Source organism: Cryobacterium frigoriphilum, from assembly GCF_004403305.1.
GTDB lineage: Bacteria > Actinomycetota > Actinomycetes > Actinomycetales > Microbacteriaceae > Cryobacterium > Cryobacterium frigoriphilum.
Window position 1 is genome coordinate 1 of record NZ_SOHE01000029.1, and the last position, 53,629, is coordinate 53,629.

The 53,629-nt window shown below is 67.4% G+C and carries 60 protein-coding genes (1 of these 60 cut by a window edge); 29 read left to right on the forward strand and 31 right to left on the reverse strand.

Annotation, left to right across the window (positions count from 1 at the left end; genetic code table 11):
* Nucleotides 1-693: 693 nt before the first annotated feature.
* Complete coding sequence (gene tyrS, locus E3T55_RS06275; RefSeq protein WP_241992908.1) at nt 694-1,995, reverse strand: tyrosine--tRNA ligase; 1,302 nt, start codon at nt 1,993-1,995, stop codon at nt 694-696.
* A gap of 142 nt (nt 1,996-2,137) precedes the next feature.
* Here tyrS and E3T55_RS06280 point away from each other — a divergent pair, with 142 nt between their 5' ends.
* On the forward strand, nt 2,138-2,815 hold the full coding sequence (locus E3T55_RS06280; protein WP_134518724.1) for a sigma factor-like helix-turn-helix DNA-binding protein: 678 nt from the start codon (nt 2,138-2,140) through the stop codon (nt 2,813-2,815).
* Nucleotides 2,812-3,438: a hypothetical protein gene (locus E3T55_RS06285; protein ID WP_134518725.1), complete on the forward strand. Its 627-nt coding sequence runs from the start codon at nt 2,812-2,814 to the stop codon at nt 3,436-3,438. The genes E3T55_RS06280 and E3T55_RS06285 overlap by 4 nt, the downstream gene beginning before the upstream one ends.
* 24 nt (nt 3,439-3,462) lie before the next feature.
* Here the strand turns inward: E3T55_RS06285 and E3T55_RS06290 are convergent, their stop codons facing one another.
* Both E3T55_RS06290 and E3T55_RS06295 read right to left on the reverse strand, forming a co-directional pair.
* Nucleotides 3,463-4,293 (reverse strand): CPBP family intramembrane glutamic endopeptidase, encoded by an 831-nt coding sequence (locus E3T55_RS06290; RefSeq protein ID WP_134518726.1) that lies wholly within the window; start codon nt 4,291-4,293, stop codon nt 3,463-3,465.
* Nucleotides 4,294-4,334: 41 nt separating this feature from the next.
* Nucleotides 4,335-4,934, reverse strand: a complete 600-nt coding sequence (locus tag E3T55_RS06295; RefSeq protein ID WP_134518727.1) for a DNA-3-methyladenine glycosylase — start codon at nt 4,932-4,934, stop codon at nt 4,335-4,337.
* 141 nt (nt 4,935-5,075) lie between these two features.
* Between E3T55_RS06295 and E3T55_RS06300 the strand changes: the two genes are divergently transcribed.
* The gene (locus E3T55_RS06300; RefSeq protein ID WP_166791699.1) at nt 5,076-5,834 is read left to right on the forward strand and encodes a CPBP family intramembrane glutamic endopeptidase; all 759 of its coding nucleotides are present in this window, start codon (nt 5,076-5,078) and stop codon (nt 5,832-5,834) included.
* Here the strand turns inward: E3T55_RS06300 and argH are convergent.
* The gene (gene argH, locus E3T55_RS06305) at nt 5,824-7,263 is read right to left on the reverse strand and encodes an argininosuccinate lyase (RefSeq protein ID WP_134518729.1); all 1,440 of its coding nucleotides are present in this window, start codon (nt 7,261-7,263) and stop codon (nt 5,824-5,826) included. The two genes, E3T55_RS06300 and argH, sit on opposite strands and share 11 nt — an antisense overlap.
* A gap of 9 nt (nt 7,264-7,272) precedes the next feature.
* Nucleotides 7,273-8,472, reverse strand: a complete 1,200-nt coding sequence (locus tag E3T55_RS06310; RefSeq protein WP_134518730.1) for an argininosuccinate synthase — start codon at nt 8,470-8,472, stop codon at nt 7,273-7,275.
* A 359-nt stretch (nt 8,473-8,831) separates the two neighbouring features.
* Here E3T55_RS06310 and E3T55_RS06315 point away from each other — a divergent pair, with 359 nt between their 5' ends.
* The 6 genes from E3T55_RS06315 to E3T55_RS06340 all read left to right on the forward strand — a co-directional run bounded on the left by E3T55_RS06315 (nt 8,832) and on the right by E3T55_RS06340 (nt 12,658).
* Nucleotides 8,832-9,350, forward strand: a complete 519-nt coding sequence (locus tag E3T55_RS06315; protein WP_134518731.1) for a hypothetical protein — start codon at nt 8,832-8,834, stop codon at nt 9,348-9,350.
* Nucleotides 9,351-9,573: 223 nt separating this feature from the next.
* Nucleotides 9,574-10,020 carry a hypothetical protein gene (locus E3T55_RS06320; RefSeq protein WP_134518732.1) on the forward strand — a complete coding sequence of 149 codons (447 nt, stop codon included), beginning with the start codon at nt 9,574-9,576 and terminating at the stop codon, nt 10,018-10,020.
* A gap of 17 nt (nt 10,021-10,037) precedes the next feature.
* Nucleotides 10,038-10,955 carry a PKD domain-containing protein gene (locus tag E3T55_RS06325; RefSeq protein ID WP_134518733.1) on the forward strand — a complete coding sequence of 306 codons (918 nt, stop codon included), beginning with the start codon at nt 10,038-10,040 and terminating at the stop codon, nt 10,953-10,955.
* Between the two features lie 194 nt (nt 10,956-11,149).
* A complete protein-coding gene (locus tag E3T55_RS06330; RefSeq protein WP_134518734.1) occupies nt 11,150-11,731 on the forward strand; it encodes a hypothetical protein in 582 nt (193 codons plus the stop codon).
* Between the two features lie 41 nt (nt 11,732-11,772).
* The gene (locus E3T55_RS06335) at nt 11,773-12,411 is read left to right on the forward strand and encodes a hypothetical protein (protein WP_134518735.1); all 639 of its coding nucleotides are present in this window, start codon (nt 11,773-11,775) and stop codon (nt 12,409-12,411) included.
* A complete protein-coding gene (locus tag E3T55_RS06340) occupies nt 12,389-12,658 on the forward strand; it encodes a hypothetical protein (RefSeq protein WP_134518736.1) in 270 nt (89 codons plus the stop codon). Before E3T55_RS06335 ends, E3T55_RS06340 begins: the two co-directional genes overlap by 23 nt.
* A gap of 401 nt (nt 12,659-13,059) precedes the next feature.
* On the opposite strand, the gene argF is transcribed toward E3T55_RS06340, so the two are convergent.
* From argF to E3T55_RS06370, 6 genes are all read right to left on the reverse strand, one after another.
* Nucleotides 13,060-13,989 carry an ornithine carbamoyltransferase gene (gene argF / locus E3T55_RS06345; protein WP_134518737.1) on the reverse strand — a complete coding sequence of 310 codons (930 nt, stop codon included), beginning with the start codon at nt 13,987-13,989 and terminating at the stop codon, nt 13,060-13,062.
* A gap of 81 nt (nt 13,990-14,070) precedes the next feature.
* On the reverse strand, nt 14,071-15,354 hold the full coding sequence (locus tag E3T55_RS06350) for an acetylornithine transaminase (protein WP_134518738.1): 1,284 nt from the start codon (nt 15,352-15,354) through the stop codon (nt 14,071-14,073).
* On the reverse strand, nt 15,351-16,280 hold the full coding sequence (gene argB / locus E3T55_RS06355) for an acetylglutamate kinase (RefSeq protein ID WP_134518739.1): 930 nt from the start codon (nt 16,278-16,280) through the stop codon (nt 15,351-15,353). Before argB ends, E3T55_RS06350 begins: the two co-directional genes overlap by 4 nt.
* A gap of 2 nt (nt 16,281-16,282) precedes the next feature.
* A complete protein-coding gene (gene argJ / locus E3T55_RS06360; RefSeq protein ID WP_134518740.1) occupies nt 16,283-17,464 on the reverse strand; it encodes a bifunctional glutamate N-acetyltransferase/amino-acid acetyltransferase ArgJ in 1,182 nt (393 codons plus the stop codon).
* Entirely contained in the window at nt 17,461-18,504 is a 1,044-nt protein-coding gene (gene argC, locus E3T55_RS06365) for an N-acetyl-gamma-glutamyl-phosphate reductase (RefSeq protein WP_134518741.1), read from the reverse strand. The genes argJ and argC overlap by 4 nt, the downstream gene beginning before the upstream one ends.
* 48 nt (nt 18,505-18,552) lie before the next feature.
* Nucleotides 18,553-19,533, reverse strand: coding sequence for an alpha/beta fold hydrolase (locus E3T55_RS06370; protein WP_134518742.1), 981 nt, complete (start codon nt 19,531-19,533; stop codon nt 18,553-18,555).
* 224 nt (nt 19,534-19,757) lie between these two features.
* Here E3T55_RS06370 and E3T55_RS06375 point away from each other — a divergent pair, with 224 nt between their 5' ends.
* A complete protein-coding gene (locus tag E3T55_RS06375) occupies nt 19,758-20,591 on the forward strand; it encodes a sulfite exporter TauE/SafE family protein (protein ID WP_241992909.1) in 834 nt (277 codons plus the stop codon).
* 29 nt (nt 20,592-20,620) lie between these two features.
* On the opposite strand, the gene E3T55_RS06380 is transcribed toward E3T55_RS06375, so the two are convergent.
* Both E3T55_RS06380 and E3T55_RS21160 read right to left on the reverse strand, forming a co-directional pair.
* Nucleotides 20,621-21,640, reverse strand: a complete 1,020-nt coding sequence (locus E3T55_RS06380) for an LLM class flavin-dependent oxidoreductase (RefSeq protein ID WP_134518743.1) — start codon at nt 21,638-21,640, stop codon at nt 20,621-20,623.
* A 98-nt stretch (nt 21,641-21,738) separates the two neighbouring features.
* Nucleotides 21,739-22,143, reverse strand: a complete 405-nt coding sequence (locus E3T55_RS21160) for a DUF7715 family protein (RefSeq protein ID WP_134518809.1) — start codon at nt 22,141-22,143, stop codon at nt 21,739-21,741.
* Between the two features lie 194 nt (nt 22,144-22,337).
* Between E3T55_RS21160 and E3T55_RS06390 the strand changes: the two genes are divergently transcribed.
* Nucleotides 22,338-22,838 (forward strand): RES family NAD+ phosphorylase, encoded by a 501-nt coding sequence (locus tag E3T55_RS06390; RefSeq protein WP_241992910.1) that lies wholly within the window; start codon nt 22,338-22,340, stop codon nt 22,836-22,838.
* Between the two features lie 86 nt (nt 22,839-22,924).
* Nucleotides 22,925-23,503 carry a GNAT family N-acetyltransferase gene (locus E3T55_RS06395; protein WP_134518744.1) on the forward strand — a complete coding sequence of 193 codons (579 nt, stop codon included), beginning with the start codon at nt 22,925-22,927 and terminating at the stop codon, nt 23,501-23,503.
* Nucleotides 23,504-23,514: 11 nt separating this feature from the next.
* Here the strand turns inward: E3T55_RS06395 and E3T55_RS06400 are convergent, their stop codons facing one another.
* Nucleotides 23,515-24,507, reverse strand: coding sequence for an NAD-dependent epimerase/dehydratase family protein (locus E3T55_RS06400; protein WP_134518745.1), 993 nt, complete (start codon nt 24,505-24,507; stop codon nt 23,515-23,517).
* A 237-nt stretch (nt 24,508-24,744) separates the two neighbouring features.
* On the opposite strand from E3T55_RS06400, the gene E3T55_RS06405 reads away from it, so the two are divergent.
* Together E3T55_RS06405 and E3T55_RS20705 are read left to right on the forward strand one after the other, a co-directional pair.
* Complete coding sequence (locus E3T55_RS06405; RefSeq protein ID WP_241992911.1) at nt 24,745-25,710, forward strand: MFS transporter; 966 nt, start codon at nt 24,745-24,747, stop codon at nt 25,708-25,710.
* A 75-nt stretch (nt 25,711-25,785) separates the two neighbouring features.
* Nucleotides 25,786-25,941, forward strand: coding sequence for a hypothetical protein (locus tag E3T55_RS20705; RefSeq protein WP_241992912.1), 156 nt, complete (start codon nt 25,786-25,788; stop codon nt 25,939-25,941).
* Between the two features lie 40 nt (nt 25,942-25,981).
* Here the strand turns inward: E3T55_RS20705 and E3T55_RS06410 are convergent, their stop codons facing one another.
* The 3 genes from E3T55_RS06410 to E3T55_RS06420 all read right to left on the reverse strand — a co-directional run bounded on the left by E3T55_RS06410 (nt 25,982) and on the right by E3T55_RS06420 (nt 27,700).
* Complete coding sequence (locus E3T55_RS06410) at nt 25,982-26,410, reverse strand: GNAT family N-acetyltransferase (RefSeq protein WP_134518746.1); 429 nt, start codon at nt 26,408-26,410, stop codon at nt 25,982-25,984.
* 196 nt (nt 26,411-26,606) lie between these two features.
* Nucleotides 26,607-27,086 carry a GNAT family N-acetyltransferase gene (locus E3T55_RS06415; RefSeq protein WP_241992913.1) on the reverse strand — a complete coding sequence of 160 codons (480 nt, stop codon included), beginning with the start codon at nt 27,084-27,086 and terminating at the stop codon, nt 26,607-26,609.
* Nucleotides 27,087-27,145: 59 nt separating this feature from the next.
* Nucleotides 27,146-27,700, reverse strand: a complete 555-nt coding sequence (locus E3T55_RS06420) for a GNAT family N-acetyltransferase (RefSeq protein ID WP_134518747.1) — start codon at nt 27,698-27,700, stop codon at nt 27,146-27,148.
* 350 nt (nt 27,701-28,050) lie between these two features.
* Here E3T55_RS06420 and E3T55_RS06425 point away from each other — a divergent pair, with 350 nt between their 5' ends.
* The 5 genes from E3T55_RS06425 (at nt 28,051) to E3T55_RS06445 (ending at nt 31,757) form a co-directional block, all read left to right on the forward strand.
* Nucleotides 28,051-28,389 carry a PadR family transcriptional regulator gene (locus tag E3T55_RS06425; RefSeq protein WP_134518748.1) on the forward strand — a complete coding sequence of 113 codons (339 nt, stop codon included), beginning with the start codon at nt 28,051-28,053 and terminating at the stop codon, nt 28,387-28,389.
* Complete coding sequence (locus E3T55_RS06430; protein WP_134518749.1) at nt 28,386-29,813, forward strand: hypothetical protein; 1,428 nt, start codon at nt 28,386-28,388, stop codon at nt 29,811-29,813. The genes E3T55_RS06425 and E3T55_RS06430 overlap by 4 nt, the downstream gene beginning before the upstream one ends.
* A 5-nt stretch (nt 29,814-29,818) precedes the next feature.
* Nucleotides 29,819-30,259 carry a hypothetical protein gene (locus E3T55_RS06435; protein WP_134518750.1) on the forward strand — a complete coding sequence of 147 codons (441 nt, stop codon included), beginning with the start codon at nt 29,819-29,821 and terminating at the stop codon, nt 30,257-30,259.
* Nucleotides 30,260-30,444: 185 nt separating this feature from the next.
* Entirely contained in the window at nt 30,445-31,230 is a 786-nt protein-coding gene (locus tag E3T55_RS06440) for a thioesterase family protein (RefSeq protein ID WP_134518751.1), read from the forward strand.
* Between the two features lie 47 nt (nt 31,231-31,277).
* Nucleotides 31,278-31,757, forward strand: coding sequence for a DUF2087 domain-containing protein (locus E3T55_RS06445; RefSeq protein WP_134518752.1), 480 nt, complete (start codon nt 31,278-31,280; stop codon nt 31,755-31,757).
* A 123-nt stretch (nt 31,758-31,880) separates the two neighbouring features.
* Here the strand turns inward: E3T55_RS06445 and E3T55_RS06450 are convergent, their stop codons facing one another.
* Nucleotides 31,881-32,303: a hypothetical protein gene (locus E3T55_RS06450; RefSeq protein ID WP_134518753.1), complete on the reverse strand. Its 423-nt coding sequence runs from the start codon at nt 32,301-32,303 to the stop codon at nt 31,881-31,883.
* Nucleotides 32,304-32,334: 31 nt separating this feature from the next.
* Entirely contained in the window at nt 32,335-33,105 is a 771-nt protein-coding gene (locus E3T55_RS06455; RefSeq protein ID WP_134518754.1) for an IclR family transcriptional regulator, read from the reverse strand.
* Nucleotides 33,106-33,196: 91 nt separating this feature from the next.
* Here E3T55_RS06455 and aceB point away from each other — a divergent pair, with 91 nt between their 5' ends.
* A complete protein-coding gene (gene aceB, locus E3T55_RS06460; protein ID WP_134518755.1) occupies nt 33,197-34,813 on the forward strand; it encodes a malate synthase A in 1,617 nt (538 codons plus the stop codon).
* A 258-nt stretch (nt 34,814-35,071) separates the two neighbouring features.
* Here aceB and E3T55_RS06465 read toward each other — a convergent pair whose 3' ends face one another.
* A complete protein-coding gene (locus E3T55_RS06465) occupies nt 35,072-35,335 on the reverse strand; it encodes a hypothetical protein (RefSeq protein ID WP_134518756.1) in 264 nt (87 codons plus the stop codon).
* Between the two features lie 27 nt (nt 35,336-35,362).
* Nucleotides 35,363-36,319 carry an EamA family transporter gene (locus E3T55_RS06470; RefSeq protein ID WP_134518757.1) on the reverse strand — a complete coding sequence of 319 codons (957 nt, stop codon included), beginning with the start codon at nt 36,317-36,319 and terminating at the stop codon, nt 35,363-35,365.
* 45 nt (nt 36,320-36,364) lie between these two features.
* On the opposite strand from E3T55_RS06470, the gene E3T55_RS06475 reads away from it, so the two are divergent.
* Both E3T55_RS06475 and E3T55_RS06480 read left to right on the forward strand, forming a co-directional pair.
* Complete coding sequence (locus tag E3T55_RS06475; RefSeq protein WP_134518758.1) at nt 36,365-36,865, forward strand: MarR family winged helix-turn-helix transcriptional regulator; 501 nt, start codon at nt 36,365-36,367, stop codon at nt 36,863-36,865.
* A gap of 10 nt (nt 36,866-36,875) precedes the next feature.
* Nucleotides 36,876-37,103 (forward strand): toxin-antitoxin system YwqK family antitoxin, encoded by a 228-nt coding sequence (locus E3T55_RS06480; protein WP_134518759.1) that lies wholly within the window; start codon nt 36,876-36,878, stop codon nt 37,101-37,103.
* Here E3T55_RS06480 and E3T55_RS20445 read toward each other — a convergent pair.
* Complete coding sequence (locus tag E3T55_RS20445) at nt 37,100-37,585, reverse strand: hypothetical protein (RefSeq protein WP_174775435.1); 486 nt, start codon at nt 37,583-37,585, stop codon at nt 37,100-37,102. The two genes, E3T55_RS06480 and E3T55_RS20445, sit on opposite strands and share 4 nt — an antisense overlap.
* Nucleotides 37,586-37,695: 110 nt before the next feature.
* Nucleotides 37,696-38,724 carry a type IV toxin-antitoxin system AbiEi family antitoxin domain-containing protein gene (locus tag E3T55_RS06490; RefSeq protein ID WP_134518760.1) on the reverse strand — a complete coding sequence of 343 codons (1,029 nt, stop codon included), beginning with the start codon at nt 38,722-38,724 and terminating at the stop codon, nt 37,696-37,698.
* Nucleotides 38,725-38,933: 209 nt separating this feature from the next.
* On the opposite strand from E3T55_RS06490, the gene E3T55_RS06495 reads away from it, so the two are divergent.
* A complete protein-coding gene (locus E3T55_RS06495; RefSeq protein WP_134518761.1) occupies nt 38,934-39,788 on the forward strand; it encodes a hypothetical protein in 855 nt (284 codons plus the stop codon).
* A 169-nt stretch (nt 39,789-39,957) separates the two neighbouring features.
* On the opposite strand, the gene E3T55_RS06500 is transcribed toward E3T55_RS06495, so the two are convergent.
* The 3 genes from E3T55_RS06500 to E3T55_RS06510 all read right to left on the reverse strand — a co-directional run bounded on the left by E3T55_RS06500 (nt 39,958) and on the right by E3T55_RS06510 (nt 41,984).
* Nucleotides 39,958-40,455: a GNAT family N-acetyltransferase gene (locus tag E3T55_RS06500; RefSeq protein WP_241992914.1), complete on the reverse strand. Its 498-nt coding sequence runs from the start codon at nt 40,453-40,455 to the stop codon at nt 39,958-39,960.
* Between the two features lie 123 nt (nt 40,456-40,578).
* Nucleotides 40,579-41,235: a CoA transferase subunit B gene (locus E3T55_RS06505; protein WP_134518762.1), complete on the reverse strand. Its 657-nt coding sequence runs from the start codon at nt 41,233-41,235 to the stop codon at nt 40,579-40,581.
* 32 nt (nt 41,236-41,267) lie between these two features.
* Nucleotides 41,268-41,984, reverse strand: a complete 717-nt coding sequence (locus tag E3T55_RS06510) for a CoA transferase subunit A (protein ID WP_134518763.1) — start codon at nt 41,982-41,984, stop codon at nt 41,268-41,270.
* Between the two features lie 185 nt (nt 41,985-42,169).
* Between E3T55_RS06510 and E3T55_RS06515 the strand changes: the two genes are divergently transcribed.
* Together E3T55_RS06515 and E3T55_RS06520 are read left to right on the forward strand one after the other, a co-directional pair.
* Nucleotides 42,170-42,967, forward strand: coding sequence for an IclR family transcriptional regulator (locus E3T55_RS06515; RefSeq protein ID WP_134518764.1), 798 nt, complete (start codon nt 42,170-42,172; stop codon nt 42,965-42,967).
* Nucleotides 42,968-43,013: 46 nt separating this feature from the next.
* A complete protein-coding gene (locus E3T55_RS06520; protein ID WP_241992915.1) occupies nt 43,014-43,838 on the forward strand; it encodes a DUF1206 domain-containing protein in 825 nt (274 codons plus the stop codon).
* Here E3T55_RS06520 and E3T55_RS20710 read toward each other — a convergent pair.
* The 3 genes from E3T55_RS20710 to E3T55_RS06535 all read right to left on the reverse strand — a co-directional run bounded on the left by E3T55_RS20710 (nt 43,764) and on the right by E3T55_RS06535 (nt 47,000).
* On the reverse strand, nt 43,764-45,245 hold the full coding sequence (locus E3T55_RS20710; RefSeq protein ID WP_241992916.1) for a phosphatase PAP2 family protein: 1,482 nt from the start codon (nt 45,243-45,245) through the stop codon (nt 43,764-43,766). The genes E3T55_RS06520 and E3T55_RS20710 overlap by 75 nt on opposite strands.
* Before the next feature lie 63 nt (nt 45,246-45,308).
* On the reverse strand, nt 45,309-45,581 hold the full coding sequence (locus E3T55_RS06530; RefSeq protein ID WP_134518765.1) for a hypothetical protein: 273 nt from the start codon (nt 45,579-45,581) through the stop codon (nt 45,309-45,311).
* Nucleotides 45,582-45,839: 258 nt separating this feature from the next.
* Complete coding sequence (locus tag E3T55_RS06535; protein ID WP_166791700.1) at nt 45,840-47,000, reverse strand: FUSC family protein; 1,161 nt, start codon at nt 46,998-47,000, stop codon at nt 45,840-45,842.
* 174 nt (nt 47,001-47,174) lie between these two features.
* Here E3T55_RS06535 and E3T55_RS06540 point away from each other — a divergent pair, with 174 nt between their 5' ends.
* Nucleotides 47,175-47,441 carry a GlsB/YeaQ/YmgE family stress response membrane protein gene (locus E3T55_RS06540; protein WP_134518767.1) on the forward strand — a complete coding sequence of 89 codons (267 nt, stop codon included), beginning with the start codon at nt 47,175-47,177 and terminating at the stop codon, nt 47,439-47,441.
* Between the two features lie 72 nt (nt 47,442-47,513).
* On the opposite strand, the gene E3T55_RS06545 is transcribed toward E3T55_RS06540, so the two are convergent.
* Entirely contained in the window at nt 47,514-49,874 is a 2,361-nt protein-coding gene (locus tag E3T55_RS06545) for a transketolase-like TK C-terminal-containing protein (protein ID WP_174775437.1), read from the reverse strand.
* A 177-nt stretch (nt 49,875-50,051) separates the two neighbouring features.
* Between E3T55_RS06545 and E3T55_RS06550 the strand changes: the two genes are divergently transcribed.
* A complete protein-coding gene (locus E3T55_RS06550; RefSeq protein ID WP_134518768.1) occupies nt 50,052-51,296 on the forward strand; it encodes a M20 metallopeptidase family protein in 1,245 nt (414 codons plus the stop codon).
* Nucleotides 51,297-51,414: 118 nt separating this feature from the next.
* On the opposite strand, the gene E3T55_RS06555 is transcribed toward E3T55_RS06550, so the two are convergent.
* On the reverse strand, nt 51,415-52,314 hold the full coding sequence (locus E3T55_RS06555) for an AraC family transcriptional regulator (protein WP_134518769.1): 900 nt from the start codon (nt 52,312-52,314) through the stop codon (nt 51,415-51,417).
* Between the two features lie 133 nt (nt 52,315-52,447).
* Between E3T55_RS06555 and E3T55_RS06560 the strand changes: the two genes are divergently transcribed.
* Nucleotides 52,448-53,506 (forward strand): NAD(P)-dependent alcohol dehydrogenase, encoded by a 1,059-nt coding sequence (locus E3T55_RS06560; RefSeq protein WP_134518770.1) that lies wholly within the window; start codon nt 52,448-52,450, stop codon nt 53,504-53,506.
* Nucleotides 53,507-53,529: 23 nt separating this feature from the next.
* Nucleotides 53,530-53,629: the 5' portion of a hypothetical protein gene (locus tag E3T55_RS06565; RefSeq protein WP_134518771.1), read on the forward strand. 434 nt of this gene lie beyond the right edge of the window; only the first 100 of its 534 coding nucleotides appear in the window; it begins with the start codon at nt 53,530-53,532; the stop codon falls past the right edge of the window.

The following is a 53,629-nucleotide window of genomic DNA, read 5'->3' on the forward strand; positions in this document are numbered from 1 at the left end:
AAGCTACGACTTGGTCCCGCTTGAGGCCGGCAGCTGAACAGCTTTCCGAACCTGTGGGGTACGTGTGATTACATTACGCACCCCCCGCAACACCGTCAAAACCAGCACACAGCCCGGGCGTGTCGCCCCCACCCCGCACCGCAACACGTGGCCAATTCAGGAAAAACCCGGCCGCACGGCATCCACTGCCCGGAACAGTCCCACGGCCCGACGACCACCGGCCGGTTTACCTGAATTAGCCACCGGGCATCCCCACCCGGAGACGCCCCCTGTGGGAAGAACCGAGTCACGGCACCGGGCGGGGAGAGCCGAACCATGCAGGCCAACGAAAGCAAGCAACACCGGCCCAGCCAGCCGGACACGTGGCCAATTCAGGAAAAACCCGGCCGCACGGCATCCACTGCCCGGAACAGTCCCGCGGCCCGACGACCATCGGCCGGTTTACCTGAATTAGCCACCGGTGGGAGCACCTTGCTAGCCAGAGACACCTACGCGGGNCCGGTGGGAGCACCTTGCTAGCCAGAGACACCTACGCGGGAAAGACCGAGTCGAGACACCGAGGCGCATTGGCAACGAGGCGCCGGTTAGCGGTTGAGCGACGAGCGGATGCCGCACCCTCCGAGCCACGGAGTCTCCGGCCGCCAGACCGCCCGGGGGCACAGCCCGGTGTGTCTCGCTCGGCCACGGCGGCGACTACTGCACGAAGACGCCGGCGAGGGTCTTCTTGCCGCGGCGCAGCACGGCCACTCCCCCGGGCAGCACCGACGCATCAATGGTCGCGTCTTCGCTGGTGACCTTGGCGTTGTTCAGGTAGACGCCACCCTGCTTCACAGCGCGGCGGGCCTCCCCCAGACTCGTCGTGAGTCCGGTGTCCACGAGCAGCTGAATGATCGGAGCATGCGGTGCACTCGTTGTGTTAGGTAGTTCGCGCAGGGCCGCTTCGAGGGTTGACGGGTCGAGATCGGCCAGATCGCCCTGGCCGAAGAGGGCCTCGGCGGCGTGGATCGCGGCATCCGTCGCCGGAATGCCATGTACGAGACTCGTGACCTCGTAGGCCAGAGTGCGCTGTGCTTCGCGGCGGAACGGCTCCGTCGCCACGAGCGCGGCGAGGCGCTCGATCTCGACGCGACCGAGAAAGGTGAAGACCTGCAGGCGAAAGATCACGTCGGCATCGTCGGTGTTGACCCAGAACTGGTAGAACGCGTACGGGCTCGTGAGGTTCGGGTCGAGCCAGATCGCGTTGCCCTCGCTCTTGCCGAACTTGGTGCCGTCGCTGTTGGTGATGAGCGGCGTTCCGATGGCGTGCACGCTGTCACCTTCGGCACGACGGATGAGGTCGGTTCCGCTCGTCAGGTTGCCCCACTGGTCGCTGCCCCCCGTTTGCAGCACGCAGTTGTAGGCGCGGTGCAGCTCGAGGTAGTCCAGTCCCTGCAGGATCTGGTAGCTGAACTCGGTGTAGCTGATGCCGGCGTCGGAGTTGAGGCGAGCGCTGACGGCATCCTTCTTGAGCATGGTGCCGACGCGAAAGTACTTGCCGATGTCGCGCAGAAAGTCGATCGCACTCAGCGGCGCGGTCCAGTCCAGATTGTTCACCATGGTGACGGCGTTGTCACCCTCTGCGCTGAGAAAACGGGAAACCTGCGCCTGCAGGTAGCCGACCCATTCGGCAACCGTGTCGGCCGGGGTCAGCGTGCGCTCCGCGGTCGGCCGCGGGTCGCCGATCAGTCCGGTGGAACCACCGACGAGGCCGAGCGGATGGTGGCCTGCGAGCTGCAGGCGGCGCATCAGCAGAATCTGCACGAGGTTGCCGAGGTGCAGGCTCGGTGCGGTCGGGTCGAAGCCGCAGTAGTAGGTGATCGGCGGGCCCGAGAGCAGATCCTTCAGCTCGGCTGCGTCGGTGGAGACGTGCACGAGGCCGCGCCAGGTGATTTCCTCCCAGACGCTGTCGAAGGAGGGATCATTGGACTGTTGGGCGAGGATCGCGGGATCTGACACCAGCCCAGATTACCAGCGCCGAAATGTCGGCCGGTGACCTGTCTGGGCTGCTGGGCGTGTTTTACTAAGCGTGTGGCCTCACTGCGGCTGAGTTTAGGCCTCAGACTTTACTTACAGCACTTTAGGTTAGAGACTTACTTTTATGTTTGTGATTACCGCCGACCAGATCGACAGCCGTAACGATCGCGACCGCGCCGGCGAAATGATCGCCCAGCTCACCGCCGACCTCGGGCACGCCTTTTCGCTGCCGGCCGACCAAACCTCCGGCGACGAAATTCAAATCCTGATGCCCACGGCCCGTGCCGCGCTGACCACGATTCTCGCCCTGCACCGGTCCGGCTTCTGGAGCATCGGGCTCGGAGTCGGATCGGTGCGCACCCCGCTTCCCGCCGCGACGCGCCAGGCCACGGGCGAAGCCTTCATCGCCGCCCGCACCGCCGTGACGCGGGCTAAGAAGACGGATGCCCGCTTCGCCCTGAGCCTGCGCACATCCGTTCCGGACGCGGTCGCCGCGACCGATACCGCACCCGACGCTGCGACCAGTAGCGCGCTGCTCAACGTCGTCGAGGTCGAAGCGCTCGTCGCGATGCTGCTGTTGCTGCGCCAGCGCCGCTCCGTCGAGGGCTGGGAAGCCACCGACCTGCTCGAACAGGGGCTGCCCCAGGTGGAGATCGCCGCAATTTTGGGCATCTCAACGGCCGCGGTCAGCCAGCGTGTGAAGAGTGCGCTCTGGAGGGTCGATGAAGCCGCCCGTCCGGCACTCGTTAGGCTGCTAGAGAATCTCGACCGCGCGACGAGCGAAACGGACCCCGCTGAATGAACTTCTACTCACCCCTCGACTTTCTGGGCCTGCTCTACGTGCCCCTGCTGGTGCTCGTAACCATCGGTTCGCTCGTGTTCGCGGTGCTCGCCTTTCGCCTGCAGCGACAGTTGTTCGCCATCATCGCGGCCGGGGCACTCGCCGCTGCCCTGTTCATTGCCGCGATTCCGGCGCAGGGTGGCGTCGGCGGCGTCAGCGCCCTGCTGAGCCTGCTCACCGTTGCCCTCGCGGTGGTCGGCGGCGGCCCGATGGCCGTGCTCGCGCTCAACCTGGCCACGAAGAACACGGTCGCGCCGGGGGCCCACGGTGGCATTCTGGTCGATTCCCCTCTCGTCGGCCCCGGCGCGTCGAACACCCGCGCGGTCGACGACAACGGCCAGCCGCTCACGCACGAAGTGCTGCGCGGCGGGCTGACCATCGGAATCCTCGAACGTTTCGCCGTCGCCGGCGCGATTCTCGCCGGCTTCCCGGAGGCAATCGCCGTCGTCGTGGCGATCAAGGGCGTGGGCCGTTTCACCGAACTGGCCGCGCCCGAGTCGCGCGAGCGTTTCATTATCGGCACTCTCGCAAGCCTCACCTGGGCCTGCGCCTGCGCGACGCTCGCCGTGATCGCCCGCGGCTGAGCCGGGGCCTGGCCGCGAGCACCGTCAGTCGAATCCGGTGCGCACTATCGCGGGTTCCCTCCTGCGTTCTTTCAGCAGGCTCGGAATCACGGCGAGGCCCGCGATAGTGATGACCGCGCCCATCAGCGTCGGAATCAGTGGGGTCGTCGTGGGCGTCGTCGTCGCAATGTCGAACACCGTGTGGAAGACCGCGACGACGACAATACTGCCGGAGCTTTTCAGGTACAGCCACGCGAACACCAGCGAGGCTACGAGAATGCTGACCGCGAAGCCGATGAATCCCGCTGCGGGCATCGACCGGTAGGTGGGCGTAATGCCGAACAGGGGCAGATGCCAAGCGGCCCACATCGCGCTCACGAGAAGTGCGGCGACCAAGGGAGAATGGCGCTGCTGCAGGCTCGGTTGGGCGAACCCGCGCCAGCCGATCTCCTCGCCAAACCCGTAGAACAGCAGGTTGGCGGCCCAAAACACGAGCAGTGGCAGGGCCGGGTACTCGATGCTCGCGCCGAATCGGCTCACGTCGGGCCACTCCCCGTCAACAACACGGGCGACCACGACCGCGACGCCAAACAGCACGAGCGGGCCGACCGCGGCGAGCAGTAGCCACCGGCCTCGACGGCGCACGGCCAGCATCCGCTGCTTCAGATCGGTGAGCCCGACGCGACCGGCGACGACCGCCGTCACCAGAAGCGCGGCCGCCGCCGGGCCGAGTCCGCCGGCCAGGTGCAGATACGGTGACGCGGTCCATGCCACCCAGTCTTGACGGTCGGCGAGCAACGGCAGCCACAGTGCCCACGAGATCGCGTAGGCGAGCACGACAAAGGCAACGACGGGGTGCCGCAACGCGAGGACCATGATCAGAGCTTAGGACTCACCTCAGACATCCGCCCCGGCCCCTACCGTGCGCGGTGTGGGGCCGCAGACTTGCGATACGTCGAGACGGATGCCTCCCCCGGCAGCCAGAACCGCCACGGAAACTCTGTTCCCCCGCCCGCCCCGCTCACTCCCGTGCGTGGTCCGGTGAGAAACGTCGCGGCACCGCCCGACAGCGTCAGCTCGAAAGGCTCGGCCGCGAGATCGGCACCACTGTCGAGCAGCGTGATGCCGAGGGCCTTTGTAAGTCTGGCCGGGCCCTGGGCGAGGTCTGAATCCTTGCGGGAGGTGGGACGGCGCATCCGTGCCACCGGCAGACCGTCGACGATTTCGCCGCCGCGCAGCAGCAGCGCGGATGCCTCCCCCTCCGGCCCGCAGACCACGTTGGCGCAGACGTGCATGCCGTAGCTGAAATAGGCGTAGACATGGCCGGCGGGGCCAAACATCGGCGCGGTGCGAGGGGTCAGCCCGCGAAAGGCGTGCGAGCCGGGGTCGACGGCTCCGAGGTAGGCCTCGACCTCGGTCACCCGCAGCGATACGCCCCCGCGGGTCAGCACCGCGCCCAGCAGCAGGGGCACCACCTCGAGGGCGGATCGCTGCAACAGCGTGCGGTCAAAGCTCATCGAACGTTCACAATTCTCCTGGGTAACGGCCTGGACGGCCTGGACGGCCTGGATCACGGTCTGACTGTGCGCCGCACGGTGACTTTCGGCACTATCCGCCCCGTCTCAATGCGAGTTACGTGCAGAGCAGAAAGAGGCACCATGAGAAGTCTGCAGGACACCACACCCATCGGGCATGCGCTGATGTGGATCGCCGGATACATCCTGATCGTGAACGTCGGCGACGCCGTGTCGGAGGCGATCGGAATCGCGAGTGCCGGTACGGCGCCGCTGCTGATTCTGTACGCCCTGGCCCTGATCTGGTATCTGCGCGCCGGCTTCCGTGCGCGTCAATATGGCCTGCGCCGTCCGTCGGCCGGCGCTCTTCGCCTCACGGCGTTTTACCTGCCGCTCCTGGCGCTCACGCTGCTGCAGTACAGCAAGGGAATCAACACCGAGCTGGATGCCCAGGCCATCGCCCTCGCCTGCACCCTGATGATCGGTGTCGGGTTCATCGAGGAACTGCTCTTTCGCGGGTTTCTCTTTCAGGCTATCGCGACAAAGAAGACCGTTCTGCGAGCCATTTACATTTGTGGTATCACGTTCGGGCTCGGTCACCTCGTGAACCTGATGCGCGGCTATTCCCAGGCCGACCAGCTCATTCAACTCACCGCGGCCGTGTTGATCGGCATCGCACTGGGCTATTGCGTCGCCATCACGCACAGCATCCTGCCCGGCGTGCTCTTTCACATTCTGTTCAACATCAGCGGCGCGCTCACGACCCACGACGCCCGATGGGACGCGGTGCTCGTCGGCGCGATGGCCCTCGTCCTGCTGCCGTACATCGTCTACCTGCACCGAGTACTCACCCGGATGCCATCGTCCCAACCCGCAGTTCGCCGCGAATCCCTCAGGCGCTGAGGGTGCTGGCAAGTACCCGCACACGTTCAACGAGCGCGGCGCGCTGCTGCGCGACGCGCACCGGAGCGGTGCCGCCGAGGCCGTCACGGCTCTCAACCGAACCTCGGATGGTGAGCACCTCGCGCACCTCGGGCACGAGGTGGGTCGAGATGGTCTGCAGCGCAGCATCGTCGACCTCGTGCAGGTCGAGATCGTGGGTCTCGGCGTATTTCACGAGCGAACCCGTGATCTCGTGCGCGTCTCGGAAACTGACGTGCCGTTTGACCAGCCATTCCGCGACATCCGTTGCGAGGGAGAAGCCCTGCGGGGCCAGTTCGGCCATGCGTTCGGTGTGGAACTGCAGGGTGGCGACCATGCCGGTGAAGGCGGGCAGCAGAACCTCGAGGGTCTCGATCGAGTCGAGGACGGGCTCTTTGTCCTCCTGCAGGTCACGGTTGTACGCAAGCGGCAGGCCCTTGAGGGTTGCCAGCAGGCCGGTGAGGTTGCCGATCAGGCGACCCGATTTGCCGCGCGCAAGCTCGGCGATGTCGGGGTTCTTCTTCTGCGGCATGATCGACGAGCCGGTGGAGTAGCCGTCGTCGAGGGTGACGAAACCGAATTCCTTGGTGTTCCAGAGGATGATCTCCTCGGCCAGGCGCGACAGGTCGATGCCGATTTGGGCCGTGATGTAGGCGAACTCGGCCACGAGGTCGCGGCTCGCGGTGCCGTCAATCGAGTTCTCGACGACCGCGGAGAAACCGAGGTCGGCGGCGACGAGACCGGCGTCGAGGCCGAGGGTGTTGCCGGCGAGGGCGCCGGACCCGTAGGGGGAGGCGTCCGCTCGGCGACCCCAGTCGGCGAAACGGTCGAGGTCGCGCACCAGCGGCCAGCAGTGCGCGAGCAGGTGGTGGGCGAGAAGCACGGGTTGGGCGTGCTGAAGGTGGGTGCGACCGGGCATGATGGCGTCATCGTGCGCTTCGGCCTGGGCGGCGAGGGCGTCGATCAGTTCGATGACCATCGCGCTGAGCGTGGCGGCGTGGTCGCGCAGCCACATGCGCACGAGGGTCGCGACCTGATCGTTGCGGCTGCGACCGGCGCGGAGCTTGCCGCCAATCTCGACGCCGATGATGTCGATGAGTCCGCGTTCGAGGGCGGAGTGCACGTCTTCGTCGGCGTCAGCCGGCAGAAATTCACTCGCGACGACGGCGCGCTCGAGTTCTTCGAGCGCGCCGACCATCTGACTCAGTTCGGTGTCGGTGAGATAGCCCGCCGCGGCGAGGGCCCGGGCGTGCGCGCGGGATCCTTGCAGGTCGTAAGGGGCAAGCATCCAGTCAAAATGCGTGGATTTGCTCAGCCGCGCCAGTTCCGGCGACGGTCCCCCGGCGAAACGACCGCCCCAGAGGGCGCCCGCCTTGCCGGCGCGGTTGGCATTCTTCTTCTCAGCCGACACGTATTTGCCCTACTTCGCGGCGGCGTCGCGGCGCGCGGCAACCTTGCTCGGCAGCGACCACAGCTCGATGAATCCCTTGGCCATGGTCTGGTCGAAGGAGTCGCCGGTGTCGTAGGTGGCGAGGTTGAAGTCATACAGGCTCGTGGTGCTGGAGCGCCCGGTGACGACGGCGCTGCCGGCGTGCATCTTGAGACGGATGTCGCCGGTCACGTACTTCTGGGTGTCCTCGATGAACACGTCGAGGCTCTTCTTGAGCCCCGAGAACCAGAGTCCGTCGTAGACGAGCTCGGCCCACTTACTCTCGACGCCGCGCTTGTAGCGGGCGACGTCGCGCTCGAGGGTCATGTTCTCGAGCTCTTCGTGGGCGGCGATGAGGGCCATTCCGGCGGGGGCTTCGTAGATCTCACGGCTCTTGATGCCCACGAGGCGGTCTTCGACGATGTCGATGCGGCCCACTCCCTGATCGCCGGCGAGGCGGTTCATGAGCTGGATGACCTGCAGCGGAGTGACCTTTTTGCCGTCAATGGCGACGGGCACGCCCTGCTCGAAGCTGATGACGACCTCGGTGGGCGCACGGGTGACCGACGGGTCCTGCGTGTAGGTGTACAGATCTTCGATCGGAGCGTTCCACGGGTCCTCGAGGAACCCGGTCTCGACGGCGCGACCCCAGACGTTCTGGTCGATCGAGTACGGGCTCTTCTTCGACTGCGCGATGGGCAGGTTGTGCGTCGCGGCGTACTCGATGGCCTTGTCGCGGGTGAGTTCGAAGTCGCGCACCGGGGCGAGCGAGGTCAGCTCGGGGGCGAGGGCGGCGACGGCGGATTCGAACCGAACCTGGTCGTTGCCCTTGCCGGTGCAGCCGTGCGCGACGCTGTCGGCGCCGAGCTCGATGGCCGTGGACGCGAGGTACTTCGCGATGAGCGGGCGGCTGATCGCCGAGACCAGCGGATAACGCTTCTGGTACAGCGCGTTGGCCTTGAGCGTGGGAACGATGTAGTCGTTCGCGAACTCGTCTTTGGCGTCGATGACGATGGATTCGACCGCTCCGCAGTCCAGGGCTCGCTGGCGGATGACGTCCATGTCTTCGCCCTCCTGTCCAACGTCGACAGCCAGAGCTACGACCTCTTTACCGGTTGCATCCTTCAGCCAGCCGATGCCGACCGAGGTATCCAGACCACCCGAGTATGCGAGTACAACACGTTCCGCCATGGTTCTCCCTAAATCTTGATCTCTACGAGTTTACGGGGTTGCCAGAGCGGCCCGGTTCGCGGGGGCCGCGCTCGGTGTGGGGCACGCGTCCTCGCAAGTGAGCAGTTCTTGCGGTTGCCGACGGTTGCCGACGGTTGCCGGCCTCGGGAACCGCAAAAAGTGGTCACTCGCGAAACAGAATCCACGGGTCTGAAAACTCGGCCTGTGGATAACTCCCACGGCACCCTGCTGTGTCCTACGGTGACCGCATGCGAACATACTCATTGCACAAACGGGCGAATCATCGCGTTCCTGTTCTCGCTCTTGGCCTGTGCCTGGGGTTGGGTCTCAGCGGATGCGCCACCACACTCGAGTCCGCTGTGTCCGTACCTCCCCCGCCCAGACCGGTGGCCTCACCGTCGACTACCCCGACCGTTGCCCCCGTCTTCACCTCCAACAACTCCGCGGTTGCCGCCGCGACCTCGGCATTCGACGCCTACCTACGGCAAATCGACGCGATCTTCTCGGCGGTCGCTGCCGACCCTGAGCTGATGCGATCGGTTGCCTCCACGACGTTCGCTGAGGAAATCATTGTCTTTGCGAACCGCGCTCGGGAATACGGCATCCACAGTGAAGGGCACGAAACCTTCGACGGAGTCAGCGTGGTCGGTATCGATGAGATCGCGGAGGGCGGAGTAGGCGTCCTCGTCGTCGACCTCTGCCTCGATCGGTCGACGTCGATATTTGTGGACGCAACGGGAGCCGTGCTAGAGGGACCCGTCGATGATCCGACGCGAAAGAACTACGTCGTGAGTTTCGATTGGAAGGACCCCACCAATCCGGGCAGTGTGATCGTTGGATCCCAAACGCCGCTGCCAGGCGGAACCGCGTGTGGGTAGCGAGGTGCTGGTGTTGGCATCCCCGATAAATCCGGCCTGTGAAGAACTCCCACGAAGGGCATCCGTGGCCTACGGTGACCGCATGCGACCACATTCCCGCAATTTTGTCCCGAAACTCGTCATGCTTGCCGCCGCGTTCGCTTGGGGGGTGAGCGGATGCGCTGCCGCCCCCGAGCCCACTCCCCCGTCATCGGCGCCGGCCCCGACCACGACAGTTGCTCCCGTGTTTGCCTCGAATGAAGAGGCCCTGGCTGCCGCGACTGAGGCGTATGCCGCCTACGAAGAAATATTCACAATTGTTGCCGCCGAAGGTGGCATCAACCCAGAGCGAATGAAACCAGTCACGTCCGGGATCTATGAAAAGGGTCTGCTGCAGGAGATGGAGGACATCCGCGCCAAGGGACTGCGAGCAATCGGCGAAGCAACATTCGACGGGGTAAGGCTTCAGCGCGTGGACGAAATGGCGCCGGGCGGCGTGGGCGTGGTTGTTGTCTATCTCTGCTCGGATGTATCCCAAGTCGACGTCCTGGATGCAAATAGCGTGTCGCAGGTCGCCCCCGCCCGAAACCCTCGAACCGCGCTGGAAGTTGGATTCAATTGGGAGCCCGGAGCCGACGGTGTGATCACGGTGGGATCTCGCACGGTCTGGAATGGTGGCGGAGTTTGCTAGGTCGAAATGTTTCGTTGGTGACTACCTTGAGTGTGGTGCTCTTCGCGGGGACGAGTCTATCTGCTGCCTCGGCTCGGGGAAGCGATCCTGAACCCTCGCTCACAGCGTCGACCACCCCCGATGCCGCCCAGCTCTACGGCTTCATTGAACGAAAACAGGACGACGCTGCCGGCACGACCGGCACGACCGGCGCAGAAGAGAAGAAGGCAAACCTCGCCAAGAAGCTGCTCGCCTACGGTCCCGACCAATGGATCAATACTGAGGACCTCACTGTTCCATTGGCCAAACGCGCCACCAAGAGCAAGAAACCCGGCCCCGGACTGGTCGAAATCCGAGTGGATGCCTTCGTCCTGGCCTGCATGGCCGGCGACCCCTGCGACCCGAACCGCCCCGCAGCCGTCGTGGTGACCCCGGCGACCCCGGCCCTGCGCATCAGCGACCTCGCGACCTTCACCCCGGACGCCCCCACCCAGCAAATGCAACCCAACGGCTGGATGGTCAAAGGACTCTCGACGAACTTCGTGGCCCGAGCAGCCGTTCACGAACAGACCGGCGAACTGCTCGGCCAACCCGCTGACGTACGTTTCACCCCGATCAGCTACAGCTGGGACTACGGCGACGGCACCACCGGCACCTCAACGAACGGCGGCGCCACCTGGCAATGGTTGAACCTGCCCGAGTTCTCCGAGACAGACACCAGCCACACCTACGAGAGCACCGGCGAATACACAATCACCCCGAGCGTCACTTACCGCGCCGAATACCGCTACGCCGGCTCCGACTGGCTCCCCGTCGACGGAACCATCAGCATCACCGGCCCGCCGAACACCGCGACCGCATGGATCGTGCGCACCGCCCTCGTCGCCCAGAACTGCATCGACGACCCCCAAGGCATCGGCTGCCACACGGACCGCGACCCCACCCCCAACCAGTAAGCCGTGAGCCGTGAGCACTGAGCCGTGAGCAGCACGCCCGGAGCCAGGCCGGCAGCTTCTCGCGAGTGAGCAGTTCTGCTCCAGAACGCCGCGGGAAGCGCCAAAACTGCTCACTCGCGGAACAAAACACCGGTGCGCGAAATTGAGCCTGTGGAAAACTCCCACTGCGGGCGCCGGTGCCCTACGGTGACCGCATGCGCCCCCATTCCCGCGAAAATCTGGCGAAACTCGTCATCCTGACTGTCGTCGTTGGACTGAGCGGATGCGCCGCCACCCCCGAGCCCACTCCCCCGCCCCCGGTACCGTCCCCGACAGAGACGTTCACCCCCATCTTCGCCAACAACGACGAAGCCCTCGCCGCCGCGACGACGGCCTACGCCGCATATGAGGAGTTGGCAACCGTCGTGGCTTCCGAGGGGGCTATCAACCCTGAACGAATACAAGCCGTCACATCCGGGAGCTACGAGCAATTTCTGCTTGCGGATCTCGCGGAAGCCCGGTCCGCTGGCCTCCGAACAATTGGCACGGCAACGTTCGACGGAGTGAGGCTGCAGCGTGTCGATGAAAGGGCAACCGGAGGCGTGAGCGTCGTCGTCGTTTACCTCTGCTCTGATGTCTCTCAGGTCGACGTCCTCGACGCAAATAATGCGTCACAAGTCGCGGCTGATCGTGTCCCTCGAACAGCCCTTGAGGTCGGTTTCGATTGGGAGCCGGGACTTGATGGCGTTCTGACCGTAGGCTCGCGGGTCGCGTGGAAAGGTGGAGGAGTGTGCTGACTCGGCGTTTCCTCCTGCATGTACTTTTCTGGGCGGTTCCGATGATCGGTGTGCTGCCGCTTGTGCAGGGTTACGACCCGATTCCCGAGCCAACCGTCACAGCCACGGCTGCTCCTGGTGCGTTACAAGTTGGGGGATTCCGTCAGTATGCCTACGGCGGTGGCGGCACGGGCACGGCCGATACGACGGAGAGGAGGGTGGACCGCGCCAGGAAGGTTCTCGCCGACGATCCAGCCCGTTGGCGGATCATTGACGACCTCACTGTTCCTCTGGTGGACCGCCCAACAAAGAGCAAGGTGAAGGGTCCCGGCCTCATCGAGAGCCGAAAGGACGCCTTCGTCCTGGCCTGCATGGCCGGCGACCCCTGCGACCCGAACCGCCCCGCAGCCGTCGTGGTGACCCCGGCGACCCCGGCCCTGCGCATCAGCGACGTCGCCAGCTTCACGCCCGCCGCCCCGACCCAACAGATGCAACCCAACGGATGGATGGTCAGAGGGCTCGCGACGAACTTCATCGCGCAGGCATCCGCGCACGAACAAAGCGGCGAACTCCTCGGCCAAACCGCAGACGTACGATTCACCCCCAATCGGCTACGCCTGGGACTACGGCGACGGCACCACCGGCACGTCAACGAACGGCGGCGCCACCTGGCAATGGTTGAAACTGCCCGAATTCAGTGACACCGTCACCAGCCACACCTACGAGGTAACCGGTGAATACACCATCACGCCCAGCGTCACCTACAGCGCCGAATACCGCTACGCCGGATCAGTCTGGCTACCGGTCGACGGTACCGTCACCATCCCCGGAGCCCCCACCACCGCAACAGCCTGGGTCGTGACCACCGCCCTCGTCGCCAAAAACTGCCTCGAAGACCCCGACGGCATCGGCTGCCACACGAAACACGACCCCACACCCCGCGAGTGAGCACTATTCGCTTCCGGGGCCCGGGAAGAGCAACTACCGCTCACTCGCGAAACGGGGCGGGGGCGGGGCGTCAGAGCTGCTGGGGCGCCACAAGGCTGCTCATGCGCCCGCGACCTGCGTTGGGTTTCGCGCCCAGAAGCTGCTCATGCGCCCGGAACCTGCACCCTCCCAGCATCATGCGCCTGAAAGCTGCGCATGCGCCCACGATAACAGGCGCTCGAGCCGCTTTTGGGCGCACGAGTGAAACAACGTGGAGGTATCGGGCGCAGCAGCAGCGCAGGGGCGCAGCCCGCGATGCAGGGTCGCAGCGCCAGCCCCGCTCGGCGTGACATCGCGCCGGACGTGCACGGGGCGGTTACTCGCCAAAAAGCGGCGCCAGTCGAGTCCAGACGCGAGGCGGGTTACGACTCGTTTTTGGCCAGGAGCCAGGCGAGCAGGGCCTTCTGGGCGTGCAGGCGGTTCTCCGCCTCGTCCCAGATGATGCTCTGCGATCCGTCGATGACGTCCGCGGTGACCTCGAAGCCACGGTCGGCCGGCAGGCAGTGCATGAAGTGGGCATCCGGCTTCGCGAGGGCGAGCAGCGCCGCGTCCACCTGGTACTGGCCGAATTCGGCGAGCCGGGCGGCCTTCTCTTCTTCCTTGCCCATCGACACCCAGGTGTCGGTGACGACCACATCGACCCCGGCCACGGCCTCGGCCGGGTCGCGGTACAGCGTGACGGACCCACCGGTCTGCGCGGCGATCGCCGTGGCATCCGCTACAACGGCATCGCTCGGCGAGTACTCCGCCGGTGACGCGATGCGCACGTGCATGCCCGCGGTCGCGCCGGCGAGCAGGTAGGACTGCGCCATGTTGCACGCGCCGTCGCCGAGGAACGCCACGGTCTGGCCGGCGAGGGCGCCGCGGTGCTCACGAATCGTGAGCAGGTCGGCGAGCAGCTGGCAAGGGTGGAAATCGTCAGAGAGCGCGTTGACGACGGGAACCGTGGTGCCGAGCGCCATCTCTTCGAGTCCCGCCTGGCCGTAGGTGCGCCAGACGATCGCGGCAACCTGGCGTTCGAGCACGCGGGCGGTGTCCGACGCGGTCTCCTTGCCCCCGAGCTGGCTGCTGGCGGTGGCGATGATGAGTGGGCTGCCGCCGAGGTCGGCGATGCCGACCGCAAACGAGACCCGGGTGCGAGTCGACGACTTGTCGAAGATCACAGCAACCGTCTGCGGGCCTTCGAGCGGGCGCACCGCGAATCGGTCTCGCTTCATGTCCAGGGCCAGATCGAGGATCTCGGCCTGTTCGGCCGCAGAGATGTCGTCGTCGCGCAGGAAATGGCGGGTCACGGTGTCACTTTCGTTAATACTTCGAGTAAAAATGCGGGTTCCCAGAAAGATAATGGGAGGTTTCTACCCTAGGGGAACCGGCTAGGGTGCGATGACGGATGCCCCGGCCGCGGTGTGCGCGGCCGTCACGGCCGCCAGCGCCCGGCCGAAACGCTGCTCGAACGCGGCCAGTTCGGCGGCACCGACGATGAGCGGTGGAGCGAGCCGGATCGTGCGCGGGTTCGGCGCGTTGACGATGAGCCCGGCAGCGAAGGCCGCGGCGGCGAGCTCGGCGGCGATCGGCTCGGTCAGGGCGATGCCGAGCAGCAGCCCGCGCCCACGCACACCCGCAATGAGCCGCGAGTCGAACCCGAGAATCAGCGACCGCAGCTCGGCGCCACGGCGCGCGGCATTGCCGACGAGGTCGTCGCGCTCGATCACACCGAGCACGGCATCGCCGGCCGCCGTGACGAGCGGATTGCCGCCGAAGGTGGTGCCGTGCTGGCCACGCTGAAAGAGCGTCGAGGCGGCCCCAAACGTGACGAGGGCACCGATCGGCAGTCCGCCGCCCAGCCCCTTGGCGAGGGTGAGGGCATCCGGTTGGATACCGGCGTGCTCGTAGGCGAACATCTTGCCGGTGCGGCCGATGCCGGTCTGGATCTCGTCGAGGATCAGCAGCACACCGTGCTCGGTGCAGAGTTCGCGGGCGCGGCGCAGAAACCCGTCCGGCAATTCGATGACGCCGGCCTCGCCCTGCACGGGTTCGAGAAACAGGGCCGCGACGGTGTCATCGATCGCGGCTTCGAGGGCAGCGAGCGTCGGCGCAATGTGCTCGACCCCGCCCGGAACGGGCAGAAACGGCTCACGCATCGCCGGCTTGCCCGACAGGGCGAGCGCGCCCATCGTACGGCCGTGGAAGGAGTCGGTGAGGGTCAGTATGCGGGTGCGCGCCCCGGCGGCTCCCCCGGTGTTCAGCCGGGCGAGCTTGAACGCGGCTTCGTTGGCTTCGGTGCCCGAATTAGCGAAGAACACCTTGCCCGCGGCACCGGCGCCGGTCAGCCGGGTGAGACGTTCGGCCAGATCGAGCTGCGGCGTGGAAGCGAAGTAGTTCGAGACGTGCGCGACCGCGCCGACCTGCGCGGTCACGGCCGCGACGAGCTCCGGATGCGCATGGCCGAGCGAGTTCACGGCGATACCGGCAAGAAAGTCAAGGTATTCGGTGCCCGCGTCGTTCCAGACGTAACAGCCCGAGCCGCGCACCAGCAGCGCGAGCGGCGGCGCGAAGGTCGGCATGATGGCGCCGGCGTAGCGCTCCTGCCAGGGCCGGCCTGCCGCGGCGTCTGTGGCGACGGATGCGCCGGGCTGGGCGGGATCACTGTGGGTCATGCGGGGACTACCTCCGTGCCGATGCCGCTTCCGGTGAAAATTTCGAGCAGGATCGAGTGCGGCACTCGTCCGTCGATGATGGCCGCCTTGGCGACCCCGCCGTCGACAGCGTCGAGGCACGCGGTCATCTTCGGGATCATGCCGCTTTCGAGGCTTGGCAGCAGTGCCCGCAGCTCGCGTACGGGAATGATCGAAACCAGGGAATCCCGGTTGGGCCAATCTCGATAGAGGCCCGCGACATCCGTGAGAATGACTAGTTTTGCCGCGCCCAGCGCGATCGCAAGAGCGGCCGCGGCGGCATCGGCGTTGACGTTGAGGGACTGCCCGGGCACGTCGGTGTCGGGAGCGATCGATGAGATCACCGGGATGCGCCCGGCGTTCAGCTGGGCGTGTACCGCCTCCGGGTCGACGCCGACGACGTCGCCGACGAGTCCGAGGTCAACCTGCTCGCCGTCGATCAGGACTCCACGCCGACGTCCGCGAAAGAGTCCGGCGTCTTCGCCGCTGAGCCCCGCGGCCAGCGGCCCGTGCTGGTTTATATGGCTGACCAGATCACGGTTGATCTGCCCGGTCAGTACCATGCGCACGACCTCCATGGCCTCGGGCGTGGTCACCCGGTAGCCGCCGCGAAACTCGCTCTCGATGCCCAGGCGCTCGAGCATCGCCGAGATCTGCGGCCCGCCGCCGTGCACGACGACCGGGCGCAGCCCCGCGTAACGCAGGTAGACCATGTCTTCGGCGAAGGCTCGCTGCAACTCTTCGCTGACCATGGCGTTGCCGCCGAACTTGACGACCACGATTTGGTCGTGAAAGCGCTTGAGCCACGGCAGCGACTCGATCAGCGTCGCTGCCTTGACCGATGCCTCCGCCTGCGTCGTCTCGGCAGCGTCTGTCGGCGCGGGGTTGTTCGTCGTCTGTTCGGTCATGATCAGCTCGCGTATGCGCTGTTCTCTTCGACGTAGTCGTGGGTGAGGTCGTTGGTCCAGACCGTCGCGGTCGCCTCGCCGGCGTGTAGGTCGATCTGCACGGTCACGGCACGGGGAGTGAGGTCGACGAGCTCGCGCGGCTGGTCGGGCTCGCCGGCGGTGCAGACCTGCACCCCGTTGATGGCGACGTCGATGCCGTAGGGGTCGAAGGCGGCATCCGCTTCGCTGATGGTGCCGACCGCGGCGAGCACCCGACCCCAGTTCGGATCGTTGCCGAAGATCGCGGTCTTGAACAGGTTGCTGCGAGACACGGCCCGGGCCACGGTCACGGCCTCGGCCTCGGAGAGCGCGTTCCGCACCTCGATGGCCACGTCGTGTCCGGATCCCTCGGCATCGCCCTGCAGCTGCAGGGTGAGGTCGGCGCAGAGCGCGACGAGCGCGGCGGTGAATTGGGCTTCGTCGGCCTCGATGCCGCTGGCTCCGGATCCGAGCAGGGTGACGGTGTCGTTGGTGGACATGCAGCCGTCGGAGTCGAGCCGGTCAAACGTCACCGCGGTCGCATGGCGCAGGGCGGTGTCGAGCTGCGCGGAGCTGAGTACGGCATCCGTCGTGATGACGACGAGCATCGTGGCGAGGCCGGGAGCGAGCATGCCGGCGCCCTTGGCCATACCGCCGACGGTCCAGCCGGCGGGCGAGTGGTGCTCACTCTGCTTCGGGCGCGTGTCGGTGGTCATGATCGCCTGGGCAGCGGCGAGGCCGGCCTCCGCGCCGGTCGCGTCCGCGGTCTTCAGGGCCTTGCTGGCATCGAAGACCCCGGCGGTCACCAGGCCGAGGTTGAGCTGTTCGCCGATCAGGCCGGTGGAGCAGACGAGCACATCGCCGGCGGACACGTTCAGCTGGGTACCGACGGCCTCGGCGGTCGCGTGGGTGGTCTGAAAGCCGATGCTGCCGGTGTAGCAGTTGGCGCCGCCGGAGTTCAGCACGATCGCACTCACCACGCCGTCTTTCATGACCTGCTTGCTCCAGATCACCGGGTTCGCCTGGCAGCGGTTCATGGTGAAAACGGATGCCGCGCTTGTCAGCGGCCCCAGATTCTGCACCACGGCGAGGTCGAGTCCGCCGCTCTTTTTGAGGCCGGCGGTAACCCCGGCGGCTGCGAAGCCGGCGGCAGCGGTAACGCTCACGGGGCAACTCCATTCGTGCTCAGGCCCGCAGTTTCAGGTAGTCCCAGGGCGATATTGGCGGATTGGATGGCGGCACCGGCGGTGCCCTTGGCCAGATTATCGACGGCGGTGACCGTGACGACCCTGCCGACGGCCTCGTCGATGGCGAGGCCGATCAGGGCGGTATTCGCGCCCAGAACGTCACTCGTGCGCGGAAAACGCCCCGGCGGCAGCAGGTGCACGAAGGGTTCGGCGACGTAGGCGCTTTCCCAGGCCTCACGCACGGCCTCGGCGCTCGTGCCGGGCACGAGCCGGGCCGTGACGGTCGCCAGAATTCCGCGCGCCATCGGCACGATGACCGGGGTGAAGCTGATCGTGGGGTTGACGGCGCCGGCCCAGCGCAGGCTCTGCTGAATCTCGGGGATGTGCCGGTGCGTGCCGCCGACCGCGTACGGATTGGCGGAGCCGAGAATCTCCCCCGCCAGGTTCGGCACGGTGAGAGCTTTTCCGGCGCCGGACGGACCGACGGCGAGCACGGCGACCAAATCTTGCGCTTCGATCACACCGGCACGGATGCCCGGGGCCACGGCGAGAGCGACGGTGCTCGCATTGCAGCCGGGCGCGGCGATGCGGCGAGCGCCGAGCAGGCGACTGCGCTGCTCTTCATCCCCGACGGGCAGTTCGGGAACCCCGTAGGCCCAGGCCCCGAAGTATTCGCCGCCGTAAAAGCGCGCCCAGTCGGTTTCGCTCTCGAGGCGGTGGTCTGCGCCGCAGTCCACCACGAGGGTGTCCGGCGACAGGTGTGCGGTGAGCGCGCCGGATTTGCCGTGCGGCAGGGCGACGAACACCACATCGTGACCGTCGAGGGCTTCGGGGGTCGTGTCGACGAGGGTGAGGTGGGCGAGCGAGCGCAGGTGTGGTTGCACGTCGATGAGTTGCTGCCCGGCGTTGCTGTGTGCGGTAACGGTTTGCACCTCAAAATCGGGGTGTCCGGCCAGTAGCCGCAACAATTCCCCGCCCGCATAGCCGCTCGCGCCCGCCACTGCCACCGAAAAAGCCATGCATCAAACCTAGCGCGCCCCGGCGACACCCCTCGCCGGGGCACCCGATCAGTCCTGGTAGCCCGGCTCGGGGGCGGCAGTCACGTCGGTCGGCACCTCGGCCGCCGGATCGGCGAACCGGCCGGGATCACGCTCGGTCGCCCGGTCTGTGCGCCCGGCTGCGATTCTGGCGGCGGCATGGGCCGTGGTTGCGGCGACCGCGAGGTCCGCGGCCAGGTCGTCGTCGGTCGCGTCGAGGAACGCGAGCACTCGGGCCTCGAAGCTGCGGCCCGCCTGCGCCCGAATGTGTCCGGCACCCTCGACCAGGTCGAGCAGGCCCCGTGGGATGAGAGCGGCCGTCTCACGGAAAAGCTCAACGGAGTACAGGGGATCCTTGCTGCCGCCGATCACGAGCGTCGGCGCCGTGATATTGCCGAGCCGATCCCTGACGTTGAAGCCGTCTTCGGCGCGAATCGTGGCCACCAGGTCGTCGCTGGCGTCCTTGAACAGGGTCGCGCCGCCGAACCAGGCGAGGGCGCGGAGCATCCGCTGCCCGGCCGGATTCGTCGACAGCAAGGGCACGATCGCTGCCGCTGCGCGCCGCGGCTGCTCAGCCTCGAGCTGGCGGGCTGCCTCCCACTGTGCGGCGCGGGCAGGTGGGCTGAGGCGATACGCGGCCGAGGCGACAACGAGCCGATTGACCATGTCGGGGTGGTCGGCCGCGAGCTGCAGGGCGATGCAGCCACCCGTGGACGTACCGAGCACGTCCACGGGTCCGCTGAACTTCTGGCGCAGGGCCTCGGCGTAGTCCCCTGCGATCTGCTCGATCGTGGTTTCGGGCTGCAGCCCCGGCTTGCGGTTCACCCACCACACCCGGCGGTTCACGGCCAGGGGCTTCAGCATCTCGGCCTGCGCCTGGCGGGCTCGGCCGGTGAGGGCCTCGTGGTTGGGAAGCAGTCCCGGAATCACGACGAGCGGTTCTCCCGATCCAATCGTGAGGTAGGTCAGCCCCGGGCTGAGCGTTCCGTAGCTGCGCGGCTTCGGTGTCATAATCTGCCCCTTTCACTGGCGTTGGAGGGCCCTGAAGGGGCCGACGCAGCCGAGAGTACCCCCGAGCGCCGGGTTCGGCATCCCGTACCCGGCACAACTCCGGCTCATCGTGCGCGGCGATCGCGCGGCGACTCGTCATCGCGCCGAGCTGACCGGCCCGGGCAGCAACAGCCGTGCGGCCGCCGGCGCCGCCGCGTCATCGGGGGCATGGTGCCGAGCGTAGGGTGGACAGGGCGTTCAGAACGGGCGGAGCAGCTGTACCGGCCCCCGATTCCGGGCACACCGACGGCGCCGGCGACAGAGACGAGTCCAGCATCGACGTGTGGACGATTGTGCTGGTTCTCGTGGCCGTCCTGGTCGGATCCAGCATGCAGCGGGTCACCGGCATGGGCTTCGCCCTCGTCGCGGCGCCATTCCTGGTGCTGTTGCTCGGCCCAATTGAGGGCATCGTGCTCATCAACGCGTGCGCGGTCCTGACCGCCAGTGTGATTCTGGCCCGGGTCGTGCGCGACGTGGACTGGCGCCGCTACGGAGTTCTCGCGGCCTGGGCCCTGGTCGGCATCATCCCGGGAGCCCTCGTGCTGCGGGTCGTGTCTCTGGCCTGGCTCGAGATTTCGATCGGCGTCATGGTCGCTGTCGGCCTGACCGTCTCGCTGTGTCTTGGCCGCGTCGCGCTCGTCGACCGGCCCATCTACAAGGTCATCGCCGGTATTCTCGCCGGCTTCATGAACACCACGGCCGGAGTAGGCGGCCCCGCCGCGAGCATTTACGCCGTGGCGACACACTGGTCGCAGCGCAGCTTCGCCGCGACCATGCAGCCATTTTTTCTCACCCTCGGTGCGGCCTCACTGATCGCGAAGTTCGTGACCGGCGCCGCGATCACCCCGAATCTCTCCGGCTCGGTGCTGCTGCTGATCGCGGCCGCCTGCCTCGCCGGCCTCGTCATCGGCGAGCTGCTCTCGAGGGTGATCGAGCCGCACATCGCCCGACGGATGCTGATCGTCGTGGCCTTCGTGGGCTCGGCCGCCACGGTCGTTCGGGGTCTCACCCTGCTCTGACCGACGGTTCGGAGTCAGAGTTGACGGGGCTAGCGCCAGCCGAGGGTGGGGGCCACGTGGTGCACGATGTTCTCGAGCAGGCGGGCGTTGTACTCAACCCCGAGCTGGTTCGGAATCGTCACGAGCACGGTGTCGGCCTCCTGCACCGCAGCATCATCGGCGAGCGACTCGGCGATGGCGTCGGGCTCCCCCACATAACTCTTGCCGAAGCGCGCGAGGCCGCCGTCGAGGTAGCCGACCTGGTCCGCGGCATCCGTCGACGCTTCGCGGCCGAAGAAGTGACGGTCGAGGTCGCTCACGATCGGAATGATGCTGCGGCTCACGGACACCCGCGGAGTACCCTCGTGGCCGGCTTCTTTCCAGGCGTCACGGTAGATGGCGATCTGTTCGGCCTGCAGGTCTCCGAAGGGCACGCCGGTGTCTTCGGTCAGCAGGGTCGAACTCATCAGGTTCATGCCCTGTTCGCCGGTCCACTTAGCGCTCGCCCGGGTTCCGGAGCCCCACCAGATGCGGTCGGCGAGCCCGGGCGACTGCGGTTGAATCGACAACAGGCCGGCGCGCCCGGTCATCTGCGGGTTGGCCGGAGCGATGCCAACCCCGCTGATGGCGGTGCGGAAGATTTCGGTGCTCTCGCGGGCGTCATCGGCATCGGTGTTGCCGTCGGCGGGCACGTAGCCGAAGGCCTCGTAGCCGCGCAGGGCGGTTTCGGGTGAGCCGCGGCTGAGGCCGAGCTGCAGGCGGCCATTGCTGATCAGGTCGGTGATAGCGGCCTCTTCGGCCATGTACAGCGGGTTTTCGTAACGCATATCGATGACGCCGGTACCCAGTTCGATGCGGCTGGTGCGGGCCGCCATCGCCGCGAGCAGCGGGAACGGCGACGCGAACTGGCGCGCGAAGTGGTGCACGCGCAGGTACGCGCCGTCGACTCCGAGTTCTTCGGCGGCCACGGCCAGCTCGACCGTCTGCAGCAGCGCGTCCTGCGCGGTGCGAGCGGCCGAGCCGGGCACGGCCTGATGGTGGCCAAAGGACAAAAACCCGATCTTCTTCATGCTGGATGCAGCGCGGCAGAGCCCCTGGCTATTCCCTGCGCGACCTCACGGATCGGCGACGGATGCCCCGCGCCGTCGCCGCGGTATCCGTCGCCCGGTCACCGTGGCAGGTGGCGCCCAACCCGCACAACGAGTTTGCCGAGACGTCGACCAACGATCGCGCCCTCCGGCAGGGCTCCGGCGAGCGCCAACAACTCGTCGACATGAGTTGGAAAAAAGGCCGTCCGGCAGCGTGAGCACAAGCCTCGAGCCGCGAAGCTGCCGCGCAGGGCGTCTTCGTAGTTCTCGCGGCTCATGCCGGCGATATCGCGCACCATCGCCGTCGTTGTGGCGCCCTGTGAACTCATTCCCAGAAACGTTCGCCCACAATCGCACGGCCCATCCGGGCTGCGCCGGCTGGTCTCGCACGGGGCGATCATCCAGACCATCTCTCCTTCCACACAGTCGGTGCGGTCGGTCGCGCGCAGCCCCTGCGTTGCCCGGGTTGCCACAAGTGCCTTCATGGTCTTCTCCTCTGTTGTCGGCACGGAGTAACTATTGACCGCCACGGTAGCGCCCGCCACCGACACTCGGGCGCCACAAGCCCCCACGCGGCAAACTCCGTGGTGCGGGACTGCTGTTAGGGGATGCCAAGCGGTGTGGGTGTGGAGCGGCTAGCCTCGAGGCGAACACTGAATTAGTCGAAGGGAGTCGGCACGTGTCGGATGCCCCCGTGATCGAGCACAGTGATGAAATCTGGAGTCGGGTTTCCGGATCGTTCTATCGCGCGGTGGATCCCCGGTACGAGAGCACTGCCCTGGCGGGCTCACGAGCCGCGGGCCGCTACTCGCATGCGTCCCAACCGACCCTGTACCTGAGTTCATCGCCCGAGGGCGTCGAGGCCGCGATCATCGCCCATACCGACTCCTCCGTGGCAGAACTTCTCCTGCTCGAATTCCACGTGGAAGCGCACGACATCGTCGACCTCCGCGACCCGCTCGTGCGCCACGCAGCGGGCGTCGATATTGCGGATGCCGCGGCGCCGTGGCAGAACGCCGTTCGGAGCGGAGACGAACCACCGTCCTGGCGCGTACGCCAGCGTCTGGAGGAATTGGGAGCACGGGGCCTCATCGATCCGTCGCGGAAGCGGCCGGGCCTGTGGCACCTCACCCTCTTTCACTGGAACACGCCAGGCATGCCGCGCGTGGAGCTCACCTGACTCTGGGATCGGTCACTCTGGGCTCGGTCGGCTAACCCTGGCACGGACCTCACGTCATCGCGGGCAAGATCGTGCAGGATGGGCAGATGACCGATCCCCGATTTTTCGCGGAAAAGCCCACCCTGACGGGCGAGCGCGTACTCCTCTGCTCCTTCACACCTCGAGAGATCGAAGCGATGGGCGCCATCCTGGCCGATCCCGACGTGCTCATCCTCACGGGCAGCGTGCACACGTCGGCCGACGCGCACACCCGCAGCACCGCACTCGACTCGGCGACGCGACGTTGGTATGAAACCAGGGCGGATCAACCCGACCGCCTCGACCTCGCCATCGTTGACCGAGCGACGTCCGTCTGTGTGGGTGAAGCGGTCCTGAACGAACTCAGCCCGGAAAATGATTCCTGTAACTTTAGAATCCTGATCGGCCCGGCTGGTCGCGACCGCGGGCTCGGCACCGAGGCTACCCGGCTCATCATTCGGCACGCGTTTCAGGCGACGTCACTGCACCGCATCGAGCTCGAGGTCTTCGCCTTCAACCCGCGTGCCCAGCACGTCTACGAAAGCGCTGGCTTCGCCCTCGAAGGCCGGCGCCGCGACGCGCACAAATTCGATAACGGGTATGTCGACGCGCTCACGATGTCGATCCTCCGCCCAGAAAGTCCCTAAAGCCGACCCGGTCAGTCCGCTCGGCGTGCGCGGCTGGCTCTGAGTGTGGCTAGGAGCAGGGCCTCTTCGGCTCGGGTGAGTCCGGCCCGCCGCACTCGGTCGAGGCCGCGAGTGCGTTCGTCGGCGAGTACGTCCGCGAGCGTCTGCGCGAGCATCCGCTCGGTGCAGCCGGCAGCGAGGAGTGCGCTGCGGCCGCGCTGGGCAAAGGCGTTGTCTCTCCGGGGCAGCCAGAGCGGCAACGAGCGAGGGCCGGCCCAATAGTTGACCCCGTGAGCGGCTAACCACTCATCCGTGGCCGAGACCAGCTCGCCCGAGAAGCCCGCGACCACGGCGGCAGCGGCCAGAACCACGCCGAAATCGCGTTGGCGGCCGACGGCGTTGACAACGCCGGTCAGGCCATGATCCCCGGCATCGATGAGCCACCCAGCCAGGTCCCGCACGTCGATGATCTGCGCGGCCCGGCCATCGGCCTCGGGTACCAGCACGGGTTCGTTCGCGACGAGCGCGAAACGCGACGCCCAGTAGCCGAATCGGTCGGTGGGGTCGCCCGGACCGACAATCAGGCCGGGCCGCACGATGAGCAGGCGATCGCCGAGGGCCGCCGCCGTGGCGCGTTCCGCGGCGACCTTGGCGTGGCCGTAATCGGCAGGATCGGTCGGCTCGAAGACCGCCGCCGCCTCGTCCGCATCGGGTTCGGTGTTGCTCGTGTAGACCGAGACTGAGGAGACCAGCGTCCAATGCTTCGCGCTGTCGGCCACGGCCTCGAGGGCGCCGGCGACGAGGTCCGAGTCGTAGCTGAGCTCGATGACCTCGTCCCAGTCGCCGGTCACCGCGTCGTAGGCCCCGGCTGCACGCCGATCAGAGCGGATGCTCGTCACGCCGCGCGCGAATTGTCCCGCCTCGCCGCGCGCCAGGCACGTCACGTCGGCGCCGCGGGCCACCAGCTGTTTCGCAATCTCGCGACCGAGCCAAGCCGTTCCGCCGAGAATGAGCGTGCGTGTCATACGCCCAGTCAACCGCACGTCGAGGCACCAGAGAACCGCACCGCGCGGGGTTCGCCCTGAGCGCAGACCCTAGGGCGGCCCGGCCGGCCGCGTTGCCGCGCCGTCACGAAAAGCGGATGCCGCGCACCAGGAAGCGCAATCGATCCGCTTTCAATCATGAATCGCCATTTCATCCGGTTTTCGTGACAGCGGATGCGGCTACGTGGCCGTGGAGGCACCCACCGTAGACTCGGGGTCATGTCGCTCGGTCGCCCCTTTCGAGCGCTCTGGACCGCCAGCGCCGCCTCGAACCTCGCCGACGGCATCGCCTTCGTCTCGATGCCGCTTCTGGCGGCGGCGCTCACCGACGACCCTCGACTGGTCGCGGGGCTGGCGACGACGTATGCCCTGGTGCGGTTGCTCGTCGCCCTGCCGATCGGGGTGTGGGTCGACCGGATCGATCGGCGCACCATGCTGATCGTCGCCAATCTCATTCGTGGGCTCGTCGTGGTCGGCCTGGCCGTCGCCGTGCACCTCGACCTCGGCTCACTGCCACTGCTCTATGCCGCATTCGCGGTGATCGGCACGCTGGAAAGCGCGGCGGATAACGCATCCGTCTCTCTGCTGCCCGCGATCGTGCCCGACCGGCATCTCGATCGCGCGAACGGTCGCATCTCGGCCGCGCAGCTGGTCGCCGACGAGTTTGCCGGGCCGCCGCTCGGCGGGCTGCTGTTTGCCGCGGCGGCCGCTGCCCCGATCTACCTGATGGGCGGCCTGTGGGCGGCCGCGGGACTGTTCGCGCTGGCGCTGCCGATCCGGCGGCTGGGCGCCATCGCCGAACCCACGCCCCGCGCGCCCATCCTTCGCGAGGCCCTCGAGGGTGCCCGATGGCTCGCCGGCAACCGTATCGTGGGCGGTCTCGCGCTCATCGGCGCCCTCGCGAGCGTCGGCTACATGCTGCCGTTTTCAATCCTCGTGCTGTTCGCGGCGGAGCACCTCAGCCTCGATGCGGTCGGCTACGGCATAATCCTCGCTGTCTCCGCGCTTGGCGGGCTGGTCGGGTCGTTCAGCACATCGAGATTACGAGGGTGGATCGGATACCGGCGCACGATCGTCACGAGCCTGCTCACCGGCGCGGCGTCGCTCGTCGCCCTCTCATCGACCACGAACGGGGCCGTCGCCGCCGCGCTGCTCGCGGTGTATATTCTGCACGCGGTGGTGTAGGGAATCTGTGCCACTTCCCTGCGTCAGCGGCTCGTTCCCGACGACCTGCGCGGGCGCGTCAACGCCGCGTCTCGCGTGCTGAGCCTCGTCGGACTGGCGCTCGGTTCAGCGCTCGGCGGTCTCTTGGCGGTGGTCAGCCTGCCGCTGCCGATCGCCGTCGGCGGCGCGGTCTTCGGTGGCTGCGCGGTGTTGGCGGCGGCCCTGCTCCCCCGGGCGATCGAGCCGACCTAGCCGGACCGAATGCGGGTAACCCGCGTCAGCGCCAGCCGGCTCACTCAGCGGCGAGTCCCTGTGGCGGCTGACAGCTGTACCAGCGTTCCGTGATCTCATAGCCCAGGGCACGGTTGACACCGAGGCTGGCGTCGTTCACGGCCGCACCACCGGTACCACAGACCCGCGCCCCGCTCTGAGCGCACGCGATGACGGATGCCGCCTTCACGGCCGCGCCGATTCCCCGGCCTCGATGGCCGGCCAGCACCGAGGTGAACTCGGTCTCGGCGTGCCCGCCCCGCTGCCCGATGACCGTCGCGCCCACCAGCTGGTCGCCGTCATGCGCGCCAAACACCCGCAGACCCCGACTCCAGAGGGCACAAATGGCCTCACGGTCCATCAACTCCTGGGACGTCGCCGGCGTGAAGGGGTAGTTGGCGTTGTTGGTCCGCTCCAGCTCGAACAGGGCGACCGCCGCCTCGACGAACAATTCGGCGATCGTGACTTTGGCCTTCTCCGCTCGGCCAACGGCAGCGTGGATGATCGCGAGATCCGGGGCATCCGCCAGTGTCAGACGTGAACCCCAAGACTGGCCGACGATCGTGTAGCCACGGGCCTCCAGATCTTCGCGCCGCGGATCGCTGTCCTACAGCACCACATTCTCGTTCCCCATGCGGCCCATGCAATCAGACTGGCTGTGCAAGCGGATGTCGAACCATGCGTATTGCGCGCAGACCAGCGTGACTCTCGCTGGCCTGATCCGGCCTGAAGCCGTGCTTCCGATAGAAGGCCTGGCCTCGCGGGTTCTGGTCGGCGACCCACGAGCCGGCCGATTCTTCCGGGGCGAGAACGGCTTCCAGCAGCATCCGTGCGACCCCGGAGCCCTGATGGGCCTTCAACAGGTAGAGCACGTAAAGCTGCACCGCCCACGACGCGTCCGCGTCCTGGGGTGGTCCCGACATCGCGATGCCGATCACGCGGCAATTCTGGAGGGCCACGGCCGTTCGATTGCGCGCGTACCGTTCATCGCAGAGCGCCGCTGTCCAGAACGTCTCGCGCGTCGTGATGAACTCGGGGTCGTCCAGTACCTCACCTGCCATGAGCCCGCGGTACGTCTCCTGCCACGATTGAACGTGCATGCGCGCGATCGCCGGAACGTCGCTCACGAGGGGCACACGTACGACAATCGACGAGTCCATGCTTCGACGCTACCGCGTGCCTCGAGTCAGCGGCCCTCGGCAAGCGGATGTCCGCCCGCGGTCATCCAGACGCTGTCGCCGCGCGCGGCATCCGCGTCGACCCGGTCGTTGGGTGTGAAACCGATCTTCTCGAGGACCCGAAAAGACGGCGCGTTCCAGGCGCGGACGGTCGCCCAGAAACGGGTGCGCCCGGTGTCGCGAGCAGCGTCGAGAACGGCGCGCGCGGCCTCGGTGGCGTACCCGTGGCCGTGGGCGAAGCGGTAGAGCTCGTAGGCGATTTCGGGCTCCGCAACCGTGGCCTCCCCGACGATCAGGCCGCAATAGCCGATGAAATCGCCCTCCATTTTGCGCTCGATCGCCAGCAGCGCCAGCCCGGTGCGGGTCGATTCGTCGAGCTGCTCCTGGATTCGAACGCGCATGTCGTCGACGGTGGGACGACCGTCGGCATCGATGACGTGGCGCGCCCGCGGATCCCGTTCGGCCCAGAGCCCTCGAACCGAGGCGCTGTCGGACAGTTGCCACGGCCGCATCCGGAGCCGCGGGGTGTCCAGGTGCTGGGAGAAGGGACGGAACGCAGGCATGGCGCAAGGATAGACGCCGCCATAACCCCGGCAAATTCCGGGCCGACGGTGACGGCTGCGCGTAGTTACGCGGCCTCGCCGTGAGACCGGTTGCGCTGCGCAGGACTCATGCGACGCACGGCCTGGGCAGGGAGGCGGCCCGACTCGGGCTTCCGCCCGAGCAGCGGACCGCGCCGCGGCATCCGTCACGAAAGCAGGATGAAAGGCTCGAAAAGGCCCATTTCATCCTGCCTTCGACTACACAGTGCCAATCCATCCTGTTTTCGTGACGGCCGAGCCGACCCGCCCGTCCGGCAACATCCGTTGCAATAGTCTGTCTGATGGACTATAACGGGAGTATGACAGTGCCCATGAGCCAGCCGACGTTCTGGATCCTGATCGCCTTGGCAGGCCAGCGCCGCCACGGCTACGAGATCTTGCAGGAGACGGCGGCGGCCTCCGAGGGCGCCGTGTCTCTGAAGGCGACAACCCTCTACGCGGCCCTGGAACGCTTGGAACGGGACGGCCTGATCCAGCCCGACGGCGAGGAAATCGTCAACGGCCGTGCCCGCCGCTACTTTAGAATTACCGGCCGGGGCGAGGCAGGCCTGGCCGACGAGGTCGCGATGCTGGAGCAACAGGCACGGGTCGGGCGGGCAAGACTGGGCCGGGAACCACTTACCTCGCTTCGAACGGGGTTCGCCGTATGACCGCCCAGCGCGACGACCGGTTTCGCCGACTGCTGCGCTGGTATCCGCGGCCCTGGCGAGACGCCCACGGCTCGGTGCTCCTCGGCACCATGCTCGAGCAGGCCGAGCACGAGCAGCGCGAGGGGCCAACCGGCAGCGAAACGTGGGCCGCGGTGCTGCATGGCCTGGGCGCCCGGCTCGACGCCGTTTTCGCCGTTCGCGTCGCCATCACGGCTCTGTGCTGCGCGGTGGTCGCGGGCAGCGGATGGCTGTGGGCGGCCACCACGGGCTCTTACAGCCCATGGGGCTCGCTGCTGACCACGACTGTGAGCACGGGAGTCGTGCCACTGCTCGGGGCGGTGAGCGTCGTCGCGTCGCTGCGACACCGCGGGTTTTTCTCCGATGCACGCGCTCTGGCGCTCTGCGTCATCGCCTCCGTGGCCTTCGCGCTCAATCTGCTGACGCAGCTGGCTTGGTCCCTCGGCTTCGATGCCGCTGACGCCGGCGTCGCCTCAGCAGGGCTCTCGAACTTCTGGGCTCCCCTTGTGCTTGCCGCCTGGATCACCGGCACGATGGCGCTCGCGCTCACGCTCGAAGCCCTGTTCGCCCGCGCCCGCCTGAACCGTGCAGGAAGCGCGGTTCTGACCGGCGTCGCGAGCGTGGTTGCGGCCCCGGTCGTCGGTGTGATGCTACTCTCCGCGCCGACGAGCGCCATTCTGGCTCTCGGCGCCGCGTTTCTCGCCGGCACAACGGCTCGCACGACCCGCCGGGAGGCCGCGACGCCGGCGCTTCGCCCGGTCCTGCGACGCACCTTCCCGGCCGGGCAGTCTGTAACCACACGTCGCCTGATTCGACTGATGGGCACGCTGTCGGCTCTGGCGGGCTGGTTCGGAGTTGCTTACGCGGTGACCGGATCGCAGTGGTCTCCCGCGGCGACCGACGGTACCGTCGGGATGCGGCAGGGTATCCTCATTCTGCTCATCGCCGGGCTCCCCCTGCTCGGCGCCCTCGGCCTGGTGCTGGCCGGCCGCTCCGGTTATCGGCGCGCCCACGTCTGGGGCCCGCTCGGGGCGGTCGCGCTCTCCTTCGGCGCCACCGCAGTCGCCTATGCCGGGGCGCCGGATTGGGAGGCAATGGCGCCGGCGATGCTGGCGGCATCCGCTTTCAGCGCACTGGCGATCACCTGGTGGATGGCACCGCGGCTGCGCCTGGCACGTGGGTTGGCACGCGGGTTGGCACTGACAATCAGTGTGCTCTCCGGGCTGATTTACGCGAGCGTCTGCGGCATGCTCGTCACGCCGACCGTGCCCTTTGCGGTACCCGTGGTCGCCACCGCGATTGCCATCTGGGGCGGACGGTGGGCGGCCGGGTTGCCGAGTTCTCGAGGCTTGTCGCCGGTAGTCGTTCGTGCCACCACCACGATTCCCGAAAACGAAAACCGGTGAAGGTCGTGCGCAGCCAGAGGCTCACCTGGGCCGTGATCATTGGTGCGGCGGCGCTAACCCTCACTCTGTTTGCGGCGGCCGGCTGGTGGACCGCGCGAACACTGTTCGACGCGCAGGTGAACCTCACCCTCGTGGACGTCATGGCCGCGGAGTATGACGCCCCCGACTCGACGACGAACCCGCGCGACATCACCGACGAGGCCTGCGGCGCCCAGATTCCGTGCATCGAGGCCTACGACACGACCGAAGCGATCTACTACCGTTTCGGGTCGCGCGACGCCGCGACCGCCTTCGCACAGGACCTCGATGACGGGTTTCGATCGAACTACATCGTCATGGACTTTGACGGCAAGGCAGATGGCACCTCGACCGAACAGCAGCTCTGGGCGATGCAAGGCCTCGCCGGCATGTGGCAGGACTATGAGGGCGGCTTTCCACAACGGTGAGCGTGCGGTGGGCGCGGCGTGGGCAGCGAGCCGCGTCGCGGCATCCGTCACGACAGCAGGATGACGCGCGACGACTCAATGACAATTCATCCTGTTTTCGTGGCGGCGACCCCAGGCGATACGCTCGGGAGCAAGTGCTCGACGACGAGCGCTGAACCTTTCATGCACCGGGAGCACACCTACTGATGGATGCCTATTTCGAGTCAATCGCCCCGGGCCGCTACCAGCCCACCGAGTTCGCCGGCGGGGCCTGGCAGGCCGACGAGATTCATTTCAGCCCGCTCGGCGGCCTGATCGTGCACGCGATGGACCGGCACCGAGCCGCCACCGACACGAGTGGCAGCGACAAAGAGCTCGGGCGCATCAGCTTCGACATCCTCGGCTTTCTGGCAGCGGATGTCTGCGAGATCACGGTAGAAACCATCCGCCCCGGCCGCACCATTGAACTACTCGAAGCGACCGTGGTGATTGCCGGCCGGGCCGCCGTTCTGGCCCGCGCCTGGTATATCGCGACGGTCAACACCTCCACTGTCGCCGGTGGTGAACCGGTTGCGTTGACGTCCCCCGACCGGTCAGCACCCTGGTCGATGACCGACACCTGGCCGGGCGGTTACGTCGCCTCGCTTGAGGCGAAGTCCGTCGCTCCCCCGCAGCCTGGCCGAGCCAGCGCCTGGCTACGCAGCGATTTCGACCTCGTCGCCGGTGAACCCAGCAGCGCCCACGCGTCGTTCATCGCTCTGGTCGACACGGCCAACGGAGTCGCTGCGCGGGAATCGCCCACAGAATGGATGTTTCCCAACCTCGACCTGACCATCCACCTGCACCGGCAGCCGACCGGACCCTGGGTCGGGCTCGACACCACGGTCACGTTCGGGCCGGCCGGCCACGGCCTCACGAGCAGCGTGCTGCACGATGAGCTCGGGCCGATTGGCAGGGCGGAGCAGATTCTCACCGTGCGGCCCATGGGCTGACCGCGACTCATGTTGCGCGCGACCTCCTCGCGCAACAGACTGAGGCGATGAGCAACGAATGGCGCCGCATTATTGCAGCCCTGGCACATCCCGATCGGCGAGCCGTCTGGGCCGCCGCTGTTCTCGGCGTTTCGGTCGAACTGACCGAGGCCAAGCGAACCAAAGCCGTCGGTGCGCTGCGAGATGCAGGGCTGTTCGATGCCGAAGGCCAGGCTGTGACGGCAATCTTCGGCGATCTGCTCGCCCTCGAACCCGAGGTGCGGCGCGAAGGTATCGACCGCTATGTTCGGCACGGGCGCATCGAACAGTACCCCGTGAAGCAAGAGCTGCGTCTCGAGCTGCTGCGCTGGGTCACCGCGGCACTGCCATCGGGTCAGCGGATGTCCGAGCGCGAGCTCGGCGCCCGTCTCGCGTTGGTCGTCGACGACGTCGTGACCCTTCGCCGCTACCTCATTGACGCCGGAACCGTCACGCGAACCCCGGACGGTGCCGTCTACGAAGTTGCCCCAGAACGCCCGGGCAGATGAGCGTGCACCGGTCACGTTCCGGCTCGGCTCGAACAGCATTGGCGCATGACCGACACTGCCCCATCCGCTCGCGCTTCCCGCGTGTTCTCTCGCGAGTGCCCTGACCGCGTCGAGCGCGCTACGTCAACGGCGCCCGCGCACGGCCAGTTCGGTGGCGGTCGTCGATATCAGAAGCACGAGGGAAACGGGAGCCCAGATCATCCGCTCGAGCCTGCTCGGAGTGATGATATTCAGTATCAGGCCCACGGCCAGAAGCCCGGCGACGATCCACATGACCGCCGAAACGGCTCGGCCCGGCACGAGCGGAGGCACCCGATAGCCACCGCGACGCAGCACCACCAGCGCTATCAGCGACCAGACGACGGATGCGACGGCACTGCTCACGCGCATCTTCTCGGTTGGTCGTTCGGTCGCTCCCCCATAAGCCGCGCGGCCCCAGGGAGCGCCGAATGCCAGGGCGAGTTGAAAGCCGACGAGACCGGTGAGGAGCAGGGCAGCGAGCCCCGACGAGTACCTGGCGATGTGTGACTGCGACCTCTGCGTCATGACCCCGATCATAGGCCCGCGGCGGCGAGCGCTACGGCGCCCGGTTCAGGTCGTGGGAGATTGCCTCGGCCGCCGCCCGCAGCAGCGGCACCGCGCGTGTTCCGAAGGCCTCATCGACGCGGGACACCGGTCCCGACACCGAAATCGCCGTGGGAGTCGGCGCGTTCGGCACCGACATCGCGAAGCACCGCACTCCAATCTCCTGCTCGTTGTCATCGATGGCATAGCCGCGCGAGCGGATGAGGCCGAGGTCCTGTAACAGCGCGTCGGGTGTCGTGATACTCATCGTTGTCGCCGCGGGCATGCCGGCGGCCGTGACGAGGGAGCGCACCGCGGCATCCGTCAGCTGGGCGAGAATCGCCTTGCCAACGCCGGTGTCATGGAGGTGTGCTCGGCGGCCGACCTCGGTGAACATGCGCATCGAGTGGCGAGACGGTACCTGCGCCGCGTACAACACCCGGTCGCCGTCGAGTACGGCCATGTTCGCCGTCTCGCCGAGTTGCTGCACGAGGGTCGCGAGGTGGGTGCGGGCCAGGGCACCGAGCTGGCGGCTCGCGCCCTCCCCCAGCCGAATCAGCCCGGGGCCGAGCACGTAGCGCCGGTTCGCGAGCTGGCGCACATAACCGGTCGCGACCAGGGTGCGCAGCAGGCGGTGAATAGTCGGCAGCGCCAGGCCCGTCGCCGTGGCGAGCTCGCTCAGCATGGCTTCGCCGCCGGATGCCGCGATCACCTCGAGCAGGTCGAACGCGCGCTCGACGGACTGCACGCCCCCGGCCCCCGTAGTAGTCACATTCTCCGTCATGTTCCGGCCGCCACAATCCGCTAAACTCGATAAAACAGAATAATAGTTCCACTATACGGAAACTTCGCGCATGTGATTCAGAGGATTACCGATGTCGTTAACGCTCACCTCGCCCGGCCCTATCGACCGCGCCGCTGAAATCTTGACCCCGGAGGCGCTCGCCTTCATCGAGAAGCTGCACCAGAACTTCGCCGCCACCCGTAACGAGCGCCTCGCCGCCCGCGGCGTGCGCCGCGCCGAGGTCGCCCGCACCGGCAAGCTCGATTTTCTGCCCGAGACCGCCGACGTGCGCGCCGGCGACTGGACCGTCGCGCCCGCCCCCGCCCAGCTCACCGACCGTCGCGTCGAGATGACCGGCCCGGCCTCCCCCGCCAAGATGGCGGTGAACGCCCTCAACTCCGGCGCCAAGGTCTGGCTCGCCGACCTCGAAGACGCCTGCACGCCCACCTGGCACAACGTGATCGACTCCCAGCTCTCGCTCTTCGACGCCGCCCGCGGCCAGCTCAGCTACACCTCCCCCGAGGGCAAGGCCTACAGCCTGCGCACGGATGCCCCGCTCAGCGTGGTCGTCATGCGCCCCCGCGGCTGGCACCTCGACGAACAGCACGTGGAGATCGACGGAGCCCCCGCGGTCGGCGCCCTCGTCGACTTCGGCCTGCACTTCTTCCACAACGCGAAGCAGCTGCTGGCCAACGGCGGTGGCCCGTATTACTACCTGCCCAAGACCGAGAGCTACCTCGAGGCCCGCCTCTGGAACGACATCTTCGTCTTCGCTCAGAACGAGCTCGGCGTGCCGCAGGGCTCGATCCGCGCGACCGTGCTGATCGAAACGATTCCCGCCGCGTTCGAGATGGACGAGATCCTCTACGAACTGCGCGACCACGCCTCGGGTCTGAATGCCGGCCGCTGGGACTACCTGTTCAGCATGATCAAGTATTTCCGCGACGCCGGTGCCGCGTTCTCCCTGCCCGACCGCGCCGCGATCACGATGACGGCGCCATTCATGCGCGCGTACACCGAGTTGCTCGTGAAGACCTGCCACCGTCGTGGGGCCTTCGCGATGGGCGGCATGGCGGCCGTCATCCCGAACCGCCGCGAGCCCGAGGTCACCAAGGCGGCCTTCGCCAAGGTACACGCCGACAAGACCCGTGAGGCCGGCGACGGCTTCGACGGCTCCTGGGTCGCCCACCCCGACCTGGTTCCCGTCTGTACAGAGGTCTTCGACGCCGTTCTCGGCGAGCGCCCCAACCAGATCGACCGCCAGCGCCCCGAGGTCGAGGTGTCAGCTGCCGACCTGCTCGACGTGACGACCGCCCCCGGCGACGCCACCGAGGTGGGCCTGCGCTCGAACCTGTACGTGGCCGTGGCCTACATTGCCGTCTGGCTCTCGGGCAACGGCGCCGTCGCCATCCACAACCTCATGGAGGACGCCGCCACCGCCGAGATCAGCCGCTCGCAGGTCTGGCAGCAGATCCGCAACGCGGTCGTGCTCGCCGACACCGGTTCGACGGTCACCCGCGAACTCGTGACGACCATCCTCGCCGAGGAGACCGCGAAGCTCCGCGGCGAGGTCGGCGACGAGCTCTTCGGCAAGTTCTACGAGCCGGCCAGCGGCCTGGTCGCCGAGATCTGCCTCAGCGAGGACTACACCGATTTCCTGACGGAGCCGGCCTACAAGCTGCTCGTCTCGAACCGCGTCGCCGCCTAACAGCGCCCCGCACACACGGATGCGGCGGGCCAGGGGAATCCCCCGGCCCGCCGCATTCCTGCGCCCGGGTCATGCGTCTGCCAACGCGGCCTGATGGCCCCCGGATGCCGCCCCAGCACGGTTCGCGCGGATTCCGCGCGTTCCCGCAGGGCCGCTCGCCAGGGGGCGTCAGCGGCGGCGAGCACCATCTGCCCGACGACGATTTCGATCATGCCGTCGAGGCAGAGCGTGGACGAGGCGCCGCCTCACTCGGTCGGCCTACGTGTGCGACTTGGGGTCCGCGCGAAACCCGCTGGCAACATCGCGGCGCTGCCCACGCAGGCTGCCTCCCCCGAGATACAGGCAGAGGATGCCGAAGACCGCCAACACCAGGCCGCTCCAACCGAAGGACGGCTCGGAATAGACCACGCCGCCCACAATGAAGTACAGCCCGAGCAGCGTCGCTCCCCCGCCACCAATCAGCACGAACCAGGCGCCGAACGCGCTCTTATAGAGGTACGGAATGTTGCCTTCGGTGCTCATACGCTCCGGTCTGTCTCGAGATTCAGGTCACGACGACGACTTACCCGCCCACCGCGTACTTCCACCGTATCGACGGGGCCGGCCCGGGTCATCCGTCGCTTGGGGGAGATAGCCGACACCGTCAACGGATGCTCGCGGTCGCGCGACGGCGGCGGCAATCGAGGCGAGCACGACGACGATGCCCAGCAGCTGCAGCCCGCTCAGAACCTCGCCGGCCAGCCCCCAGCCCAACAGGATTGCCACGATTGGGCTGAGCAGCCCGAGAAACGCGGTCGTGCCGGCCGGCATCCGGGCCAGACCGCGAAACCACAGCACATACGCGACGGCCGTGCCGAAGACCGACAGGTAGGCGTAGCCGGCCAGGTTCACCCCGGTCAGCGGCTCGGTCGGCAGCCCCTCGACCAGCAGCATCACCACGAGCAGGGTCAGTCCCCCGGTCACGAGTTGCCAGGCCGTCGTCGTGAGCGGCGGAGCGGGCTGGCCCCATTTCTTGGCCAGCACGATTCCGGATGCCATCGCCAGCGTTCCCCCGACGGCCGCGAGCAGGCCGAGCGGGTCGAGCCGCGCCTGGGCCTGCAGCACGATCAGGGCCACTCCGAGCACCCCGGTCGCGCCGGCAACGACGACCCGCGTAGTGAGCCGCTCGTGCAACACCCGGCTGGCCAGCAGCGCAATCACGAGCGGCTGGATTCCACCGACGATGGCGGCGACCCCGCCCGGCAACCGGTACGCCGCAACAAACAGCAGGGCGAAGAAGGCGCCAATATTGAGCACACCGAGCACCCAGGACTTGCCCCACCAGGCGCCCTGCGGCAGGCGCCGGCAGATCAGCAGCAGCAGCAACCCCGCCGGCAGCGCGCGCAGGGTGGCGGCGAGCAAGGGGCGATCCGGTGGCAGCAGCGCGGTTGTCGTGAGGTAGGTCGTGCCCCAGAGAGCGGGCGCGAGGGCGGTGATCGCGAGGACGAAAAATCGATTGCTAAGCACTTAGTTATTATAGCTAAGGGCTTAGCAAGTTGCTAGGGTGAATTCATGACCGACCACGTTGACCAGATTCTGGCGCAGTGGCACGCCGAGAAACCCGAGCTCGACGTGTCCCCGATGGCAGTGCTCGGCCGCCTCAGCCGTGCCGCCCTGGCCGTCGATTCACGCGTGGCCGCAACGTTTGCCCGCCACGACCTGGATGCCTCGACGTTCGACGTGCTGGCCACCCTCTTGCGCACCGGCGCACCGTACCGGCTGGCCCCGGCCGCACTCGCCCGCGACGCCATGATTTCCACGAGCGCCGTCGCGCAACGCCTGAACAAACTCGAAGGCCGCGGTCTCGTTTTCCGACAGACCAACCCCCACGACGGCCGCGGCACCGTCGTTTCGCTGACGGATGCCGGCCGCCAACTCGTCGAAGCCGCCCTGCCCGACCACGTGGCCACCGAACACGCGATCACCGCCGTGCTGAGCGCGGCCGAACAGGCCCAACTCGCCGCGCTGCTTCAGCGCCTGCACGACGCGGCGGCAGGTTCGTCCGCGGGTTAACATGGTGGGCATGAGCGAGGCAGCGGAACATATCGAGTACCACCGTGCCGGCAGCGTACGCGCACGCGGCCCCCAGATCGACGGGGTTCAGGAGGGCTACTGGGAATGGTTTCGCCTCGACGGCAGCATCATGCGCTCGGGCAGCTTTACGCACGGCGAGCAGACCGGCGAATGGATCACCTACGGCAGCGACGGCCTACCGCACAAGGTGACCCAGAAGAAGCCGAAGAAGCCCTAGTTCCGGGTTTCGGTCTGCGAGGGCTCCGGCGCTTGTGATGCCGCCTCCCGCGCCGCGGCTCGCGATTCGCTGCGCGCCCGCTGGTACCGCACGACGCAGACCACGGAGAGAGCGACTCCGACACTGGCGGCCGCCGCCCCTCCCACCCAGTGATACCAGGTAGTGCCGAGCAGGGTGAGCAGAGCGACACCCAGGGTCAGTATCGAGATGACCCCGGCCAGCGAGAAATAGCGGTCTGCCTTGTCGGTGAAGGGGCGCAGCGGCTCTACCGGATCATCCGCGGGTCGAGCCATCATCACGATCAGGGCCGTCGCAATCGGCCCGAGCACCAACGATCCCAGAAACCAGGCCAACCGGGAGCGGTTCTTCTGCTCTGCGAGCCCGGCATTGACCAGGGCCAGGGCGAACCAGCCCCAGCCGTTGAGGGTCCAATTGGTTGAGGAATCGGCGGTCTCCACGATGATCTGGCTAATGAACGACATCCCCCATCGTGGCAGCCTCGCGGCAGGGTCGGGGGCGGTCTGTGCCACCCTCATCGTCGCTGCCCCGACGACGGATGCCGCGGCGCAGGTTAGATTCGCGGGCGCAGTTTCTATACTGCGCCCGCGAATCTAACCTGCGCCCGGCGGCCCGACTCCGCCCGCGGCATCCCGTTCTCGGTGAGAAAGGTGAGGAATCGCTGCGGTGAGTAGGCCACATCCCAGCCCCAGCGCGAGAAACTGGTGACGTGCGGACGCAAGAGGTCTTCCCGCCATTTCTCCCGGGTCACGACGTCGCCTGGGTCCCGATCGCCGAGCACTGCCCCGCGGGAGTATTTGAGGTTTCCGTCAAACTCGCCAATCTTCCGGATTCCGCGCCAGAAGAAGTCCACCCAGAACGACTGCCCGTCTACCTGGAAGCGCACTTGCAGCTCCGGAACCTCAAAGCCCAGCTCGAAGATGCGCACCCTACTGAGGGTCTCCCCCGGGTTCGCCGAGAGCCCGCTGGAAAAAGTGATGGATTTCTCGGCCTGCCCGGCACCGACCCGCGGTCTGACTGCGGCCAGCTCGGCGAAGAGGGCGTCCTGTGCCAGGGCGGGCGCCGGGGTCATCCCGCGTTTCCGGGCCAGGGCGACGCGCTGATTCTCCTCACGCAACACATGGTCAATCATCGTCACACCCACGAGCAGAGTCGAACTCGCCGCCACGTCGACGAGCGTTCGGGCCAGGCTCGTCACCGTGAGGCCTCCGATGACCACGGTGTCGGGCTCGGGCACTCCGCGGTGACTCGTGGTCAGACGTGCGGTGCTGCCGCCCGTGGCATCCGTCGCAATGGTGTGCACGGCCGGGGGCCAGCCGCCGATGATCGGCAGGCCATGCATGCTTGCGGCCGAGTGGTGCGACAACACGAGCGGATGCTCCGCCGCGGCCGCAGTCGCCCGCACGAGAAGGCGGTAACGCCCATCGACACCGCCCTCCCGCCACAGCGCACCGAGGCAATAGATGCCACGGCGCACGCGCACGAGTTCACCTCGCGATGCAAGATCACGCACTGCGCGCAGCGGCAGTCCCGCCGCGCGCAGTGCAGAGAATGTGACGAGCCCGTCGTACCGGGCCGAAACCGTGTCGAGGATGTCGCGCATACCCCACCCTCCCCCGGCCAGCACGGGCGGTGGGGATGTTTTCGCCGAATTGTGGAGTCACCGGGGCCGGGGCGTGCTGTGGAGGGACCGTCCGCGCAGCCGGCAATAGCGGCCCGGGCGCAGGTTCGATTCGCGGGCGCAGTTTCCATACTGCGCCCGCGAATCCAACCTGCGCCCGGCCGACGGATGCCCCGCACTAGGGTCGAGGCATGGAACTTGACGCGTATCCCACCCGGGTGATCCTGATGGAGGAGTACACGGTGACGCTGCCGCTGTGGGACCGCTCCCCCTCCCCCGATATGTGGTTCGGACCGTTCAGCCCCGGAGCGCTCGGCCTGCCACCCGAACTTGAAGAACGGCTCATCGCGTGGAACCAGCGCTACGAATACCTGATGGGCACGGATTTTAAGTGGCCTTCCGAGCAGGAACACCTCGACTTCGTCGTCGACGGGCATCTGCTGGCCGCGGCCCTGCAGCGCGCCTTCGGCTCGCGGGTACTGGTGCTGTACCGGGAGGATGACTCCGAGCTGTCCCGAATTCCGCAGCCGACGCCCGCCACCCCGCCGACCGGGTCTGTGCACATCATGGCCCGGCAGAATGGCGTGCTGAAGCCGATCACGATGCCCGCGCACCCGAGGGGTTCGGTCGTGCAGCAGATTCTGCAGATGTCCGATGCCGAGATCGAAGCAGCCGGTGCCCGCATCGACGTCGCGGCCCTCACCTGGCAGCCCGAGCGGATGCCCACTCGCATCCTGTTGCGCTCCGACTCGGCCGAATCCCCGCTAGCCGACCGCTCGCCCCTCTTCGCCCTGAGCGACGACCGAATCGAACCCGCAACGCTCGGGCTGTCGGCGACACTCACGGCACGGCTGCAGCAGTGGGATGCCCGCGGCCCCGAGCCGCGGGTCGAGCAACTCGTCGCGGGCCACGAACTCGCCGCCGCCGTGCAGCGCGAGATCGGCCCGCAAGTAAGTGTGCTCTTTCCCGAAGCGGATGCCGCCCGCTCCCGCCCCGCGCCCGAGCTGGTGGCGATACTGGACCGCATGAACCCACTGAACCGCTGACCCGCTGACCCGCTGACCCGCTGACCCGCTGACCCGCCCAACTCTCCACCCCGGGCGCAGGCTGGTCACGCCGGCATGTTTCGGTGGGCTCAACAACCGAAAGCCGGCGTCAATTTAGCTGCGTCGAGCCATCCGCTCGCCTCGCCGGGTCAGTCCGCCGCACGCCGGCTCAGGACTCCCAGCGCACCTCGCCGTGGACGACCGCAGCGGTGGCATGCAGTCCCAGCGTGCGGGCGACCGCGGCGGAGGCCTCGTGCTGTGGATGAATGTTGGCGGCGAACCGGCTCACACCGTGGTCGCGCAGCCACGCGACCATGGCAGCAGCGGCTTCCGTCGCGTGGCCTCGGCCCTGATGGTGCGGGCTGATCACCCAGGCCAGGTCCGCGGCCAGCTGGGACCGATCGATCAGGGTCGCCTGCACGAACCCGATCGGAGCCGCGGTCTCCGTGAGGGTGATGATCCAGTTGAGCCACCCGGTGCATCCGTCGGCGGAGTGTCCGACCACCTGGGCGCGGTACCGCATCGACAGGGTCAGCGCAGTCGGGGGCTCGCCGCCCATGAATCGATAGATGCTGGGATCGGCGAGCACGCCGACCATCCGCGCAGCGTGCCAGACGGTAAGCGGCTTCAGGCGCAGTCGCTCAGACTCGATCGGTTCAGCCGCCATCCACATCACGTCTTGATCTTCGCAGGCCGACGCGGCGAAAACAGGATAGACCGACGAAACCAGTCATTGCGTGCTGCATTCGACGACGGATGCGCAATCCGTCCTGTTTTCGCCACGCCCACCTCAGGCCGCTGTCTGCACCAGACCCGGCGCGAGGGTGAAGTCGGGCTCGGTGCACCCGCGGATGGTCTCGACGGTGACCCCGGGGGCCAGCCGGCAGAGCACGAGCCCGGCGTCGGTCACGTCGAAGACGGCGAGGTCGCTCACGATGCGGTCGACGACCTTCACACCGGTCAGCGGCAGGCTGCACTCGGTGACAATCTTCGCGGAGCCGTCGCGGGCGACGTGCTCGGTCAACACGATCACCCGCGGGGTGCCGGCGACGAGGTCCATGGCGCCGCCCATGCCCTTGACCATCTTGCCGGGGATCGTCCAGTTCGCGAGGTCACCGGCGCCGGAGACCTGCATGGCCCCGAGAATCGCGACCTTGACGTGACCGCCACGGATCATGCCGAACGAGGTGGCGGAGTCGAAGATCGAGCCGCCGGGCAACACTGTCACGGTCTGCTTGCCGGCATTAATCAGGTCGGCGTCTTCCTCGCCGTCAAAGGGGAACGGCCCCATGCCGAGCAGACCGTTCTCGCTCTGCAGGGTCACCCGAATACCCTCGGGCAGATTATTGGCGACGAGCGTCGGGATACCGATGCCCAGGTTCACATAGTCGCCGTCGGTCAGTTCAGCGGCCGCGATGGCCGCCATTTCGTCACGGGTCCAAGCCATGGTGCTGCTCCTTTGTATGCGTAAGAAAAGTGTCAGACGAGGGCGGCGGTCGGCCGCGGCCGCACGGTGCGCTGTTCGATGTGCTTGACCGGGTTGTCGACCAGAATCAGGCGCTGTACGAAGACGCCGGGAGTGATGACGTGATTCGGGTCGATCTCGCCCGGCTGCACGAGATGTTCGGCCTCGGCGATCGTGACCCGGCCCGACGTCGCCACGAGCGGATTGAAGTTGCGGGCGGTGTTGCGGTACACGAGGTTTCCCTCGGTGTCGGCAAGGTAGGCGTGCACGAGCGCGACGTCGGCGACGATTCCGCGCTCCTGCACGTAGGTCTCGCCGTCGAAGTCGGCGTGCGGCTTTCCCTCGGCGATCAGGGTGCCCACTCCCGTCTTCGTATAGAAGGCGGGAATTCCGGCGCCGCCGGCCCGCAGGCGTTCGGCGAGCGTGCCCTGGGGGCTGAACTCCACCTCAAGGGCTCCGGCCAGAAACTGTTCGGCGAAGAGTTTGTTCTCACCGACGTAGGAGGCGATGACCTTGCGCACCTGGCCGGCCTCGAGCAAGACCCCGAGCCCCTTGCCGTCGACGCCCATGTTATTGCTGACCACCGTGAGATTCTGTACCCCGGAGTCACGCACGGCATTGATGAGTTCGGTCGGAATTCCGCAGAGACCGAATCCGCCAACGGCGAGCACCATCCCGTCTCGCAGTACGCCCTGCAGCGCATCGGCCGCGTGGGCCTGAACTTTGGACACTGGATCTCCTCATTGAGTCGTAAGTCGTGAGTCGTGCGTCGTCAGAAAGCGGATGCCGCCGACTGTCCGACGCGCGTCCACACTGTGGACTGTTGTTTCGTTCTCCAGCCTATTCCCGCCAAACTTTTCCTGTCAAGACCCGACTTTCTGGGTATAGACTTGTCCACAATATAGACAGGAGTCAGATGCCCGACCTTGCCACGCTCAGCGTCACCGGCCCGCCGGTCGCGGGCGCCCAGGTGGTCAGCCGTATCGCCCTGCTGCTGCGGCTGGTCGGTCGCGACCCGAGCGGGTCGCAGCTCGCCGACATCGTGCGGGATTCCGGGCTGACCAGGCCCACGGTGCACCGGCTGCTGAGCTCGCTCGCCGCCGAGGGGCTGCTCGTGCTCGACCCGACCAGCCACACCTGGCGCTACGGCCCCGAGATCTTCGTGATGGGAACCGTCGCCGCGCCGCGCTACCCGATCGAGGAACTCGCCCGCCCGGCGTTGCAGCGACTAGCCGATGCCACCGGCGAAAGTGCCTTTCTGTCGATTCGCCGGGGCCTCGAAACGGTCTGCCTGATGCGGGAGGAGGGCAGCTTTCCGGTGCGCTCCTTCGTGTTGCACGAGGGTGTTCGTTTTCCGCTGGGCGTCGCGTCGGCCGGCCTCGCCATTCTGTCTGCCCTGCCCGACCCGGAGGTGGACCAGGTGCTCACCGCCCAGGCGGGGCTGACCGAGCGATGGGGCGCGCAGAACGCCGCCGCAAACATCCGTCTGAACGTGCAGGCCACGCGTGAACGCGGCTGCGCACTCAATCCGGGTCTGATCCTCGAGGGCAGCTGGGGCATGGGCGCGGCAATCTTCGACCATGCCGGGCGGCCTACCTGGGCACTCTCGCTCACCGGCATCGAGCCACGCTTTCGCCCCGACCGGCAAGAGCTCCTGGGCGGCCTGCTCAGGCAGGAAGCCGCCCTGCTGACCGCGCGCCTCGCCGAGCTCTGAGCGCGCAACCCGTTGCTTCTGCGGGCGCAGGACGTAGGATCAGCCTGTGAAAACCGACTCGACGAGTGATCTGGCCCGTTCCGCACGCAACAGCGGAGCCCTGCAGGCCCTGGCGCGGTTGGGTTACGCCGTCAACGGCCTGCTGCACATCCTGATCGCCGGCATCGCGATCGCCGTAGCCGTCGGCAGCAGCAGTGACGACGGCGGCAGCGGCAGCGCCGACCAGTCCGGTGCCCTCGGCCAGCTCGCCGCCAGCCCCGGCGGGGTGTTCGTGCTCTGGACCGTCGTGGTCGGCCTCACTGCACTGGGGCTGTGGCTGTTGCTGAGCGCGTTCCTCTTGCAGGGCGCCGACCCGAAGAAGAAGTGGTCGCACCGGGCGAGTGAGGTCGGCAAGGCGATCGTCTACTTTCTGCTCGCCGCGACGGCCTACACCTTCGCGTCGGGCGGGTCGACGAGTTCCTCCGCGAGCACCAGCAGTGCCAGCGCACAAGTGCTCGCGGCTCCGGGCGGCGTCGTGCTGCTCGTGCTTGTGGGCCTCGGGGTGCTCGCGATCGCCATCTACTTCGTGCGCAAGGGAGCCCTACAGAAATTCACCGCGGACCTGTCCGTACCGAGCGGCCCGACCGGCCGGGCAATCGTGACCCTCGGCGTGGTCGGCTACATCGCCAAGGGCGTTGCGCTCGGCGTCGTCGGGGGGCTTATCGTGATCGCCGCCGTCACCCTCGACCCGAGCAAATCGTCGGGCCTCGACGGCGCCCTCAAGGCTCTCGTCGCGTTACCCTACGGCAGCATTATTCTAGGGTCGATCAGCATCGGACTCATCGCCTACGGCGTCTACTGCTTCGCCCGCGCGTGGCGTGCCCGGCTGTGATCGGCCACCCCACCACACGTCGACGGCGATCACGCAGCCCACAATCATCAGCGACAGCGTGACGGATGCGAGCACATCCGTCGCCCAGTGATACCCCAGATAGAGGCGGCTCACGGCGGCCAGAACGATGCAGACCACCACGAGCACCGCGCCCAGCAGCACGCCGGGCAGCGCCCCACCCCCGCTGCTCCGCCTGGACAGCACGAGATACGCCGTGATCAGCACAAAGTCTGCCGCGCCGAGCACGTGTCCCGACGGAAAGCTGAACGATGCGTCGGGTCCGAACAGCATCAGGTCGGTCGGCGGGCGCTGCCGGTCGACGGCGCGACCCACGATCTGGCCCAGCCCGACCCCGACCGCCATGCCGGCAGCCAGCAGCAGCGGGCGCCACGCATGCCTGCCGATCAGCCCCCACACCACACTCACGACCAGCACGATGATCGGCAACGCGATGGGCCCGAAAACGATGGCGAGCGCGATCATCACCGCGGTCAGCGTCGGCGAGCGCCAGTCGAACAGCAGGCTCTGAACGGGTTCATCGAGAGCGGTGAGGCCGGCACTACTCAGCACCGACACGAGCAGCACGACCAACCCCACGATGCCGAGCGAGGTGGCCGCAATCGCACTCACCCCGAGCCGCCGCCGGGCGCCAGCGGCCAGATCGCGGCGCTCGATGACGAGCGGCCCGAATCGGTTCCACAACGTGGTCCACACGGCCGGCCGTTCGGCCGCGAGCACGCGCTCGCCCGCGATCTTCGCGGCCAGAGGCGCCCAGATGAGAACGCCGACGCCGACGGCGAGCAGCACCGCGCCGAGGGTATCGCTCAGCCAGTGGGCCGCCAGATAGGTGCGGCTGAGCATCATCAGAACCGTGTACACCCCGCCTGCCACCCAGACCCAGACGCGCGGAAAGAGCAGCACGAGTACCGTGGCCAGCACGGCGGCATTGGCCACGTGACCGGAGGGGAACGATCCGTAATCGAGGTTGGTCAGCACATTTGTGGGCCGATCCCGCGCGAAGGTCTGCTTCAGAAGCTGAACGGATGCCCCGGCCAGCACGGTCGTGACAAGCACGTACCCGGCGCCCCAGCGACGATGCACCAGCAGCAGCGCCAGAATAATCACACCCGGAATAACCAGTGACGCCACGACGCCGCCGCCGAGCGTGTCGAGGGTCTGGGCGACGGCGTCCCCCACGGCCGTGCGATTCTCGTTCAGCAGCGCGAGCCAGGCGGTGTCGAGCAGCAGCGGCTCGCCGTTCGGGCGTGCCGAAATGAGCGCACCCAGACCGACGGTCAGGGCGACCGCGGTCACTCCCGTGACCTGCGGCCAGTTCCGCGACACCCACCGAGCCCGGGGCGCAGCGGCTACGGTGGCGGCAACAGCGGGATCCCTCGGCGCATCCATGACGCCATGCTAGATGTAGTCGGCCCTCACCCGCTCAGCAACTCGCGTTGAAGCGAATTCCGGCTACGCCACGCTCGACTCCCGCGCCAGTGATTCGGTGCGGGCATGGAACTGGGCGTGGTGCTCGGCGGTGGCAATGATGTTCGACCACGGTGAGCCCTCCAGCTGAGCGAGCATGGCTGCGTTTTGCCAAATGTAGAGCCACAACCCGCGCATGGCCTCATCCACCGCGTCGACGCTGCCGAGGTGGTGTCGGCAGATCGCGAACGTGGCCAGGTTCAGCTGATCGTAAATTTCACCGAAGGCGGCCTGGTTTCCGGCCACCAGTTTGTCCATCAGATCTCGTTGAGTCGGATCTGGCCGACTCGGATCTGGCCCCGAAAACGCGCAATTCGACATGAAAATCCTTGGTGCCAGTCCGCCAGGGTCCGGGGCGGAGATTTGCAATATCGTACTTGAATTCGCCCCCTTTAGGGGGTGCAGTACGAAAGTAGCACCCTCGGTTAGCCATCGGCACAAGCAGCTCTCAGCCGTTATACATTTGTTGCAAAACAGCCGATTGAGTATGTCTGTGCCCCGGCGGCCGGGCCGGCGTTACACCTGTGCCGGTTCTGTCGTCGCGTTCCGCTCGATTCCCGGCCGGAGCGCCACGAGCATCCGCTTGAGGTCAATGACGATCGCGGCGGTGGGACTGAGCGAGACCACCCCCGCGTCAATGTTCTGTTGCATGGTACCGAGGATGGAATCGACGACCGCAACCGCCGCATTGAACGCCTCGGCACCCTGCTCGTCGTAGTCACGGTCAGAGTCGGACCCGGTCCCGGAGCCTTCGGAGGCGTGCAGCACGCTCGCAACGGAGCGCAGGGCATCCGACAGAACAGGGCGCAGCTCCACCGGCAGATCCAGTGGAACCGGTTTGCCCCAGACCACACCGGCGAAGACCTCTGTGAGGTTTCGAACATGAAAGGTGACGTCTTCGAGGGCCGCCAGGTCGTCGTAATTCGCGACGAGATCGTGCCTGGTGAATCGGGCCCGCGGATTGCCCTTGCGGCTCTCGTCGGCGTGGCGCACGGCCAGGCGCACGTCTCGGGCCGCGTCACTGAGCGTGGTGCCGCGCAGGGCCCACTGCTCCTGCCGGGGCGGCCAGCTGTCATCGAGGGCTTCGGCGATCTCGGTGAGGTGCGTGGCGAGAGTGAGGCGAAATCCGGACAGCCGCTCCACGGCCGCGCCGATGGCGAGGGGCGGCAGAATCACGAGATTGACCGCGAGGCCCACCAGAATGCCGAGGCAGATCTGCGCAAAATAGGCGATCGAATAACCGTCGGCTTCCGGACCACCGATGATGAGCACGAACAGGGCGGTCAGGGGCACGTGTTCGCCGCCCACGCCCAGCCATCGCATACCCCCGATCAGCGTGCCGAGCCCGATGACGAGGGAGATTGTCCAGACACCCGGTTCGCTCAGCAGCAGCATCACCCCGGCCAGGCCGATGCCGATCGCCAACCCGGCGACCGTCTGCAGCGCGCTGCGCACCGACCGCATCAGGGTCGGATGCATGCTCAGCAGTGCGCCGAGCGGGGCATAGTACCGAAACTGCTGCGCGTCACCCGGCAGCAGGGGTGCGAGCGACCAGGCAATCGCCACGGCGACAGAGATTTTGGCGACCTGCAGGGTGCGCGGATGCCGGAGCGCGCGCTTCAGAAGGGCCAGGGTCAGGGCCAGTCCGCGGGCCGTTCCGGCTGTGCTGGGCGGCATCATCGTGCTCCTCGGCTCGGGATGCCGTCGTGTCGGATCCGCTCGGCCTGAACAATAAACGACAATTCTGTGCACAGACCGCGAGTCCGTGCCCCCTGAACGGGGGGCACGCATTACGCTCGGTGAATCGATGCGGCCGGTTGGAGCCGCAGCTCACGAGAAAAGAGACACACCATGGGATTCTTCGGATTTCTACTTCTGGGCCTGCTCGCCGGGGCCATCGCCAAGGCCCTCCTGCCCGGCAAGCAGGGCGGCGGCTGGTTCATGACCCTGCTGCTGGGCGTCGTGGGCGCCCTGCTCGGCGGATTTCTGGGCGGCCTGCTCTTCAACGCGCCGCTGCAGGACTTCTTCTCGATTCAGACCTGGCTGCTCGCCATCGGCGGCGCGGTTCTCGTTCTGGTCATCTACGGCGCCCTCCAGGGGCGTCGCAGCCGCTCCTGACCGATCCGCCGGTGCCGAGCTCGTCTCGGCACCGGTGCCTTCACCAGCCGGATGCCCGCCAGGGCCATCCCCTTAGGCCAGATCCAGGGCGGCCCGCACGATCGATTCGGTATCGATGCCATGCAGCGCGTAGACCTGCTGCAGGGTTCCCGTCTGGCCGAACTCGTGCACGCCGAGGTTCAGGCTCGGCACTCGGTTGATGGTCGCCAGAAAAGCGAGCGTGTGCGGGTGCCCGTCGAGAATCGTGACCATCGGCAACGGCCGGGCGGCCGGAAAGACCTGATCCAGAATCGCCGTTGCTCCCTCGCCGCGGCCCTGGCGGGCGCGCACGGCCCGGTACAGCAGGTCGGCGCTCGTGACACAGACCACGTCGGCCTCGATTCCGAGGGCCTGCAGCCGATCGGCGGCCCGCAGCACCTCGGGCATCAGTGCCCCCATTCCCACGAGCTGCACCCGTGGGGTGTCGGCGCGCCGCATCGTGTACGCTCCCGCGACCACGTGCATCCGTCGTCGCTCGCGGGCAGCCGGATCGGCGGGAACGTCGCTCAGCGTCTGGTCGAGCGGCCGGGTCGACAGTCGCAGATAGCTCGAGCTTCCCCCGGGGCGGCCGAGCCGTGACAGGGAATCGAGCAGGCACCACTCGAGGTCCTGCCCGAACGCGGGTTCATAGGCGACACAGCCGGGCTGTTCGAGCCCGATCGACGGGGTGATGATCGACTGGTGCGCTCCGCCCTCGGCCGCGAGCGTCACGCCAGACGGGGTTCCGACCAGAATCGACTGGCCGCCGGCGTAGATGCCGAACGACCACGGCTCGAGCGCCCGACCCACGAACGGGTCGTACATGGTGCCGATCGGAAACAGCGGTTCGCCCCACCGACTCCAGGTCGAGCCGAGCTCACCGAGCAGTCCCACGAGGTTGGTCTCGGCAATGCCGAGCTCGATGTGCTGCCCGGTCGGCTGCTCATTCCAGTGCAGAATCGTCTCGGCGTCGTCAGAGAACCAGTTGCGCTTCTGCGTCGGCGACCAGGTTCCCACCTTGTTCAGCCAGCCGCCGAGGTTCGTGCTCGAGGCGACATCGGGCGCGACGGTCACAATGCGCCGGGCGGCCAGCGGCGCCTGCCGGGTGAGATCGAGCAGCGCCCGTCCGAGGGCCTGCTGGGTCGAACTCGTGCCAACGACCGTGCGGCCCAGGTCCTGCGGCACGAGCGGGGGAACGGATGCACCCACCGGCTCGCGCGTGAGGCCGGCGGCCACCGAGGCGCACAGCCGACCGGCCGGCGAGTCGGTATCGAATCGCTGCCAGGGGTGCTGCCGGTCCTCGCCGAGGTCGATGGCGAGGGCATCCATCTGCCCTGGGGTCAGCAGGTTGGAATGGTTCTGCGGATGCCCCGCGCTCGGCAGCCCGTAGCCCTTGACCGTGTAAGCGAAGATGACGGTGGGTCGGGTGTCGTCAATCTCGGCGAAGGCCTCCTGCAGCGAGATCAGGTCGTGGCCGCCGAGGTTGGCGAGCAACTTCGGCAGGTCGGCGTCGGAGATGCACCCGAGCAGCGCCGAAATCGCGGCGGCCTCGGGCCCCGCATCAGCCCCCGCATCAGCCCCCGCACCGGGCAGCCGCAGCCGCAGCTGCGCGGGCGTGCAGCGCAGCAGGCGCTGAAACTCGGGGTTGGTCATCTCGTCGATGCGACGCTTCAGGTGCTCTCCGCCGGGGCGCGCGAAGGCTGCACGCAGCAGGTGGCCGTACTTGAGGGTCACGACCTGCCAGCCGGCCGCGGCGAACATGGCCTGCAGCCGGGTCGCCGAGATGTTCGGCACCACGCGGTCAAGGGACTGGCGGTTGAAGTCCACGATCCAGACGATCTCGCCGAGTTCACCGACCGAGGGGTCGAGCAGGGCCTCCCAGACCGCGCCCTCGTCGAGTTCTGCATCGCCGACGAGCGAGTACTGCCGCCCGGCCGTACGAGGCCGGCCGACCGTGTCGGCCGCGTAACGGCGGGCGACGGCGCCCCAGATCGGAGCGGTCGCCCCGATCCCGACCGAACCGGTCGAATAGTCCACGGTGTCGGGGTCCTTCGACCGGCTCGGATAGCTCTGCAGGCCGTGCAGCGCCCGCAGGGTCGTGAGGTGGCTCTCGTCGAGTTCGCCGAGCAGGTAGTTGATCGCGTGCAGCACCGGCGAGGCGTGCGGTTTGACCGACACCCGGTCGCTCGGGCCGAGTTCGGTGAACCACAGCGCGGTCATGATCGACGTGATGGAAGCGCTCGAAGCCTGATGGCCGCCGACCTTGAGCCCGTCGGGGTCCTTGCGGGCGGGGGCGTTGGCGGCGTCGATGATCGAGCTCGCGAGCCAGAGCACCTTGCGCTCGACCCGCTGCAGGGCGGTGAGCTCGGGAGGCGACGCGGACTGCGGGGTGTCCTCATCATTGAGGAGTGTCATGGCGGTGCTTTCTGATCGGCGAGTGCGTCTCTTGAGCCTAAGCGCCGTGGTGCCGGTGTGCATCCCCAGCGGATGCCGCGCCAGATTAGACAAGGCGGGTGCGGCCGCACAGACTGGAGGCAGCACCACGTGCAGCCCCGCATCCCCTGAAACACCGTCGTTTGCCCAGGAGACACCATGACCGTACAGACCGACGCCCAGGAACTCTCCGCGGACCTCCGTGAGCTGCGACACCGGCTGCACCAGGAGCCTGAGCTCGGACTGCAGCTCCCCCGCACCCAGCAGAAGGTGCTCGAGGCACTCAGCGGTCTGCCCTACGAGATCAGCCTCGGCACCGACACCACCTCGGTGACGGCGGTGCTGCGCGGAACGGGCGCCGGGGCATCCGCCGGCCCAGACCACACCGGCGGCGCTGGCCGCCCTGTCGTGTTGCTGCGCGGCGATATGGACGCCCTGCCGGTGCAGGAGCGCACCGGCCTCGAGTTCAGCTCGCGCACCGACGGCGCCATGCACGCCTGCGGCCACGACCTGCACACCGCGATGCTCGTGGGCGCGGCAACCCTGCTCGCCCACCACCGGGACCGGCTCGCCGGCGACGTCGTGCTCATGTTCCAGCCCGGCGAAGAGGGCTACGACGGGGCGGGCGTCATGATCCGCGAGGGGGTGCTCGATGCCGCCGGCCGCCGGGCCGACGCCGCCTACGGCATCCATGTGGTGTCGGCCGGGGCGCCCAACGGGCAGTTTGCCAGCCGCGCCGGTACCCTCATGTCGGCCAGCAACGCTCTCGAGGTGACGGTGCACGGTACCGGCGGGCATGGCTCGGCGCCGCACCAGGCGCAGGATCCGGTGACGGTCATCGCCGAGATGGTCACGGCCCTGCAGGTCATGGTCACCCGTCAGTTCAACATGTTCGATCCGGTCGTGCTCTCGGTCGGCGTGCTGCAGGCCGGCACCAAGCGCAACATCATCCCGGAGTCCGCCCGCCTCGAAGCGACGATTCGGTCGTTCACCGATGAATCGCGCGCCAAACTCGAGCGCGTCGTGCCGCGACTGCTCGAGGGCATCGCCGCCGCCCACGGCGTGGAGGTCAGCATCAGTTATCTCACCGAATATCCGGCCACGATCACCGACGCCGGCGAAACCACCAGGGCCGAACGGGTCGTCGGTGAGCTCTTCGGCGGCGAACGATTCGCCCGCATGGCAAATCCGATGAGCGGCTCAGAGGACTTCTCTCGGGTGCTGCAGCAGGTGCCCGGCTCGTTCGTGTTTCTCTCGGCCGTTCCGCGCGGGGCGGATGCCGCCACCGCCGCCTTCAATCATTCGCCCACCGCGACCTTCGACGACGATGTACTCGCCGACGGCACCGCCCTGTACACCCAGCTCGCGCTGTCCCGGGTGGCGGAGCTCGCCCGCCTGGCCTGATCACCTGCCCGGGCTGATCGTCTGCCCGCTTGACGCCACGAGCGCGGCACCCGCGACAAGGGGTGCCGCGCGCCGCGTACTTTTGGGCATCCGGCGGCGACGCCGGGGCTTCCACCACTCACTCAGGCCGGGAGGCGCCGCGCACCCGGGCCCGGTACTGCGTCGGGGTTTCGCCCAGCTCGCGCAGAAACTGCCGATTGAAGTTCGACAGGTTCTCGTAGCCGACGGCGAGCGCGATGCGCGCGACCGGGTCGCCGGTCTGCTGCAGCAGCTTCGCGGCGTGGGCCAGCCTCAACTTGCGCACCAGGGCGGTGAAGTTTTGCCCGCTCGACCTGGTGAAATACCGGGAGAAGGCCGACTCACTCATGCCCGCGAGGGTCGCTGCGGTACCGAGCCGCACGGTACCGCTGATGTTTTCGAGGATGTAGTCGAGGCTGCGGCCCACGATTTCGGCGGCCAGCGGGTCGTGCACGGGCGGCACCCATTGCCGGGCCAGCGTGCGGGTCTCGTGTGCTGGCGCCGTCGACAGCGCGCCGAACAGCGAAAAAATGTGTGCCAGTCGGTCGGCGCCGACCGCGGGTCCGATCGCTTCGAGCGACGCAATGCCGCGCCGGGCCGCGTCGCCGGTGAACTCGATCCCCGAGAGCGAGCGCCGCCAGAGCGCCTGCAGGGCGCCTGCCTCGGGCATCGCGGCCTCGCACTGCGTAAGCCACTCCTGCCGAAATTGAAAGACCAGGTCACTCTGCGAAATCGACTCGCCAGCCGCCAGGTCGGTGATCCAGTCGTGGGGAACGTTCGGCCCGATCAACACGAGCTGGCCGGCATCGAACAGCCCGACGCTGTCGCCCACGATGTACCGACCGCTACGGCGGCGCGCGTAGTGAATCTCGTACTCCGGGTGATAGTTCCAGCGCGCGAACGGTCCGGGGTAGTCGTGTGCGTGCCAGCGGGCCGAGAATCGGGGGTCCAGGGGGATAACCTCCCGCACCGCGCTGCCGGCAACCCAGAGCTCCGCCATTCGCTATCTCCTCGTCACGGCACCGTGCAAAAAAGTATCAGCATCGGTCATGACCCACGCTAGTCGACATCGACCTCGTTCTTCTAGCCTGAAGACACACCGCCGCGGTGTCAACGCAAAGGAGCGAACCGGTATGAATCTGCCCAGCACCACAACCAGCACGGCGACCGATACCGCGACCGACACGCGCACCAACACCGGCGCGGTGCTGTACGGCACCCGTGACCTGCGCATCGAGCCTCGCCCGGTGCCCGCTGCTGCGCCGCACGAGGTGCTCGTCGAGATTCGCGCCGTGGGCATCTGCGGCTCCGACGTGCACTACTACGAACACGGACGCATCGGCCCCTACGTGGTCGAGACCCCCATGGTCGTCGGTCACGAATCCGCCGGCACGATCGTCGGCGTCGGCCGCGATGTCTCCCCCGCGCGCATCGGCGAGACGGTCGCTCTTGAACCAGGGGTTCCCTGTCGCCGCTGCCCGCAGTGCCTGGCCGGTCGCTACAACCTCTGCCCCGACGTGGTCTTCTTCGCCACCCCTCCGGTCGACGGATCGATCAGCACCTACGTCACGATCGATGCGGCCTTCGCCCATCCCGCCCCGGTGGGGCTCGGCTTCGATCAGGCGGCGATGGCCGAGCCCGTCTCCGTCGGGGTCTGGGCGGCGCAGAAGGCGCACATCTCGGTCGGCGATCGAGTACTCATCACGGGGGCCGGGCCGATCGGCCTGTTGGCGGGCCAGGTCGCGGTGGCGTTCGGAGCATCCGTCGTCACCGTGACCGACGTGAGCGACTTTCGCCTGCAGACGGCGCGAAAACTGGGCCTCGGCGCAATGCGAGCGGATGCCCCCATTGACGGCGAGTACGACGTGCTGCTCGAGTGTTCGGGCGCCGCGGCCGCGCTGACGGCCGGAATGCGCACCCTCGCGCCCGCCGCCCGGGTCGTGCTGGTGGGCATGGGCGCCGACACCGTGAGCATCGACGTGCCTCTCATTCAGGGCAAGGAAATCTCGCTGACCGGCATTTTTCGTTACGCGAACACGTACCCGACCGCGCTCGACCTGATCATGCGCGGTGCGGTCAACGTTGATGCCGTCATTACTCACCGCTTCGATCTCGAGCACACCGAGGACGCCCTCACCATCGGCCGCCGCGACCCGCTCGCTCTCAAGGCCATCGTCACGCCGGGGCGATGAACGCGGCGCGGCCGCTGATCCGCGTGACACGTGAGCGCCCTGGCCCGGGCGAACCGGTTGATATTCTGCACACCGCATCGCTCACGGCCGCCGCGCTGTGGACCGTGCACTCCATGGAGGAGG

Excerpts from the sequence above, each read along its gene's own strand:
- E3T55_RS06280 (WP_134518724.1), top strand. The coding sequence starts at position 2,138 with ATGTTTGTGATTACCGCCGACCAGATCGACAGCCGTAACGATCGCGAC.
- E3T55_RS06285 (WP_134518725.1), top strand. The coding sequence starts at position 2,812 with ATGAACTTCTACTCACCCCTCGACTTTCTGGGCCTGCTCTACGTGCCC.
- E3T55_RS06290 (WP_134518726.1), bottom strand. The coding sequence starts at position 4,293 with ATGGTCCTCGCGTTGCGGCACCCCGTCGTTGCCTTTGTCGTGCTCGCC.
- E3T55_RS06295 (WP_134518727.1), bottom strand. The coding sequence starts at position 4,934 with ATGAGCTTTGACCGCACGCTGTTGCAGCGATCCGCCCTCGAGGTGGTG.
- E3T55_RS06300 (WP_166791699.1), top strand. The coding sequence starts at position 5,076 with ATGAGAAGTCTGCAGGACACCACACCCATCGGGCATGCGCTGATGTGG.
- E3T55_RS06310 (WP_134518730.1), bottom strand. The coding sequence starts at position 8,472 with ATGGCGGAACGTGTTGTACTCGCATACTCGGGTGGTCTGGATACCTCG.
- E3T55_RS06330 (WP_134518734.1), top strand. The coding sequence starts at position 11,150 with ATGCGCCCCCATTCCCGCGAAAATCTGGCGAAACTCGTCATCCTGACT.
- E3T55_RS06335 (WP_134518735.1), top strand. The coding sequence starts at position 11,773 with ATGATCGGTGTGCTGCCGCTTGTGCAGGGTTACGACCCGATTCCCGAG.
- E3T55_RS06350 (WP_134518738.1), bottom strand. The coding sequence starts at position 15,354 with ATGACCCACAGTGATCCCGCCCAGCCCGGCGCATCCGTCGCCACAGAC.
- argB (WP_134518739.1), bottom strand. The coding sequence starts at position 16,280 with ATGACCGAACAGACGACGAACAACCCCGCGCCGACAGACGCTGCCGAG.
- argC (WP_134518741.1), bottom strand. The coding sequence starts at position 18,504 with ATGGCTTTTTCGGTGGCAGTGGCGGGCGCGAGCGGCTATGCGGGCGGG.
- E3T55_RS06370 (WP_134518742.1), bottom strand. The coding sequence starts at position 19,533 with ATGACACCGAAGCCGCGCAGCTACGGAACGCTCAGCCCGGGGCTGACC.
- E3T55_RS06380 (WP_134518743.1), bottom strand. The coding sequence starts at position 21,640 with ATGAAGAAGATCGGGTTTTTGTCCTTTGGCCACCATCAGGCCGTGCCC.
- E3T55_RS21160 (WP_134518809.1), bottom strand. The coding sequence starts at position 22,143 with ATGAAGGCACTTGTGGCAACCCGGGCAACGCAGGGGCTGCGCGCGACC.
- E3T55_RS06395 (WP_134518744.1), top strand. The coding sequence starts at position 22,925 with ATGACCGATCCCCGATTTTTCGCGGAAAAGCCCACCCTGACGGGCGAG.
- E3T55_RS06400 (WP_134518745.1), bottom strand. The coding sequence starts at position 24,507 with ATGACACGCACGCTCATTCTCGGCGGAACGGCTTGGCTCGGTCGCGAG.
- E3T55_RS06405 (WP_241992911.1), top strand. The coding sequence starts at position 24,745 with ATGTCGCTCGGTCGCCCCTTTCGAGCGCTCTGGACCGCCAGCGCCGCC.
- E3T55_RS06420 (WP_134518747.1), bottom strand. The coding sequence starts at position 27,700 with ATGCCTGCGTTCCGTCCCTTCTCCCAGCACCTGGACACCCCGCGGCTC.
- E3T55_RS06425 (WP_134518748.1), top strand. The coding sequence starts at position 28,051 with ATGAGCCAGCCGACGTTCTGGATCCTGATCGCCTTGGCAGGCCAGCGC.
- E3T55_RS06430 (WP_134518749.1), top strand. The coding sequence starts at position 28,386 with ATGACCGCCCAGCGCGACGACCGGTTTCGCCGACTGCTGCGCTGGTAT.
- E3T55_RS06440 (WP_134518751.1), top strand. The coding sequence starts at position 30,445 with ATGGATGCCTATTTCGAGTCAATCGCCCCGGGCCGCTACCAGCCCACC.
- E3T55_RS06445 (WP_134518752.1), top strand. The coding sequence starts at position 31,278 with ATGAGCAACGAATGGCGCCGCATTATTGCAGCCCTGGCACATCCCGAT.
- E3T55_RS06450 (WP_134518753.1), bottom strand. The coding sequence starts at position 32,303 with ATGACGCAGAGGTCGCAGTCACACATCGCCAGGTACTCGTCGGGGCTC.
- E3T55_RS06455 (WP_134518754.1), bottom strand. The coding sequence starts at position 33,105 with ATGACGGAGAATGTGACTACTACGGGGGCCGGGGGCGTGCAGTCCGTC.
- aceB (WP_134518755.1), top strand. The coding sequence starts at position 33,197 with ATGTCGTTAACGCTCACCTCGCCCGGCCCTATCGACCGCGCCGCTGAA.
- E3T55_RS06465 (WP_134518756.1), bottom strand. The coding sequence starts at position 35,335 with ATGAGCACCGAAGGCAACATTCCGTACCTCTATAAGAGCGCGTTCGGC.
- E3T55_RS06475 (WP_134518758.1), top strand. The coding sequence starts at position 36,365 with ATGACCGACCACGTTGACCAGATTCTGGCGCAGTGGCACGCCGAGAAA.
- E3T55_RS06480 (WP_134518759.1), top strand. The coding sequence starts at position 36,876 with ATGAGCGAGGCAGCGGAACATATCGAGTACCACCGTGCCGGCAGCGTA.
- E3T55_RS20445 (WP_174775435.1), bottom strand. The coding sequence starts at position 37,585 with ATGTCGTTCATTAGCCAGATCATCGTGGAGACCGCCGATTCCTCAACC.
- E3T55_RS06490 (WP_134518760.1), bottom strand. The coding sequence starts at position 38,724 with ATGCGCGACATCCTCGACACGGTTTCGGCCCGGTACGACGGGCTCGTC.
- E3T55_RS06495 (WP_134518761.1), top strand. The coding sequence starts at position 38,934 with ATGGAACTTGACGCGTATCCCACCCGGGTGATCCTGATGGAGGAGTAC.
- E3T55_RS06500 (WP_241992914.1), bottom strand. The coding sequence starts at position 40,455 with ATGGCGGCTGAACCGATCGAGTCTGAGCGACTGCGCCTGAAGCCGCTT.
- E3T55_RS06505 (WP_134518762.1), bottom strand. The coding sequence starts at position 41,235 with ATGGCTTGGACCCGTGACGAAATGGCGGCCATCGCGGCCGCTGAACTG.
- E3T55_RS06515 (WP_134518764.1), top strand. The coding sequence starts at position 42,170 with ATGCCCGACCTTGCCACGCTCAGCGTCACCGGCCCGCCGGTCGCGGGC.
- E3T55_RS20710 (WP_241992916.1), bottom strand. The coding sequence starts at position 45,245 with ATGGATGCGCCGAGGGATCCCGCTGTTGCCGCCACCGTAGCCGCTGCG.
- E3T55_RS06530 (WP_134518765.1), bottom strand. The coding sequence starts at position 45,581 with ATGGACAAACTGGTGGCCGGAAACCAGGCCGCCTTCGGTGAAATTTAC.
- E3T55_RS06535 (WP_166791700.1), bottom strand. The coding sequence starts at position 47,000 with ATGCCGCCCAGCACAGCCGGAACGGCCCGCGGACTGGCCCTGACCCTG.
- E3T55_RS06540 (WP_134518767.1), top strand. The coding sequence starts at position 47,175 with ATGGGATTCTTCGGATTTCTACTTCTGGGCCTGCTCGCCGGGGCCATC.
- E3T55_RS06545 (WP_174775437.1), bottom strand. The coding sequence starts at position 49,874 with ATGACACTCCTCAATGATGAGGACACCCCGCAGTCCGCGTCGCCTCCC.
- E3T55_RS06550 (WP_134518768.1), top strand. The coding sequence starts at position 50,052 with ATGACCGTACAGACCGACGCCCAGGAACTCTCCGCGGACCTCCGTGAG.
- E3T55_RS06555 (WP_134518769.1), bottom strand. The coding sequence starts at position 52,314 with ATGGCGGAGCTCTGGGTTGCCGGCAGCGCGGTGCGGGAGGTTATCCCC.
- E3T55_RS06560 (WP_134518770.1), top strand. The coding sequence starts at position 52,448 with ATGAATCTGCCCAGCACCACAACCAGCACGGCGACCGATACCGCGACC.